41 protein-coding genes (1 of these 41 running past the window's edge) are annotated in these 57,671 nt (G+C 61.4%); 32 read left to right on the top strand and 9 right to left on the bottom strand.

The features are described 5' to 3' along the window. The 6 genes from ABHU32_RS03420 to ABHU32_RS03395 all read left to right on the top strand — a co-directional run. Positions 1–678: the end of an NAD(P)-binding protein gene (locus ABHU32_RS03420; RefSeq protein WP_346978961.1), read on the top strand. Its footprint begins 1,155 nt before the window's first position; only the last 678 of its 1,833 coding nucleotides appear in the window; its start codon lies off the left edge, out of view; its stop codon occupies positions 676–678. Continuing rightward, a complete protein-coding gene (locus ABHU32_RS03415) occupies positions 672–2,483 on the top strand; it encodes a [FeFe] hydrogenase, group A (protein WP_346978959.1) in 1,812 nt (603 codons plus the stop codon). Before ABHU32_RS03420 ends, ABHU32_RS03415 begins: the two co-directional genes overlap by 7 nt. A 2-nt stretch (positions 2,484–2,485) precedes the next feature. After that, positions 2,486–3,541, top strand: a complete 1,056-nt coding sequence (locus tag ABHU32_RS03410) for an ABC transporter substrate-binding protein (RefSeq protein WP_346978957.1) — start codon at positions 2,486–2,488, stop codon at positions 3,539–3,541. Between the two features lie 36 nt (positions 3,542–3,577). Then, the gene (locus ABHU32_RS03405) at positions 3,578–4,924 is read left to right on the top strand and encodes an ATP-binding cassette domain-containing protein (RefSeq protein ID WP_346978955.1); all 1,347 of its coding nucleotides are present in this window, start codon (positions 3,578–3,580) and stop codon (positions 4,922–4,924) included. A 215-nt stretch (positions 4,925–5,139) separates the two neighbouring features. After that, complete coding sequence (locus ABHU32_RS03400; protein ID WP_022093947.1) at positions 5,140–5,361, top strand: type II toxin-antitoxin system RelB/DinJ family antitoxin; 222 nt, start codon at positions 5,140–5,142, stop codon at positions 5,359–5,361. Positions 5,362–5,384: 23 nt separating this feature from the next. Then, positions 5,385–6,305: a CPBP family intramembrane glutamic endopeptidase gene (locus tag ABHU32_RS03395; RefSeq protein WP_346978953.1), complete on the top strand. Its 921-nt coding sequence runs from the start codon at positions 5,385–5,387 to the stop codon at positions 6,303–6,305. Between the two features lie 2 nt (positions 6,306–6,307). Here the strand turns inward: ABHU32_RS03395 and ABHU32_RS10070 are convergent, their stop codons facing one another. Both ABHU32_RS10070 and ABHU32_RS03390 read right to left on the bottom strand, forming a co-directional pair. Further along, positions 6,308–6,517 (bottom strand): helix-turn-helix domain-containing protein, encoded by a 210-nt coding sequence (locus tag ABHU32_RS10070; RefSeq protein WP_430393426.1) that lies wholly within the window; start codon positions 6,515–6,517, stop codon positions 6,308–6,310. Beyond that, positions 6,514–7,299 carry an AraC family ligand binding domain-containing protein gene (locus tag ABHU32_RS03390; RefSeq protein ID WP_346978951.1) on the bottom strand — a complete coding sequence of 262 codons (786 nt, stop codon included), beginning with the start codon at positions 7,297–7,299 and terminating at the stop codon, positions 6,514–6,516. Before ABHU32_RS03390 ends, ABHU32_RS10070 begins: the two co-directional genes overlap by 4 nt. Before the next feature lie 153 nt (positions 7,300–7,452). Here ABHU32_RS03390 and ABHU32_RS03385 point away from each other — a divergent pair, with 153 nt between their 5' ends. Both ABHU32_RS03385 and ABHU32_RS03380 read left to right on the top strand, forming a co-directional pair. Further along, on the top strand, positions 7,453–8,931 hold the full coding sequence (locus ABHU32_RS03385; protein WP_346978949.1) for a family 1 glycosylhydrolase: 1,479 nt from the start codon (positions 7,453–7,455) through the stop codon (positions 8,929–8,931). 11 nt (positions 8,932–8,942) lie between these two features. Then, positions 8,943–10,313: a PTS transporter subunit EIIC gene (locus ABHU32_RS03380; RefSeq protein ID WP_238022412.1), complete on the top strand. Its 1,371-nt coding sequence runs from the start codon at positions 8,943–8,945 to the stop codon at positions 10,311–10,313. 126 nt (positions 10,314–10,439) lie between these two features. On the opposite strand, the gene ABHU32_RS03375 is transcribed toward ABHU32_RS03380, so the two are convergent. Then, on the bottom strand, positions 10,440–12,587 hold the full coding sequence (locus ABHU32_RS03375) for a YgiQ family radical SAM protein (RefSeq protein ID WP_346978947.1): 2,148 nt from the start codon (positions 12,585–12,587) through the stop codon (positions 10,440–10,442). Positions 12,588–12,840: 253 nt separating this feature from the next. On the opposite strand from ABHU32_RS03375, the gene ABHU32_RS03370 reads away from it, so the two are divergent. The 3 genes from ABHU32_RS03370 to ABHU32_RS03360 all read left to right on the top strand — a co-directional run bounded on the left by ABHU32_RS03370 (position 12,841) and on the right by ABHU32_RS03360 (position 16,536). Then, positions 12,841–13,557, top strand: a complete 717-nt coding sequence (locus tag ABHU32_RS03370; RefSeq protein WP_346978945.1) for a YoaK family protein — start codon at positions 12,841–12,843, stop codon at positions 13,555–13,557. 165 nt (positions 13,558–13,722) lie between these two features. After that, entirely contained in the window at positions 13,723–14,889 is a 1,167-nt protein-coding gene (gene fucO, locus ABHU32_RS03365) for a lactaldehyde reductase (protein ID WP_346978944.1), read from the top strand. A gap of 603 nt (positions 14,890–15,492) precedes the next feature. Further along, entirely contained in the window at positions 15,493–16,536 is a 1,044-nt protein-coding gene (locus ABHU32_RS03360; RefSeq protein ID WP_152068310.1) for a M42 family metallopeptidase, read from the top strand. A gap of 136 nt (positions 16,537–16,672) precedes the next feature. On the opposite strand, the gene mnmA is transcribed toward ABHU32_RS03360, so the two are convergent. Together mnmA and cysK are read right to left on the bottom strand one after the other, a co-directional pair. Beyond that, positions 16,673–17,773 (bottom strand): tRNA 2-thiouridine(34) synthase MnmA, encoded by a 1,101-nt coding sequence (gene mnmA, locus ABHU32_RS03355; RefSeq protein WP_346978943.1) that lies wholly within the window; start codon positions 17,771–17,773, stop codon positions 16,673–16,675. 183 nt (positions 17,774–17,956) lie between these two features. Beyond that, positions 17,957–18,895 (bottom strand): cysteine synthase A, encoded by a 939-nt coding sequence (gene cysK / locus ABHU32_RS03350; protein ID WP_346978941.1) that lies wholly within the window; start codon positions 18,893–18,895, stop codon positions 17,957–17,959. A gap of 253 nt (positions 18,896–19,148) precedes the next feature. On the opposite strand from cysK, the gene ABHU32_RS03345 reads away from it, so the two are divergent. Beyond that, the gene (locus tag ABHU32_RS03345; RefSeq protein WP_346978940.1) at positions 19,149–19,577 is read left to right on the top strand and encodes an RrF2 family transcriptional regulator; all 429 of its coding nucleotides are present in this window, start codon (positions 19,149–19,151) and stop codon (positions 19,575–19,577) included. Positions 19,578–19,717: 140 nt separating this feature from the next. Here the strand turns inward: ABHU32_RS03345 and ABHU32_RS03340 are convergent, their stop codons facing one another. Next, positions 19,718–20,083 carry a phage holin family protein gene (locus ABHU32_RS03340; protein ID WP_342996892.1) on the bottom strand — a complete coding sequence of 122 codons (366 nt, stop codon included), beginning with the start codon at positions 20,081–20,083 and terminating at the stop codon, positions 19,718–19,720. A gap of 325 nt (positions 20,084–20,408) precedes the next feature. Here ABHU32_RS03340 and ABHU32_RS03335 point away from each other — a divergent pair, with 325 nt between their 5' ends. From ABHU32_RS03335 to ABHU32_RS03280, 12 genes are all read left to right on the top strand, one after another. Next, positions 20,409–20,708, top strand: coding sequence for a YerC/YecD family TrpR-related protein (locus ABHU32_RS03335; RefSeq protein ID WP_006235366.1), 300 nt, complete (start codon positions 20,409–20,411; stop codon positions 20,706–20,708). Positions 20,709–20,928: 220 nt separating this feature from the next. Next, positions 20,929–24,027: a PD-(D/E)XK nuclease family protein gene (locus ABHU32_RS03330; protein ID WP_346978939.1), complete on the top strand. Its 3,099-nt coding sequence runs from the start codon at positions 20,929–20,931 to the stop codon at positions 24,025–24,027. Between the two features lie 3 nt (positions 24,028–24,030). Beyond that, positions 24,031–27,663 (top strand): UvrD-helicase domain-containing protein, encoded by a 3,633-nt coding sequence (locus ABHU32_RS03325; RefSeq protein WP_346978937.1) that lies wholly within the window; start codon positions 24,031–24,033, stop codon positions 27,661–27,663. 177 nt (positions 27,664–27,840) lie between these two features. Next, positions 27,841–31,644, top strand: coding sequence for a DNA polymerase III subunit alpha (gene dnaE / locus ABHU32_RS03320; RefSeq protein WP_346978936.1), 3,804 nt, complete (start codon positions 27,841–27,843; stop codon positions 31,642–31,644). Positions 31,645–31,804: 160 nt separating this feature from the next. Further along, entirely contained in the window at positions 31,805–35,269 is a 3,465-nt protein-coding gene (locus ABHU32_RS03315) for a DEAD/DEAH box helicase (RefSeq protein ID WP_346978935.1), read from the top strand. A 165-nt stretch (positions 35,270–35,434) separates the two neighbouring features. Then, positions 35,435–35,797, top strand: a complete 363-nt coding sequence (locus ABHU32_RS03310) for a desulfoferrodoxin family protein (protein ID WP_055285739.1) — start codon at positions 35,435–35,437, stop codon at positions 35,795–35,797. Between the two features lie 117 nt (positions 35,798–35,914). Continuing rightward, entirely contained in the window at positions 35,915–37,900 is a 1,986-nt protein-coding gene (locus ABHU32_RS03305; protein ID WP_346978934.1) for an NAD(+) synthetase, read from the top strand. Between the two features lie 137 nt (positions 37,901–38,037). Next, complete coding sequence (gene ruvC, locus ABHU32_RS03300) at positions 38,038–38,559, top strand: crossover junction endodeoxyribonuclease RuvC (protein ID WP_022095142.1); 522 nt, start codon at positions 38,038–38,040, stop codon at positions 38,557–38,559. Next, positions 38,559–39,179: a Holliday junction branch migration protein RuvA gene (gene ruvA / locus ABHU32_RS03295; RefSeq protein WP_055285743.1), complete on the top strand. Its 621-nt coding sequence runs from the start codon at positions 38,559–38,561 to the stop codon at positions 39,177–39,179. Before ruvC ends, ruvA begins: the two co-directional genes overlap by 1 nt. Continuing rightward, complete coding sequence (gene ruvB / locus ABHU32_RS03290) at positions 39,179–40,246, top strand: Holliday junction branch migration DNA helicase RuvB (RefSeq protein ID WP_195569033.1); 1,068 nt, start codon at positions 39,179–39,181, stop codon at positions 40,244–40,246. The genes ruvA and ruvB overlap by 1 nt, the downstream gene beginning before the upstream one ends. Positions 40,247–40,390: 144 nt before the next feature. Then, a complete protein-coding gene (locus tag ABHU32_RS03285) occupies positions 40,391–42,058 on the top strand; it encodes a formate--tetrahydrofolate ligase (RefSeq protein WP_346978933.1) in 1,668 nt (555 codons plus the stop codon). A 179-nt stretch (positions 42,059–42,237) separates the two neighbouring features. Next, on the top strand, positions 42,238–43,227 hold the full coding sequence (locus tag ABHU32_RS03280) for a hypothetical protein (protein ID WP_346978931.1): 990 nt from the start codon (positions 42,238–42,240) through the stop codon (positions 43,225–43,227). A 12-nt stretch (positions 43,228–43,239) separates the two neighbouring features. Here ABHU32_RS03280 and ABHU32_RS03275 read toward each other — a convergent pair whose 3' ends face one another. Beyond that, the gene (locus tag ABHU32_RS03275; protein WP_346978930.1) at positions 43,240–44,421 is read right to left on the bottom strand and encodes a cation diffusion facilitator family transporter; all 1,182 of its coding nucleotides are present in this window, start codon (positions 44,419–44,421) and stop codon (positions 43,240–43,242) included. Positions 44,422–44,639: 218 nt separating this feature from the next. Between ABHU32_RS03275 and ABHU32_RS03270 the strand changes: the two genes are divergently transcribed. Next, complete coding sequence (locus ABHU32_RS03270; protein ID WP_346978929.1) at positions 44,640–45,977, top strand: TFIIB-type zinc ribbon-containing protein; 1,338 nt, start codon at positions 44,640–44,642, stop codon at positions 45,975–45,977. Positions 45,978–46,206: 229 nt separating this feature from the next. Beyond that, positions 46,207–46,476, top strand: a complete 270-nt coding sequence (locus ABHU32_RS03265; protein WP_346978928.1) for a hypothetical protein — start codon at positions 46,207–46,209, stop codon at positions 46,474–46,476. Positions 46,477–46,570: 94 nt separating this feature from the next. On the opposite strand, the gene ABHU32_RS03260 is transcribed toward ABHU32_RS03265, so the two are convergent. Further along, positions 46,571–49,054 carry a phosphatidylinositol-specific phospholipase C gene (locus tag ABHU32_RS03260; RefSeq protein WP_346978927.1) on the bottom strand — a complete coding sequence of 828 codons (2,484 nt, stop codon included), beginning with the start codon at positions 49,052–49,054 and terminating at the stop codon, positions 46,571–46,573. A 305-nt stretch (positions 49,055–49,359) separates the two neighbouring features. Next, positions 49,360–49,953, bottom strand: a complete 594-nt coding sequence (locus tag ABHU32_RS03255; protein WP_346978925.1) for a hypothetical protein — start codon at positions 49,951–49,953, stop codon at positions 49,360–49,362. A gap of 460 nt (positions 49,954–50,413) precedes the next feature. Between ABHU32_RS03255 and ABHU32_RS03250 the strand changes: the two genes are divergently transcribed. The 6 genes from ABHU32_RS03250 to ABHU32_RS03225 form a co-directional block, all read left to right on the top strand. Then, the gene (locus ABHU32_RS03250) at positions 50,414–51,046 is read left to right on the top strand and encodes a cyclodeaminase/cyclohydrolase family protein (RefSeq protein ID WP_346978923.1); all 633 of its coding nucleotides are present in this window, start codon (positions 50,414–50,416) and stop codon (positions 51,044–51,046) included. A gap of 2 nt (positions 51,047–51,048) precedes the next feature. Next, complete coding sequence (locus ABHU32_RS03245) at positions 51,049–51,903, top strand: bifunctional 5,10-methylenetetrahydrofolate dehydrogenase/5,10-methenyltetrahydrofolate cyclohydrolase (RefSeq protein WP_346978921.1); 855 nt, start codon at positions 51,049–51,051, stop codon at positions 51,901–51,903. Between the two features lie 354 nt (positions 51,904–52,257). Next, a complete protein-coding gene (locus ABHU32_RS03240; RefSeq protein ID WP_346978920.1) occupies positions 52,258–53,781 on the top strand; it encodes a C69 family dipeptidase in 1,524 nt (507 codons plus the stop codon). A 99-nt stretch (positions 53,782–53,880) separates the two neighbouring features. After that, positions 53,881–54,297: a hypothetical protein gene (locus tag ABHU32_RS03235; protein ID WP_346978918.1), complete on the top strand. Its 417-nt coding sequence runs from the start codon at positions 53,881–53,883 to the stop codon at positions 54,295–54,297. A gap of 8 nt (positions 54,298–54,305) precedes the next feature. After that, entirely contained in the window at positions 54,306–56,069 is a 1,764-nt protein-coding gene (locus ABHU32_RS03230; RefSeq protein ID WP_346978916.1) for an ABC1 kinase family protein, read from the top strand. 431 nt (positions 56,070–56,500) lie between these two features. Beyond that, positions 56,501–57,671, top strand: a 1,171-nt coding sequence (locus tag ABHU32_RS03225) for a DUF4430 domain-containing protein (RefSeq protein ID WP_346978914.1), incomplete at its 3' end; no start/stop codon positions are given.

The raw sequence follows: 57,671 nt of genomic DNA, 5'->3' as shown, positions 1-57,671 counted from the left end.
TACCGCCGTCGCATCTGCGACATGACGGCCCAGGATGCCGAGATCGCCGGCGCCCAGGCCGAGGGCTGCGAGGTTCTTGAGCTCACCGCACCGCTCGCTATTGAGACGGGCGAAGATGGTCGCGTGAGTGGTCTGCGCGTGCAGCCGCAGATTATCGGCGAGCCCCGTCGTGGGCGCCCGGCCCCGCGTGCCGCCGCGACGCCCGAGCGCGTCATTCCCTGCGAGCGCGTGTTTGTTGCCATTGGTCAGGACATCGATTCCAAGCCGTTTGAGGAGATGGGCATCGCCTGCAAGTGGGGCTGCGTCGTCACCGATTCGGACGGCGCCGTGCCTAACTTCGACGGCCTCTTTAGCGGCGGTGACTGCCAGACCGGTCCCGCCACCGTCATCCGGGCCATCAACGCCGGCCGCGTTGCTTCGGCAAATATCGACCGCTACCTGGGCTTTGACCACAAGATCAAGCTCGACGTTGAGCTGCCGACCGTGCAGTTTAAGGGCAAGCACGAGTGCGGCCGCTGCGAGCTGGGCGAGCGCGAGGCCGGCGAGCGCATCCACGATTGGAATCTGGTCGAGCAGGGCCTTACCGAGGAGGAGGCACGCCAGGAGGCAAGCCGCTGCCTGCGTTGCGACCACTTTGGCTTTGGCGCGTTCCGCGGAGGGAGGAACCTGGAATGGTAGAGCTCAACAAAACCACTGTCGGCGACAACAGCGAAAACGGAGCGCACAACATGGTCAGGCTCATTATCGATAACTGTGAAGTCGTGGTGCCCGAGCACACCACGATCCTGGATGCGGCCAAGTCCGCCGGCATTCAGATTCCCACCCTGTGCTACCTGCGCGATCTAAACGAGATCGGCGGCTGCCGCGTGTGCGTGGTCGAAGTCGAGGGCTGCGACCAGCTGGTTGCCGCCTGCAACAACTACGTGCTCGACGGCATGGTGGTCCACACCAACAGCCCCAAGGCCCGCGAGGCGCGTCGCACCAACGTGCAGCTGCTGCTGTCCCAGCACGACTCGCGCTGTACGAGCTGCGTGCGCAGTGGTAACTGCAACCTGCAGACCATCGCCAACGACCTGGGCATCTTCTATCTGCCGTACGAGCAGCACCTGGCGCGCGAGGGCTGGGACTTCGATTTTCCCATCATCCGCGATAACGACAAGTGCATTAAATGCATGCGCTGCATCAAGGTGTGCGAGAGTGTGCAGGGCTTAGGGATTTGGGACCTGACCAACCGCGCCACGCACACCGCCGTGGGTACCCGCGGGCGTGCGCCGATCGGCAAGACCGATTGCGTCGCGTGCGGTCAGTGCATCACGCATTGCCCGACGGGCGCCCTGCGCGAGCGCGACGATACCGAGACCGTGTTCGACGCCATCGCCGATCCCGACAAGATCGTGCTGGTGCAGATTGCGCCGGCCGTGCGCAGCGCCTGGGGCGAGGAGCTCGGCATATCTCGCGAGGAGGCTACCGTTGAGCGCCTGGCCTGCGCACTGCGCCGCGTTGGCTTTGAGTACGTGTTTGACACCGACTTTTCGGCCGACCTCACCATTATGGAGGAGGGCTCCGAGCTGCTCGAGCGCCTGGGTGCCGCCGCCAAGGGCGAGGGCGACAGCCGCGGCTGGCCCATGTTCACGAGCTGCTGCCCGGGCTGGGTGCGCTTTGTGAAGGCGCGCTATCCGGAGTTTATCGACAGTCTGTCCACGTCCAAGTCGCCGCAGCAGATGTTCGGCACTATTGCCAAGACCTACTACGCCAAGGTGTTGGGCGTGGAGCCCGAGCGCCTGTTCGTGGTGTCCGTTATGCCGTGCACGGCCAAGAAGGCCGAGTGCGCGCTGCCGAGCATGGTGGGCGAGGGTGGCGCGCCCGATGTGGACGTTGCGCTGACGGTGCGCGAGATGGTGCGCATGATTCGCGCGAGCCACGTGAGCGTGGACACGCTGGTCGTGGAGCCGCTCGACACGCCGCTGGGCTTTGGCACGGGCGCGGGCGTGATCTTTGGTGCCACGGGCGGCGTGATGGAGGCCGCCGTGCGCTCGGCCTATTACCTGGTGACGGGCAAGAACCCCGATGCGGATTTCTTTACCGGCGTGCGCGGCCTGGATGGCTGGAAGGAAGCTGTCGCCGATATCGATGGCACCAAGGTGCGCGTCGCCGTGGCGCACGGGCTGGGCAACGCCGCCCGCCTGCTCGACGCGATTCGCGACGGCCGCGTGAGCTATGACTTCGTTGAGGTTATGGCATGCCCGGGCGGCTGCGTCGGTGGCGGCGGTCAGCCCATCCACGACGGCTGCGAGCTGGCGGCCGAGCGCGGCCAGGTGCTGTGGGGCCTGGATGCGAAGGCGGACATTCGCTTCTCGCACGAGAATCCCGATGTCCAGGCGTGCTACAGCGAGTTTTTGGGCGCACCGCTCTCGCCGCTGGCCGAGGAGCTGCTGCATACCGATCATCACGCCTGGTCGATGCCCAACGAGGGGACGTGCTAGCGATGCGCGCGTTTGATGCTGAGATGACGCGCCGAGGATTTGCCTCGGCGCTTGCCGCAGGCGCGTTGTCGCTCGCACTGGCTGGCTGTGGCGGCGGAGCTGCGGGGGCGGGGTCCGCCGCGGGCTCGGCTGCCACGGACGGCGCCGGTGCTGTCGCAGAGCCGGTCGAGGTGCACGTCGCCTCGCTCAAGGGGCCGACCTCGATTGGCCTGGTGCAGTTTATGGACCAGGCTGCCGATGGCGAGACGGACAATGAGTTCGACTTTGCGATCAACACTGCCGCCGACGAGATTGTGCCCAAGGTCATTCAGGGCGATATCGATATCGCCCTGGTGCCCGCCAACGTGGCGAGCGTGCTCTACAACAAGACCGAGGGTGCGGTGCAGGTCATCGATATCAACACGCTGGGCGTGCTGAACGTTGTGACGGGCGACGCGAGTGTGGCCTCGTTTGGCGATCTGGCGGGCCATACTGTCTATATGACGGGCAAGGGCACCACGCCGGAGTACGTCATGAACTACTTGCTGGAGCGCGCGGGCCTGACCGGCCAGGTGACGCTTGAGTTTAAGAGCGAGCCCACCGAGGTGCTGTCGGCGTTGCTTGTCGACCCGTCCGCCGTGGGCGTGCTGCCGGAGCCGTTCAAGACCGCTGCCATCGCCAAGAGCGAAGGCAAGCTGTCGGCGCCGGTGAGCCTGACCGATGTGTGGGATGAGCTAGCGGGTGACACGGGTTCGCGCCTGCTGACGGGCGTGACCGTGGTGCGCCGTGCCTTTGCCGAGGAGCATCCCGAGGCCGTGGCGGAATTCTTGCGCTGCCATGAGGCGAGCGTGAAGGCTGTCAATGCGGCGCCGGCAGATTGGGCACAGGCCGTGGTCGATGCGGGTATCGTCGATAACGCCGCGATTGCTGAAAAGGCGATTCCCGGGTGCATGCTCGTGTGCCAGACGGGGAAGGATATGAAGGCGGCGCTCGGTGGGTACCTGCAGGTGCTGGCCGATGCGGACGCGAGCGCCGTGGGCGGCAAGCTCCCGGCTGATGATTTCTATTACATGGAGTAGCCCGTGCGTGCGTTTGCTCGACAAATGACAGAGCGTATGAAGGCGGTGACGGCAGCAGGTGCCGTTGCCGCCTTTTGGCTTGCCGTGTGGGTCTTTGCAGCAGCACTGGTGGCGCAGCCGTTGATTTTGCCGGGGCCAGGCACTGTTGCGATGGCGTTGCTGCGGCTAGTATGCGATGCCGGTACGTGGGCGATTCTGGTGGACTCAGGCGCGCGAATCTTGGGTGGGCTGGCGCTTGCCGCGGCGTGCGGCGGCGTGATGGCGGGAGCCTCGGTGCGGTCGCCGACGTTTGCCCGCTTGGTGGCGCCGGCGCTTTCGTTTGTTAAGGCGACGCCGGTTGCCTGCGTGGTGGTCCTGCTGCTCATTTGGTTGGGGTCGGCGCGTGTGAGCGTCGCGGCGGTCTTTTTGATGGCACTGCCGGGCGTGTATTTTTCGCTGGTCGAGGGCTTGGCGCAAGTGGATAAGCCGCTGGAGCAGATGTTTCGTCTGCATGGCGTGCGGGGTTGGCGTCTGTTTTGTGCCCACACCTGGCGCGAAGTCCTGCCGTTTGTGCTTTCGTGCGCCCGCGCTGTGATCGGCATGAGCTGGAAGGCCGGCGTGGCGGCGGAGCTCATCGGCATGGCGACGGGCACCGTGGGCGAACGCATCTATCAGGCGAAGCTTTTGATCGAGACGGCGGACCTGCTGGCGTGGACCGTGCTGGTTGTTATGGCTTCGTGGGCATGCGAGCGCGTGCTGGTGTGGTTGCTGCGGGCTTCGGGGCCCGTGGCGTGGCGTACTGCCGTGCGGGCGCATGGGCGCGGTGGCCGCGGGCGTGCGTGCGGCTCTGCTGGCGGCGGGGCTGCTGCGGAGCTTGCGCTCGCCGTGGGCGACCGGGCGCCCTGGTCGCCGGCGCTCGACGGACTGGTGCTTCATGTGCCCGCCGGTGGACGCACCTGTGTGATGGGCGCTTCGGGCGTGGGCAAGTCGACGTTGCTTGCGCTGGTGGCGGGGGAGTGCGCACCGTGCTCCATGGTGTTTCAGGACGTGCGCCTGGTCGAGGACGCCTCTGCTTTGGATAACGTGCTGGTGTGCGCCGATGCACGCGTGAATGCCTCGAGTGCCGCTGCCTTGTTGCGCCTGCTGGTACCGGGGATCGATGTGCATGCCCGCGTGGCCGAGCTCTCGGGCGGGCAGCGCCGTCGCGTCGAGATTGCCCGAGCCCTGCTGTGTCCGGGCGGCGCAGTGATTCTGGACGAGCCCTTTACCGGTCTAGACATCGCTGCGCGCGACGCATGCACCGAGGTCGTGCTCGACTTGCTCGACGGTCGTATGCTGTTGCTTGCCACGCACGATTCCGCTGACGCTCGGGCCCTCAATATCTCGGACATCATCACGCTCTAAAGACTTACTCAGCAACAAATTGATCCGTTTTTTCTCCGTCCCCATGGGGTCGGGTATGGTATTCTATCTGCGGGGTAATACTTAGGAATACCAAGTAATACCAGCGCCGTAGAACAAACTCCAGATGCGGGCCAATCGGGTTGCCTTCACAGCCCGTCGCCCAGCCGCGTGGCCCGCATCCATCCGCACCACCGTCGTTTCAAAAAGGAAGCGCCATGGCAGAACACATGACCCCGGTTGTCGCGAAGGTCTTGCCCGAGGAAAAGGCGGCCTTCGCGGCGGCAACCCAGCTCGTGGGCACTACGCCGTCCAACGCCATCCGCATGTTTATCGCCGCCTTCAATCGCTGCGGCACCTTCCCGTTCGACATCTCGCCGAGCGGGGCTTTTGGTAAAGAGTGTCCCCAACAGCTAGTCGTTGAAGAACGTCCCCAATGACTAGTCGTCGGGAGGAGGTTGGCATGCTCAATGCGATGATTTGGGCGCTTGCCTGTTTTGGCGTCGTCGCTGCCGATATTGCCCTGAGCGTCGTTTTGTTTTCCGCCCTTGGTGTCGCGTCGGTGTTCATGGGCTTTTCGATTGACGACCTCGATATTCAATTGCTTCAGGCTGCCGCGCAGATGGCGTCGTTTTTGATGGCACTGCTGTGGTGGCGTTATCTGTGGCCGCGCTCGTTTATGGCGCGCTGGCAGGGCGAGCGCCCGCTTGGCGGGGGAGCAGGCAAAGCATGGAGGCGCATCGCCTGCGTTATCGTGATCGGCCTTGCCCAGCAGGTGGTCGTTGGCTACGTGACCGACGCTGTGCTGTCGCTGTTGCCCGAGGCGGCGGCCGATTACAGCGAACTTGTCGAGGAGACGGGCATGGGCGAAACGAGCTATCTGGCCGTCCTGACCACGGTGATCGGCGCTCCGTTTTGCGAGGAGCTGCTGGTGCGCGGTATCATTTTTGAGTTTTCGCTCCGAGCATTTAACCCGCAGTGCCGTCCGCTCTGGAAGCGCCGGCGTCGTGCGAGCGCGCAGGGCGGCGCCATGGTGCCCTGGGCGGCCCCAAGCACGTGGGGTATCGCAGCGGCGATTGTACTGCAGGCGGCAATCTTCGGTTTTATGCACATGAATTGGGTACAGGGTTGCTACGCGGGTGCCGCCGGCCTCATCTTCGGTTGGGTGCTCGTGACGACCGGAAAGCTCCGCTACACGATCCTACTGCACTTTGCCTTTAATGCCGGGTCGTATCTCATGACGTTGCTGTGGTTTGTGAACACGCCGCTCGACGTGGCAGTCACGGTTGCCATCGTCGGCTTTGTGCTGGTAGAGGCGATGCGCTCGCTGCTCCGGTCGTGCATTCCTGCGCCACGCGAAGCTGATCGGCCTGATTATCAATGACTTTAACTAGACCGATGCGCCCTGAATACACCTGGCGTTTCGCCGAATGCTTCTTTGAATTTTGAGTAAAAGAATGACATGTTGGAGATGCCGACTTTTCGGGCTACATACTGCACGCTGCGCTCGGTGTTGTTGAGAAGATATGCCGCCTCTGTGAGCTGCTGGTTGAGCTTGATTTGCGAAAACGTTTTGCCGGTTTTTTGCTTGATCAAGCTGCTGAGATAGCTGGTGCATAACCCGTATCGCTCGCAATGCTTTCGAGCGTGCAGTCGCCGTAGCTTCGCTCAATATGATTCAGAATCGACACGATGCGCTCGTCCGACATGATTGCCTGGTTATCAGTTGCAGAGCGTCGGTACAGTCCTCGAATGAGAACAAGGAATAGGCTGACGGCGAGGTGCCTCATGAGTTCATTAGAGTAGGCATCTTTAAAGTGATATTCGATAAAGAGCATCTCGATGAGGCGTCGCGCATGTCGGGCGTATTCCTCTGGGAGAATGAGATATTTGCGGGCCTCACGGTTTTTGGACACAAAATCAAATAGGAGATTCGTTAATGGTGACGCGCCGGGTAGCTGGCTCAGGAACAACGAATCGAACATTTCTTTTTTGAAGACGATTGAAATGACGATATCGTGCTCGCCCTTAACGTACGGAACGCTTCTGACTACGCCAGTGTTGCAAATGAGCACGTCACCCTTTTTAAGGAGTAGTCGCCGTCCGTTGACGATAAACGTGCAGACGCCGTCGTACACGTAGTTGAGCTCCATATCCCGATTGATATGAGGAGGAATGTCGGTAAAGCGCGACTCCTTGATAAGGCCCACGGGGTTTTCGTCGAGAGTTTCTTTCCAATCAAACAGATAGACTTCTTCGCCGTTAATGGTTGTGGTTTCCACCCTGTTATATCGCGGGCTGAGCTCTCCCGGATGCGTGCGATGCCACTCTTCGGTCTCGGTATGCGTATAGAGCAGCTGTTTGAGATTCGAATCCATGGGGTGCTCCAGGGGTGAACGGTAGAATCGATGCCTTAAACGGTATTATATCTAAAAAAATGTTATAAACCCAAGCTTTCTATGCGATATCTTATGCATCTTGTTCTTCCTAGTATTGGGTTATCCGCTGGAGCATCCGATCAAGGAGGGCAAATGAGTAAGTTAAAACATGGGTTTGACTCCGACTTTTTATGGGGCGGAGCCATATCGTGCTCGCAGGCCGATGGCGCTTGGAATGAGGGCGGAAAGGGAAAGTCGACGCAGGATTGTCGATGGCTGGATGGTACCTGGACTCATGACCAGATTGAGGACAAGCATCAAAACAACCCCTTCTGCCATGACGAACTAATGAACGCTCTCGCAGATGATGGTGTTGAGTTCTACCCGTTTAGGCGTGGCAACGACTTCTATCATCACTATCGTGAGGACATCGCGCTTTTTGCGGAGATGGGTCTCAAGCTGTTCCGCACCTCTATTTGCTGGAGCCGAATCTATCCTAACGGAGATGACCTTGAGCCTAACCGCGAAGGCATCGAGTGGTATCGAAGCATGCTGGGTGAGTGCAAAAAGCACGGCATTAAGACCTTCGTCACCATGCTCCACTATGACATCCCGGTAAATCTTGTCACCACATATGGGGGATGGAAGAATCGCAAGACGATTGATTTCTTCGCCCGCTATGTCGAGACAATCGTTACGGAATTGGGCGATCTGGTCGATTTCTGGCTGCCTTTTAACGAGTTCAATGCAGCGCGTTTTTCGCCTTGGGACGGGGGCTGTCTGGTCAAAGACGAAGAGGGGGAGAACTTCGATCGAGCCATCTTCCAGTGCCTGCACCACGAGTTCGTTGCCAATGCGCGTGCCGTCGAGATTGTCCATCGTCTTTCACCCGATACTCCCGTTGGCGGCATGATCGCTCGATTCTGTACGTATCCCGCCACCTGCCGTCCCGAAGATAACATGCAGGCTATTCACGACGACCAGTATTCCAACTGGTTCTATACGGATGTGATGGCTCGTGGAAAATATCCCGCTTATATGAATCGCTATTTCGACGCGTGCGATATCGAGATTCAAATGGAACCGGGCGATGAAGAGCTCATCGCTCGCAACACGGTCGACTTCCTGGCCTTCTCGTACTACTTTTCCCAGGTATCCACCTGCGATCAGGGATGGGAGAAGACTGCGGGTAATCTGGTCATGGCAAACAAGAACCCTTATCTCGAGACGAGTGAGTGGGGTTGGCAGCTCGATCCCATTGGTCTGAGGGTTACCCTTAACCAGATGTATGACCGCTATGGGCTGCCCCTGTATATCGCCGAGAACGGCCTCGGTACATCTGATGTAGTCGAGGAGGATGGCAGCATCCACGACGAGTATCGAATCGATTATTTGCGCCAGCACATAAAGTGCCTTAAGGAAGCAGTGATCGATGGCGTTGACGTGCGCGGATACATGATCTGGGGATTCATTGACCTTGTTGCCTGCGGTCCTCTTACGATGGACAAGCGCTACGGGCTTATCTATGTCGATCTGGATAATTGCGGCAACGGCACTGCGGAGCGCTCGCGTAAAGACTCTTTCTATTGGTATCAGAAATGTATCGCCACTAATGGCGAGGATCTTGGGTAGGAGTGATTGTCGTGGCAGACAAGAAGGAACTGGCCGCTCGTGTCCTCGAGCTCGTGGGCGGCGCCGATAACGTTGTTATGGCAACGCACTGCATTACAAGGCTCAGATTCAACCTGAAGGACGATAGCAAGGCAGACCTTGAGGCCCTTAAGACGCTTGACGGCGCCTTGGGCGCGCAGGTTAAAGACGGACAGTGGCAAGTTATCATCGGCGCCAGCGTGGGGTCGGTATATGACGAATTGGAGCCCATGCTAGGTGACAGGATGGGTGGCGAGGTCTCCGCCGACGCCGAGCAGCCTGAGCTCCAAAAAGGTTCGGCTCGCGTATTCGATATCATCACCGGCATCTTCTCCGCTATCATTCCCGCGCTGGTGGCGGGAGGTATCGTAAAGGGCATCCTGGCTGCTATCGCGGCTTTTGGAATCGACACGGGTGCCGGCGACTTTGCGATATTCAATATGATTTCGGATATCCCGTTCTACTTCTTGCCGTTTTTGCTGGCAATGTCTACAGCTGATAAGTTCCGAGTCAACCGTTCGCTTGCGCTTTGTGTTGCCGGATCGCTGATGTACCCGACCATTGTCAACGCTGTCGGTACGGGCGAGACGCCTCTTGCGCTGTTCGGTTTTACGGTGCCGATTTTTAGCTACGCCGATTCCGTGTTCCCGGTCATCTTTGGCGTCATTGGCTTGTCCTTTGTATATCGCGCAATCGACAAGGTCGTGCCGGATCTTTTTAAGCTCGTTGTCGTCCCGGCACTCTCCCTTGCTATCGTGATTCCGGTCAACCTGTTTGTGCTCGCTCCGATTGGTGCCTGGTGCGGTCTTGGTCTCGCCAACGGTATCGTTTGGCTATTCTCGACGTTGGGCCCTGTTGCCGGTTTTCTGCTGGGCTTCTTTATGCCGCTTATTGTGCTCTTCGGCATGCATCAGTCAACGAGCCCTATCCAGATTTCCAATATCGCAACGCTTGGGTATGACTATCTGCTCCCGATCTCTTTCTGCCATAACCTCGCCGAAAGCGGTGCGTCTTTTGGTGCGGCCCTGCGCATGACCGACGAAAAGCTCAAGTCCGCTGCAATGACGTGCGCCTTCTCAGCATTTATGGGAATTTCCGAGCCCGCCTTGTTTACCGTTCAGGTTCCTAACAGGACTCCGCTTATCGCTGCGATGATCGCGGATGGCATTGGCGGTGCGCTTACCGTTGTTCTCGGCGCAAAGTGCTTCGGCTTTGTTATGCCCGGCATTACCTCGTTGCCCGTTTATGCCGATCCAAGCGGCAATCCCATGAACCTGATCATGATTGTCGTCTGCATCGCTTTGACTTGGGTTATCTCTGCGGCGCTCTCGTTTGCGCTCTATGGTCGTTTTGACAAAAAGTAACGACGTTTTGAGATAGACAATATTAATCGGCCGCTCGCCGGGGAATCGTTCTGCGACGCCCCGGCGAGCGGCATTTTATTGGTGGGGCGTGTCGTGTCGCCAACGGCGGCATGCCGCCTCGCCGCGCTAGTTGCGGCGACCGCCTCCGTTGGCGCCCTGACGCCCCTGTGCCGCGCGATTGCGACCGGCAGTGTTCTGCGCGCGGGACATACCGCCGTATCCTTTGCTGCCCTTAGACCCCTTGCCGGCACCGGCGGCGCCACCGTGGGCCTTGCCGCCCTTCTTGCCAGTGCCGTGTCCGCCGCCGGCAGACGTCTCGCCCGGGCGTGGCGGCACGGGGCGAATCAGGCAATGCTTGGTGTAGCCGATCAGGTCGCGACGCCCGGCCTTCTCCAGCGCCTCGCGCACGAGCTTGTAGTTCTCGGGTTTGCGATACTGAATCAGCGCGCGCTGCATGGCCTTTTCGTGCGGGTCGCGCGCCACATAGATCGGCTCCATGGTGCGCGGGTCCACGCCGGTGTAGTACATGCACGTCGACATGGTGGACGGTGTGGGGTAGAAGTCCTGCACCTGCTCGGGCATGTAGCCCATGTCGCGCACGGCTTCGGCAAGGTCCACGGCTTCCTTCATGGTCGAGCCGGGGTGGCTCGAGATCAGATACGGCACCACGTACTGCTTGAGTCCGTATTCGCGATTCAAGCGTTCAAATTTACGGCAGAATGCGTCGTAGACAGCTCGGCTCGGCTTGCCCATCACGGACAGTACCGCGTCGCTCACGTGCTCGGGCGCTACGCGCAGCTGGCCCGAGACATGGTGTTCCAGCAGCTCGCGTAAAAACTCGTCCGAGGCATCGGCCATGGTGTAGTCAAAACGGATGCCGCTGCGCACGAAGACCTTCTTGACGCCCGGCAGCTGGCGCAGGTCGCGCAGCAGCTGCGTGTAGCCGGTCTCGTCGACCACCATGTTCTTGCACACGCTCGGCCACAGGCAGCGCTTGTTCTTGCACACGCCGTGCTTGAGCTGCTTGTCGCAGGCGGGGCGGCTAAAGTTGGCCGTCGGTCCGCCCACGTCGTTGATATAGCCCTTAAACTCGGGATCGCGCGTGAGCAGCTCGGCCTCGCGCATGATCGAGTCGTGGCTGCGCATCTGCAACACGCGGCCCTGGTGGAAGGTGAGGGCGCAAAACGAGCACTCACCAAAACAGCCGCGGTTGGAGCTTATGGAAAACTTGATCTCAGCAAAGGCCGGCACGCCGCCCGCCGCGTCGTAGTCGGGATGCCAATCGCGTGCGTAGGGGAGCTCGGCCACCTCGTCCATCTCGTCGGTGGTGAGCGTCGCCGACGGCGGGTTCTGCACCACGTACACGCTGTTGGGATATGGCTCTACCAGGCGATGCCCGGTGATGGGGTCCATATTCTGCTGCTGCACGTTAAAGCTGCGTGCGTAGTTGAGCTTGTCAGCGGCAAGGTCGTCCCAGCTGGGCAGCAGGTCGTAGTCGTAGACCTCATCGAGCGAGCTGGTGCGGTAGACGGTGCCATTGATATAGGTGATCTGGTCCACGGGCAGTCCCGCGTCGAGCGCGTCGGCGATCTCGACGATCGCGTGCTCGCCCATGCCGTAGATGAGGATGTCGGCGCCCGAGTCGAGCAGTACCGAGCGCTTGAGCTTGTCCTGCCAGTAGTCGTAGTGGGCCAGGCGGCGCAGGCTCGCCTCGATGCCGCCGATGATGATGGGGGCGTCCTTGAACGTCTGACGGATGAGATTGCCGTAGACCGTGACAGCTCGGTTGGGACGGCGCCCCTCCTCGCCGCCGGGGGTATAGGCGTCGGTGTGGCGGCGGTGCTTGGTCACCGAATAGTGGTTGACCATGGAGTCCATGTTGCCGGCACTGACCAAAAAGCCCAGGCGCGGCTCACCGAGCACGCTGATGCTGGCGGGATCGGTCCAGTCGGGCTGGCAGATGATGCCCACTTTGTAGCCGTGCGCGTCGAGTACACGGCTGATGATAGCCATGCCAAAGCTCGGATGGTCCACGTAGGCATCGCCGCAGATGTAGACAAAGTCGCACTGGTCCCAGCCGCGCGCATCCATATCGGCGCGGCTGACGGGGAGGAACTTATCGCGGCCCGGGCGCCAGGGGCGGGCAGGCGTCGCTTGGGAATGCTTGGCGCGGGCGACCGTGGCCTGCGCCTTGCCGCCGCGCTTTTGCTGCTGGCCCTGTTTGCCCTGCTGTTCGCGTTGGCTGTTCTGAGCGTGCTGAGGCTTTTTTGCCACGATCCCTCCCGGTGTCTGTATGCTGCACGTAATTGTAACCAGTCTTTTTGGGACGGCGCTAAAAAGACTGGTGGAGTACATGAGCTGGCGGATCGGCGCGTCGATGCGGGTGTCGTTTGTTTCCAGACTGTGTATCTGCGCGTTGGAGAACCCGTCTCGCGCGCACGCCATGTTGTCAATGGGTTACAGTATGAACGGCGGCTATGTTTCCGCCAACGCACGAGAGAGTCGTCAACAAGGAGGATGCACGACGATGCAGCGTGCCAAACAGATATCGGAGTCTATTGAGCTGGGCATTATCTTGGCGCTCGCCGGTGGCTTTATGGACGTGTATTCGTACATTGGGCGCGACCATGTTTTCGCCAACGCGCAGACAGGCAACATCCTGCTCGTGGGCGTGAGCATCTCGGAGGGCAACTGGGCACTTGCGGGGCGCTACTTCTTCCCCGTGGTGTCGTTTGCCGTGGGTATTATGCTTGCCGATCTGGTACACGAACGGTTTGGCAGCGTGATTCACTGGCGCCAAGTGACGGTGTTCTTTGAAGCCGTTATCTTGCTGGGCGTGAGCTTTATCCCCGGTGGCGGTTACAACTTGCTCGCCAACTGCCTCACCTCGTTTGCCTGCGGCATGCAGGTCGAGAGCTTCCGCAAGATACATGGTCACGGCATCGCCACGACCATGTGCATCGGTAACCTGCGCAATGCGCTGCAAAACGTGGACGACTACATCATCACCCACAAACGCGGCTTTTTGGAAAACGGCGTGCTGTACTTTGGTGTGATCTTTACCTTTGTGTTTGGCGCCGTGCTGGGCAACTGGTGTATTGAGCGCATAGGCCTGCACGCCATCGTCGTGGCGAGCTTGCTGCTGTTTGTCGCGTTTGCCATCATGTTCATCGACCGCGAGCGCGACTTGCGCTTACGCTGGAAGGTTGCGGCCGAGGCTTGGAAAGAGGGCTGCCGAAAGTAACCGAATGCGGCAAAGGGGCTGTCCCTTTGCCGCAATATTTTTCATCATCTGTTGAAACGCTTTAACACTTTTGACGTTCTCACGCGTTTTTTGTTTCAAAAGCGTTAGGATGGGACTTATAGCGCGGGGCGTAATGGGTGCCTCGCACACGATGGGAGGCTATCAATGGCTAATCGTTTCGTTCTCAATACCATTTCTTATCATGGTTCCGGCGCCATCAAGGAGATTCCCGGCGAGCTCCAGCGTCGCGGCTACAAGAAGATCTTCGTCTGCTCCGACCCCGATCTGGTCAAGTTTGGCGTTACCGCTAAGGTGACCGACGAGCTCGACGCCGCCGGCATCGCTTGGAGCCTCTACTCCGAGATCAAGCCCAACCCCACCATCCAGAACGTCAAGGACGGCGTCGAGGCCTTTAAGGCCGCCGAGGCTGACGCTATCGTGACCATCGGTGGCGGCTCCTCCATGGACACCGCCAAGGCTATCGGCATCATCATCAACAACCCCGAGTTCGTCGATGTCCGCAGCCTCGAGGGCGTTGCTCCCACTAAGAACCACGCCGTGTTCACCATCGCTGTGCCGACGACCGCCGGTACCGCCGCCGAGGTGACCATCAACTACGTCATCACCGACCCCGAGAAGGTCCGCAAGTTCGTGTGCGTCGACACCAACGACGCCCCCGAGGTCGCCGTCGTCGACCCCGATATGATGGCTTCCATGCCCGCCGGCCTGACCGCCTCTACTGGCATGGACGCTCTGACCCACGCCATCGAGGGCTACACCACCAAGGGCGCTTGGGAGCTCTCCGACATGTTCCACTTTGAGGCTATTAAGCTGATCAGCGAGAACCTGCGCGACTCTGTCGCCGAGGCCAAGTCCGGTCAGCCCGGCTCCGGCCGCGAGGGTATGGCTCTTGGCCAGTATGTCGCTGGCATGGGCTTCTCCAATGTTGGCCTGGGCATCGACCACGCCATGGCTCACACCCTGTCCGCTCACTACGATACCCCGCACGGTGTCGCCTGCGCCATGCTGCTGCCGATCGCCATGGAGTTCAACAAGCCGGTTTGCACCGAGCGCCTGGCCAAGGTTGCCGTTGCCATGGGCGTTGACACCACGGGCATGAGCACCGACGAGGCCGCCGACGCCGCTATCGCCGCCGTCAAGCAGCTTTCCGCCGACGTGAACATCCCGCACGTCTGCGAGGCCATGAAGGCTGACGAGATCGAGGTCCTGGCCAAGGACGCCATGGCCGACGCCTGCTTCCCGGGTAACCCGCGCGAGGCGACGCTCGACGACGTCATCGAGCTCTTCAAGAAGATCTGCCCGGCTGCCTAACCCAGTTTGGTGGTCCTTCGCCCGTAGGTGTATGGTCTTTTGACGTGCCGCTGGCCCCGCCGTGCTACGCACGGCGGGGCTTTTTGTGCTGCGTCAATGTCCTGAGACGGGCAAAACCAAGGCGTACTGCCCGCTACGGATAGGTGGTGCACTTTCCAGCGTGCATTTTTGGGAGTATTCAGCAAGCTCTTAAAAATGCATAACGTTGTGAATGGGCCGAGTGGCCCGCAGGCGCCCATCGACAGCCATTGTGGGTGGGCTATCGATGAGTGGAGGGGGTTGTTACTGAGTTTCTGCTTTGCGACAACCTGCAACACTGTTGTAACCGCGTCATTTTGTCGTTCGTGATGGGGCCGTTGGGGCCCAAGGTGCTGAATACTCCGTTTTTTGCACGGTCCAAGGTGGGGCACCCTGAGACGAAGCAAAAAGATGTCTCATTTCTATGCAAATACCGATAGGATTTATGCAAGATTGGGATTGTAAACCGTGCACGTGCACAAAACCGGTGCGGGGACGTCTGGAGGCGGCTCGGCTCCTGGGGCATTGCACGTGCAGAACGGTTAAAATCGGGACTCGGTCTTAGTTTTACTTGGAAGGATGCATATGACTTCTAATATTGATGCTTCTCTAGGGGAGACGCTCTCCTATATCGCAGGACAGCTTAAGACGCTGACTTCTATTGCTTCGCCTACCGGCTATACCCGTGCGGCTACTGATTATCTGATGGAGACCCTGCGCGATATGGGCTTTGGCCCCGAGCGTTCCAATAAGGGCAACGTGCTCGTTGAGCTTGGTGGCGAGGGTGAGCCGCTCGTACTGGCGAGCCATGTCGATACCCTGGGCGCCATGGTGCGCTCCATTAAGGACAATGGCCGCCTGCGTCCCACGACGCTTGGTGGGCACCAGTGGTCTACGGCCGATGGCGAGAACTGCACCGTCTACACGCGTGACGGCAATGTGTACACGGGCGTGGTCCTCAATACCGAGCCTTCGGCGCACGTGGCCGATGAGCCGGTCAAGACCATCGAGAAGAACATGGAAATCCTGCTCGACGAGAACGTTGACAGCAAGGACGATGTGCTCGAGCTGGGTATTCAGACTGGCGACATCATCGCTATGGACCCGCGTACCACGGTGACGGAGAGCGGCTACATCAAGAGCCGCTTCCTGGATGACAAGCTGTCGGCGTCGATTCTGCTGGGTCTGGCCCGCGCTGTTGCTGACGGCGAGGTGTCGCTTTCGCGCAAGGTGTCGCTGCTCTTTACCGTGTACGAGGAGGTCGGCCACGGCGGTGCTTTCGTGCCGGCCGACACGCGCGAGATGATCAGCGTTGACATGGGCTGCGTGGGCGACGACCTGGGCTGCACCGAGCGCATGGTGTCGATTTGCGCCAAGGATTCGGGCGGTCCGTACAACTACGACCTGGTAACCACGCTGTCCAACATCGCGCGCGAGCTGGAGCTCGATTACGCCATCGATGTGTATCCGCACTACGGCTCGGACGTTGAGGCCACGCTCTCGGCCGGCTACGACATCCGTCACGGCCTGATCGGCCCCGGCGTGTACGCGAGCCACAACTACGAGCGCAGCCACATCGACGGCGTGCGCAACACTTACGAGCTGGTTCGCGCCTACGTTCAGCGCTAACGATGCAGCGGCCTCGGCTGATACGGCAGTACCGACCGAGGCCGTCCTCTCTAAGTTGCGGTGAAATAGGGACTGTTTGGCGGTTTTAAACGCTTAAACAGTCCCTATTTCACCGCAACTTATGAAGGGGATGGGGCTACTTGATGACTGCCGTAACGGTGCCGCCGCCGAGGACGATGTCGCCGCGGTAGACTACAACGGCCTGGCCGGGGGCGATGGCTCGCTGCGGCTCGTCAAAAGTCAGCAGCATTTGTCCGTCGGCGCCACGTGTAAGGGTCGCTGCCTGGTCCTTTTGACGGTAGCGGTACTTGGCGCCCACGCGAATGCCGCCGGCATCGAGCCCTGCCTCCATGCGGTCGGCGGGGGCGCTCCAGATCCAGTCGTTGGCCGTGAGCGCCGTGGCCGTCAGGTCCTCGGCCTCGCCCAGATGCACAATGTTGTTGGCGGCATCGACGCCCGTTACGTACACGGGATGCGCCATCGCGACGCCCAGGCCCTTGCGCTGGCCGATGGTATAGCGCAGCGCGCCGTTGTGGCGCCCGACCACGCTGCCGTCGCGCCACACGATGTCGCCCGGTGCAGCGGGATGTCCGCAGCGGCGCTCGATATAGCCCGCGTAGTCACCGTCTGGAATAAAGCAGATATCCTCGCTTTCGGCCTTTTTGGCGTTGATGAAGCCCTGCTCGGCGGCAATGCGGCGCACGTCGCGCTCCTTGTCCAGCCCGGCCAGCGGAAAGATCGTGCGTGCCAGACGCTCTTGCGTGAGCGAATACAAAAAGTAGCTCTGGTCCTTTTTGGGGTCCTCGCCGCGATGCAGCTGCCAGGTGCCGTCGGACGTCTGGCTCGTTTTGGCGTAGTGACCTGTGGCGATGTAGTCGCAGCCCATATCGAGCGCTGCATCGAGCAGCGCGCCAAACTTAATATGGCGGTTGCAGATGATACACGGGTTGGGCGTCAGCCCCTCCTGGTAGGCGGTCACGAAGCGCTCGATAACATTGCGGTCGAAGGTCTGCTGCAGATCGAGCACATGGTGGGGTATCCCCAGGCGCTCGGCGACAGCCTTTGCATCGGCGATGTCGCGGTCGACTTTGCTCATGCCTGTGACGGGATCGGGCGCGGGACAGGTGAGGCGCATGGTGGCACCGACACATTCGTAGCCCTGGCTTTTGAGTAGGTACGCGGTCACGCTGGAATCGACGCCGCCGCTCATGGCGACGAGCACGCGCTTGTTGTGCATGGGGAGGTTCTCCTTGGTGGCATATGGCCAAAAAAGAAAAGCGGCGCGGGAGGCTGGTTCCGCGCCACAGACATTGTAGCAAGTTCGGACGACTCGTGGGACACCCTGATGGGATGGGCTCAGACTGCCGGGAGAGAGAGGAGACCGGCTCGTCCCTGGGCTCAACCTATGGGCGACGGGCCCTTAGTCCTGGAAGAGCGCCGTGGACAGGTAGCGCTCGCCGGTGTCGGCAAGCAGGGCCACGATGGTCTTACCCTCGTTCTCGGGACGCTTGGCCAGTTGCAGTGCGGCCCACACGGCGGCACCGGACGAAATGCCCACGAGCACGCCCTCCTTGTGGCCCACGGCGCGGCCGGTGGCAAAGGCGTCGTCGTTCTCGACGGGGATGATTTCGTCGTAGACCTGGGTGTCGAGGACGTCGGGCACAAAGCCGGCACCGATGCCCTGGATCTTGTGCGGGCCGGCCTGGCCCTTGGAGAGCACCGGGGAGGTGGCGGGCTCGACGGCGACGACCTTAATCTCGGGGTTCTGCTCCTTGAGGAACTCGCCCACGCCGGTCACGGTACCACCGGTGCCAACGCCGGCGACGAAGATGTCGACCTTGCCGTCGGTGTCGTCCCAGATCTCGGGGCCGGTCGTTGCCTTGTGAATGGCGGGGTTGGCGGGGTTCACAAACTGGCCGGCGATGATGCTGTTGGGAGTCTCCTTCTGCAGCTCCTCGGCCTTGGCGATAGCGCCCTTCATGCCCTTGGAACCGTCGGTGAGTACGAGCTGTGCGCCATATGCCTGCATAAGCTTGCGGCGCTCGACGGACATGGTTTCGGGCATGGTGATGATCACCTTGTAGCCGCGGGCGGCCGCCACCGAGGCGATGCCGACGCCGGTGTTGCCGCTCGTGGGCTCGATGATGGTATAGTCGCCGCCGCGCACGAGCTTGCCTGCCTTCTCGGCCTCGTCAATCATGTTCTTGGCGACGCGGTCTTTAACGGATCCGGCTGGGTTGAAGTATTCCAGTTTGACGAGCACGCGGGCCTTGAGGTCCTCGTCGGCCTCAAAGTGGGTGAGCTCCAGAAGCGGGGTGTGGCCGATAAGCTGATCGATGGACGTGTAAACCTTGCTCATGGTGAACCTCCAAAGTGTTCAAGTTGCTGGTTGCCGTGTGGTTTTACGGCGTGTCTAGCAGCTAAACCCATAAACCTTATAGGTTGTTCGTTTAGCTGTTGGCAAGCATAGTAGACACTAAAGCCTAGTAATGCAATAGGAAATAGAAGATTATTACAAGCTGATTAACCATCTTGACCGGAACGGGTATTTCCAAAGCTAATTTTTCGGCTAGAATTTCAACGGACTAAAAGACCGAAAGGCAGCACTATATATGTTGGTTTCTACTAAGGGCAGGTACGCCCTGCGCGTTATGGTTGACCTGGCCGAGCACCAGGCGGCCGGTCGCATCCCGCTCAAAGAGATTGCGGCGCGACAGGGGATTTCCGAGAAATATCTCGAAAACATCTTGGCTACGCTCGTGCGCGCCAACATGCTCTCGGGCATGCGTGGCAAGGGCGGCGGCTACGTGCTCACGCGCCCGCCCGAGCAGTACACGGTGGGCGAGATCTTGCGCCTGACCGAGGGCAGCCTGGCGCCGGTCGCCTGCCTGGATGGCGACTGCAAGGGTTGCTCGCGCTCGGATGAGTGCCCCACGCTCGATGTGTGGAAGAACCTGGACAAGCTCATCAACGACTACCTCGACGGTGTGACGCTCGACCAGCTCGTCGCCCCCAGCGAAGGCTACGACTACGTCATCTAGCCCACCTGCCATTTGGGGACGGGGTGGAAATGGTAGATTTTCTTGCCCTCTGAGGATTGACAAATAAGAAGGCCGCCCATTTTTGCGATGGGCGGCCTTCGTTTTGGGCTGTTGAGACGGACACGGTCGGAATGGCCGTTTTAGTCCTCGGCAAGACTATCGAGGATGCTGCGCATGATGGACACTAGGATGCTGCCCATAAAGGCCGAGCCAAAGCCGGCGATGGAGATGCCGACGCCCAACAGGTTGACCGACAGGTAGCTGGCGAGCTCCAGCATAAAGCTGTTGAGCACGAGCTGGAAAATGCCGAGCGTAATGATCGTGAGCGGCAGCGAGATGACCGTGAGGAACGGCTTGACGAACGAATCGACGATGTTGAGGAACAGCCCCACAAAGGCAAAACAGACCCAGGCCTCGGCAAAGCCGAAGGGTTGGATACCGGGGACGAGGAACGTGGCGATCGCGATGGCGATCGAGGTGAAGAGCCAGTTAAGCATAAAGCGCATGGCGTGAATCCTTTCTTGCGCCGGGGTTGCTGGCGTCGCGTGAAGCGGCTTACGGCGGCGACTTGGATGGTTGCGCGGGCGCGCCGCGGTGTTTGGGCGCCCATTGTCTCAAATATTCGTGGAGCTTACGTGCGCATTCGGTTTCTAAACGGCGTTCGTCCTGAAAAACGTGCCGCTGACAGAGAGTCTTGTCACTTTAGTTTGGTGGTGTGCTACACTGCTACGGGCAAATGGCCCATGCATAGTTTTATTGCATATTTACGGGCGAACGATGCCCGATGTCAGTATCAACTTCGATGCCTTTTGGCGGGTTTGGCGGTGATCGATGAATATCGAGAACATGTTTGACAAGCCTGATGTCAAGCAGCTGGTCCACGCATTTAGTCTTTTGGACGACGAGAACGATATCCAGGCGTTTTTAACCGATATCTGCACGCCGCGCGAGATTTGCGATTTATCGCAACGCCTGCAGGTCGCGCGCTATCTGGATGAGGGCGAGCCCTATGTTGAGGTTCAGGCCCGCACCGGCGCTTCGTCCACCACGGTGAGCCGCGTGTCCAAGGCGCTTAATGGTGAGTACGGTGGCTATCGCAAGATCCTCATCAAACTGGAGGATGGCGAGTAGGCCAGCGGCAAAAACGAATTGCGCAGAACCGTCCCTTCGGGGGCGGTTTTTTGATTCCTTGGGGACGGAGGAAAACGGATCACCGGGTTAGACTAACCCCCTCTGTGATCCGTTTTCCTCCGTCCCCAAGGAATCAAATCTGTTGGCGTGGGGCAAATCTGTCCGCGTGGGCGGGTAGGATGGATGCATTGATTATTGCGAACGGTTTGAGTGGAGGACCATGCCTGTTCGAATCTATACCACCAATACCGGGACGGACTTGAGCGATGCTGAGGCGGCACTGCTCGCCGACCTGGTTGCCCGCCACGGGCGTGCCGTTTTGCTGGCGCCCTCGTTTGCCGAGCTCGACGTGTGCCGTCACGATGCTGCGGTTGCTGGCGCCTCGCTGGGCGTTGACTACAAAACCCCCGCGTCGTGGCTCCGCTCGCTGTGGGAGCTTATGGGCGATGGCCGCAGCTTCGTCGACAACATGCAGCGCCAGATGCTGTTCTCGGACATGATCGCCCGTCGCGACGATGCCGACCTGCAGCCGCTTTTGCGCAGTCAGGGCACGGTGCGCATGCTCGCGCGCATGGCCCGCGATGTGCTGCCGGGCGTAGCGGGAACGGGTGCCGGGCGCTGCTGCGGCGACGTTTGCCAGCCCAATCCCAAGAGCGACGCCGAGGCTCGCGTGTTCGAGCTGTTGAGTGCCTATGTGAGCGACTTGGACCGTCGAGACATGGTCGAGCCCTGCGAGGCGGCTGACCTTATGGCCGACGCTTTGGCCGACAGCCTACCGGCGTGCGCCCGCGCGGTATGTGTGCGCGGCGTCACGTCGTTTACGCACGGCCTGCTCGAGTTGCTGTCCGCCGTGGCAAACAACGGGGGAGAGGTCGTTGTGCTGCTTGCCCGCGAGCAGGCGGCAATGCGCGAGGAACTTGCTGCCGCCTTTGATGCCCGCGGTGTGCTGTTTGAGGCCGCGCCGCTGGGGGAGGGTGCCGCTGCGCCCCAGACTGCCTCCAAGTCCGCCGCTCAGCCCACCTTTGTAGAGGTTGCCGGCCCTCACGCCCGCGCCCACGCCTACGTGGATGCAATCGATGAGCTGGTAAAAACGTGTGAGGACGCCGCGGTCGACGGCGGTGTCGCGGCGTCCGCGGACCCCGTGCGCGTGCTCGTGGTGTCTGCCCGGGCACCCCAGCTGTTCGGTGAACTCGCTGCCCGTTTGGCGGCGCGTCATATTGCGGCCGAGACAACCGAGTTCACGGCGTTTTCCCAATCCATCGCGGGCAGGCAGTTCTCGGCGCTCGCCAATCTAATCGAGCGCATGAAGGCCGCTGACGAGGGCACCGCCTCCAAGACTGAGTGGTGGCCCGCGCCGGAGCTTACCGACTGGATTTACAGTCCGCTTTCGGGTGCCGATGCCGCCAGCGCGCGCACCTTCGACAAGAACATGCGCCTGTCGCGCGGCAAGACCACCACGGCCGTCAAAAGCCTGCTGCAGAGCGTGCAGGGCCAGGTCAGGGGCACGCGCAAGGCTGCCAGTGATGATAACTGGTTTAAGAACGTGCCGTGCGTGGTCTCGGACGTGTTCCAAGCGCTGTGGCGCGACAAACCCGTGACGGCGCTCAAGGCCATGCTCGCCGTCGCCGAGACGTTGCCCGATCGCGCCCTTGGAGGCCTTGACGGTCAGGCTCGTCGCCAGGCGGAGACCGCCCTGTTGCGACATGCCATCGACATCCTTATGAACGATGCTCGCGCGCTCGACGTGTCGCAGGCCGCGACTGTGCCGGTTCTTGACGGCGTTCGTACCAAGGTGGACACGCGCAGCACCGCATACGATTACGAGACCTACGAGGTCGACCGCGCGCCGCGCGCCCAGGTGCGCTTTGCGTCGCTTGCCGATGCGGCAGCCCTGCGCCCCGACAGCTACAATGCTGTGCTGTTTGCCGACGTCGACCTGGACAGTTATCCGCTTTCGCACGAAGAGGGACCGCTGGCTACGCTGACGGCAGAGTTAGATCGCAGCGGTGCGACGCTTGAGCCCGCGGCCCTGCTGCGCGTACGCTTTGGCCGCGCGATGCAGGCGGCGCACGGCCCCGTTGTGCTCGCCCGCGTGACGCACGATCGCCAGGCGCGCGAGTGCTACCCGGCAGCCGTTTGGACCGAGCTGCGAGCGCACGCCGAGGCCGCTGGCGCCGCCAAGGTTGCGTGCGTGGGCGAGGGCGGTATCGTCGCCGATTTTGATCCAGCGGCCGGCGAGGGCATCGAGTGCAAGCGTGTTGCGTGCGAGGCTCCTCAGCATTTGAGTGAGGCGGCTGTGCCGTACCTGGTCCTGCGTCGCCGCGATGGCGAGGGCGAGGACGCGCCGCTTGTGCCGCGCCTGACGTCCGCCTCGCAGATCGAGGCCTATTCCACCTGCCCGCTGTGCTGGTTTGTCTCGTATCGCGTCAAGCCCCAGTCTATCGACGCGGATTTTGGCAACATGGAGAAGGGCAACTTCGTCCACGACGTGCTGGAACACCTGCATGCCCGTCTGCCCCAAGAGGGCATGGAGCGCGTGACGCCCGAGAACTTGCCGCGCGCACAGGAGCTGCTGCGCGAGGTCTTTGCCGAGACCTTGGCCGAGCATGCGGGCAAGCGCGGTACCGAGGGCCCGCTGGTGCCGCTCTCCCCGGTGGAGGAGCGCCAGGTGGCCGAGATCTTGCCGCAGCTGGAGGGCGTGCTCGCCTACGAGTCCGAGGCGCTCGCGCCCTTCGCGCCGCGCTATCTGGAGTTTGCGTTCAACGAGCTCCAGGTCGAGTATGCCGGTTGGCCGCTTGGTGGGCGCATCGACCGCGTGGATGTGGATGCCGAGAATCGCGCCGTGGTGATTGACTACAAGCATCGTTCGGGTGTCGAGGAGTTTAAGCTCGCCGACCCTACGGTGCGTGACGAGGAATCGGGCGAGGCCCCCATCGACGATCCGCGCTGGCTGCCGCCGCATACCCAGACACTCATCTACGCGCAGGCCATGCGTCGGGCGCTGGGTCTAGATACCCGTGCGGCGCTCTATTTTTCGACCAAGGGCGGCAAACCGGCGCTGCGAGGCGCCGCGAGTGCCGAGTTGCTTGAGGAAGAGCGCGGCGACGGTCGCATCCCGGGCCTTAAGAAGGGCTTTCCCGGCGAGGACGGCAACATGGACTTCGATGCGCTGCTCGACCGCGTGGAGGCCGGCATCGCCGAGCGCTTGCGCGAACTCGGGGCGGGCAACGTCGCCGCTGTCGACCCGACGTCGGCGCAGGCCGCGCATGCGCGCTGCTCGTATAACCACGAAGGAACGTTTGTAAGGAGGGACGTGTAGACCATGGATCTTTCGACTTTGATGCCGCAACAGCTGCAAGTTGTCAAAACGCTCGACCGCCCGTTGTTTGTCTCGGCGGGTGCCGGCTCGGGCAAGACCTTTACCCTCACACGCCGCATCGTCTATGCGCTCTCGCCCGAATCCGGTCCGTTTGTCGAGCATCTGGACCAGGTGCTCGCCATTACCTTTACCAAAGACGCCGCGGCCGAGATTCGCGACCGTGTGCGCCGTGCGCTTATCGAAGAGGGCATGGACGAGGAAGCACTGACCGTCGACGACGCGTGGATCTCGACCATTCACGGCATGTGCTCGCGTATCCTGCGCGCGCACGCGCTGGAGCTGGGCATCGATCCCGAGTTCACGGTGCTCACCGATACCGACGAGCTTATGGATCAGGCTGTTGAGCATGTGCTGGGGCGCGCGACGGCGCCCGATGCCGCGCCCGAGCTCGCCGCTTCGCTTAAGGCCCTCTACGCTTGGTATCCCATGGCGGGCGAGGGCGGGCCGTTTGGCGCCGGTACCACCATCAAAGGCCTGGTGCGCGACCTGTTGGAGCTGTCGAGCCAGCTGCCGGGCGGTATGGACGATGTGCGCGTGGCGCGCGGCCAGGCCGACACCTCGGCGCTTGCCGATGCTTATCGTGCGGCGCTGGGCACAAGCAAGGCCACGACCGAGAAAGCGCAGGTGGCACTCGACGCCATCGACGCGTTTGACGCGAGCGGCAAAACCATGGAGGATGCGGCGCGACTCATGATGTCGTGCAGCATGCCTCGGGCGAGCAAGGCGTTTCCTAAGGAGCAGGTGGAGCTACTCAAGGCCGAGGCGGCCGATGCGTTTATCAATATCGTGCTTGCCTGCGGTGGCTCGGCGCTCGATGCACTGGTGGGGCTTGCCCGTGCCGTAGAGGCGGAGTACCGTGCGCTCAAGGCCGACCAGTCCGCGCTCGACAATAACGATCTGTTGCGCATGGCATACGAGGCGCTGCGCGATTACCCCGCCATCCGAGCCGCCTACGAGGGCCGCTTTAAGATGGTCATGATCGATGAGTTCCAGGATACCGATCAGATGCAGGTCGATTTGATTCGCTATCTGACGGGCGCGGGCGAGCGCGCGCTGTGCACCGTGGGCGATGCGCAGCAGTCGATCTACCGCTTCCGTGGCGCCGAGGTTGAGGTGTTTCGCCGCCAGGAGCGCAAGGTGGGCTCCTCTGCTGCTCCCGAGACGACTGTCGCATCCGATGTCCCCGCCGGCGAGCTCGTCAAGCTTGTCCGCAACTTCCGCAGCCACGACGAGGTGCTGCGCTACGTGGCACGCGTCTTTGATGGCGACACCGGTGGTTTGATGCAGGGGTTCTTGGATCTTGAACCGAGCGACAAACGCAAGGACAAGCTCAAGGCAAAGGCGTCGCGCCGCCAGGCGGTCTTCGTTGCCGGTGGCAGCACGCAGGAACGAACGCAGGCGAAAGCTCGTGCGATTGCGGAGCGGTTCCAAACGCTCGTCAAAGCGGGGCAGCCCCAGGGCGATATGGTGTTGCTGCTGGGTCGCATGACCAATGCCGACGTCTACGCGCAGGCCTTCCGCGACCAGGGGCTCGACTGCGTGATCGCGGGCGGCTCAGTCTTTGCCCAGGCAGCCGAGGTGCAGACGGTGCGTGCCCTGGTCTGCGCGCTCGCCAATCCGGCCGATACGGCACAGGGTCTTATGCCGTTGCTGGCCTCGCCGATGTTTGCACTCGGCGCCCAGGAGTTCCTGGCGCTGGCGACCAAACTCGACGAGCAGACGGGCGAGACGTCGCGTCGCAACATCGATGCGGGCATCATGAGCGATTCCGATGTGCCGGGCTTGCAGGGCTTGCCGCTCGTAACGCGCGCCCGCGAGGTGCTGCGCTATGCACTACGTCGCGTGGGGCGTGATTCGTTCGCCGCCGTCGCGCGCGACGTGGTCAATGCCTCCGGCTGGTTCGTGCGTCTGGCGCAGCGCGGCCCCGAGGGCAAGGCCATTGCCGCCAACGTGCTCAAGGCGCTCGACGCCGTGGCCGAGGCAGAGACCGAGCTCGGCAATTCTCCGCGCTCCATTGCGCTCGCCTTCGACCGCTTCTTGGCGGGCAAGGAGGCCCCGGGCGCCCTCAACGAGGAAGGCGACGGTGCGGTACGCATCATGACGGTGCACGCCTCCAAGGGTCTGGAATATCCGGTCGTGGCGGTCGCCGAGTGCTTTGGCGTGCGTAAGTCCTCGGGTGCGGCACAGATGGGTCGCGTCGAGGGCGGAGCGCAGGTCGTGGCGCTGCCGGCACGCTTCGACGGCGTTAAGCTCGCCGACGGAACCTTTGTGAAGGGCGACGACGTTAAAAAGCAGTTTGAGCATGCGTTTAAGGGCAAGGGCACGTCGCTGTGGCTGCCGCCGGAGCTCATGGAGGACGTCTGCGCGACGGGTTCTCCCGCCGAGGCATTTGCTCGCCTGCGCAACGACGACCTGCAGCTTTCGCTCGAAGAGCGGGCTCGTTTGCTCTATGTCGCCATGACGCGTGCGCGCGAGCTGGTGATCTTGGCGATGGATGCCGGCGTGAGCCGTGGCAAGGTGACGGCGCCGACCTTCGACGTCGAGACCGATCTGACCTATGACGTGCTGCGCCGTATTTTGCCGACCGACGCTCTGGACATGCCGCAGCTCGATGCCGACCGCCTGGTGTTCGACAACTCCCAGCCGGGCGACTACGAGCTCATTTCGCTCGCGGACTTTACCTTTGGCGAGCAGGCGTTTGAGGCCAACGCTTCGCTGGATGCCGAGGGCAGGCTTGTCCGCGGCGATGCGGAGCCGGAGGGTGCCGGTGCAGATGCCCGTGCCGCCGTTCCTGGTCCTGCCGACCCCGAGCCCGATGCGTTTGAGCTCGTGTATCCCCAGGCGGTGGGCGTGCGCATGGGCACCTGCCCGTATCCGGCGCGCGATTCGTACAGCTACTCGTCAATCGCCGCGGCACTCCATGCCGAGACGGAAGACCGTGCCGCCGAGGCTCGTGTTCCCATGGACGAGGCCGGCGATGATGCGGAGTCGGATGGTTCCGAGATGACGGACGCAGACGTGGCCGCTGTCGAGCCCGCCGGCAATCCCATGGCGCTGGGCTCGGCCTTCCACGCCGCCTGCCAGTGGCTCATCGAGATGGGTGCCGATGCGCTGCCCGCTGAGCGTGCCGACGCCCTGGCTCGCCTGTGGCACCTGACGCCAGAACAGCGCGAGCGCTTCGATGTCGCTCTGGAGCGCTGGCTCAAGTCGTCGGTTCGTGCCGAGCTGTTCGCGTGGCCGTGCGTTCGCGCCGAGGTGCCGTTCTTCTCGCTGGGCTGCGAGGACGAGGACATCGCCCGCTACGGTGCATATGCCGAAGGCGCCATCGACGCTTTGGCGACCGACCCGGCCGATCCGTCACGCGCACTGGTCATCGATTACAAGACGGGTGGCACGCCGGATGAGACGCCGGACCAGCTGCTCGAGAAGCACGCCCTGCAGGCGCGCGTCTACGCCGACGTGTTGCACAAGGCGGGCTTTGAGACGGTGACGGTCAAGTTCGTTCGCGTGGAGCAGGCGAATCCAGCCATCTTCGTCGAACCCGCCGAGCCTCAGGTGGTCACCTACAACCTCTAGTCCTCAGATAACTTGCGGTGGAATAGTTCCTGTATTGCGGCCCAGGTGGCCCAAGCGGGAACTATTTCACCGCAACTGCAAGAGGAGCCGTGTGGGTTTGGCTAGGTTCGGGTGCCGTCCGTGCCGTGCGGTAGAATCGTAACCCTAAGATCACGAACCCGCATCGGAGCTCATTACATGGCATTCGTCCATCTGCACAATCACACTGTTTTCTCCATGCTCGACGGCGCAACCCGTATCCAGGATATGGTCAATCGTGCCGTAGAGCTGGGCATGCCCGCCGTCGCCATTACCGACCACGGCTACATGTATGGCGTGCCCGACCTGGCGCTGGCCTGCGACGCCGTCAACCACAACACGCCCGAGTACAAAACCTGGAGCCACGACAAGGCCTTCCTGGAAAAGGACCGCCGCGACGAGCTGGTGGAGCCCGATCCCGAGGAAAACCCGCGCGAGCATGCCCAGTATGTGAAGGACATGGCCATGTGGGACGAGAAGGGCAACATCGACGAGCTCAAGCCGCCCCTGGTCATCAAGCCCATCTTTGGCTGCGAGGTCTACTTTACGCCGGACGAGACCCTTGCTCGCGACCACAAGCCCGAGCTCTACCACATGATCCTTCTGGCCAAGGACCAGGAGGGCTACGTCAACCTGATGCAGACGGTTTCCGAGGCCGCCGTGCAGGGCTTTTACTACAAGCCGCGCGTGACGCTCGACAACCTGCGCCGCCACGCCAAGGGCATGATCTGCACGAGCGCCTGCATCGCGGGCATCATCCCCAAGTACATCGACCGCGGTGACATGGAGGGCGCCATCAAGTGGGCCGAGACCTTCCGTGACACCTTCGAGCCCGGCGACTTCTACATCGAGATCCAGGAACACGGCATCACCACCGACAACGGCCTGACCGACGAGCAGATGGACCGCACGCTCATCGACATCGCCAAGCAGGTGGGCGTCAAGGTCATCGCCACCAACGACTTCCACTACCTGCGTCGCGAGGACGCGCCCGTGCAGGACGTCATCATGTGCATCGGCATGAACGCCAAGGTCGACGACCCCAACCGCATGCGCATGACCGGCTCGGAGTTTTACATGAAGACCGAGGAGGAGATGCGGGCGATGTTCCCGTATTGCCCCGAGGCCTGCGACAACACGCTCGAGATCGCCGACAAGTGCTACGTTGAGCTGGACTGGGACTCCATCATCCTGCCGCGCTTCCCGTTGCTCGATCCCGGCGAGACGCACGAGAGCCAGTTCCGCCGCGAGTGCGAGAAAGGCCTGCGCCAGCACTATGGTGACGACTGGGCCACGCGCGAGATCGGCGGCGTCAACATCAAAGAGCGCTTTGAGTACGAATACAAAGTCATCTGCGACAAGGGATTTGCCGCCTACTTCTTGATCGTCGCCGAGTACGTGCAATGGGCCAAGGACAACGGCATCGGCGTCGGCCCCGGCCGTGGCTCGGCCGCCGGCGCTATCGTCGCCTACGCCATGAACATCACCGCGTTCGACCCGCTCGAGAACGGCCTGATGTTCGAGAGGTTCCTGTCCCCGCAGCGTACCGAGATGCCCGATATCGATATGGACTTCGACGATGAGCGGCGTCTCGAGGTCGTGGAGCACGTTCGCCAGCTCTATGGCCCCGAGAAGGTCACCCACGTCATCACCTACTCGACCATTAAGGCCAAGCAGGCCATCAACGACGCCGCGCGCGTCCTGGACTACCCGGTCTACATGGGCCAGCGCCTGTCCAAGATGGTCTCGAGCGACCCCAAGGTCAAGCTCAAGCAGGTGCTCGAAAAGCAACCCGGCAAAGAGGACCTGTTTAACCCCGATTTTGCCGAGGCCTATAAAAAGGACGACGACGCCCGCCGCATCATCGACACGGCGCTCTCGATCGAGGGTCTCACCCGTGGCGAGGGCGTGCACGCGTGTGCCGTTCTGATCTGCCGCGACCCCGTCAACGAGCACGTGCCCACTAAGCTCGACACCAAGGGCGGCGTCGAGATTACCCAGTACGAGGGCCATACCGTTGCCGACATGGGCCTGCTCAAGATGGACTTCCTGGGCCTGCGCACGCTGACGGTTATCTCCAAGGCCAAGGCCAACATCAAGAAGAACTTCGGCATCGACATCAAAGAGGAAGAGATTCCCTTTGACGACCCCGAGATCTTTAAGCTCATGGGTTCCGGCCACACCGCCGGCGTCTTCCAGGTCGAGTCCGCCGGCATGACGGCCACGATCAAGAACATGAAGCCCACCGAGTACAAACACGTCGTGGCATTGATCGCCCTGTACCGCCCGGGCCCGCTGGGCGCCGGCATGGTTTCGTCCTACATCAACCGTATGAACGGCAAGGAGCCGGCCGTCTCCTACGACGACCGCCTGGACGACATCCTGGGCGAAACCTACGGCACCATGGTCTACCAGGAGCAGGTTATGCTCATCTCCGTCGAGATGTGCGGCTTCTCCAAGGGCGAGTCGGATTCGCGTATCCGTAAGCCCGTGGCTAAGAAAAAGATCAAGCTGCTCACGTCGACGGTGCTGCACTGGGAGGATGGCTCGGACGAGACCACCTACGACCACTGGATGAACGGCGCTATCAAGAACAACTACACGCGCGAGGTCGCCCAGAAGATTTGGGACGATGTTCTCGAGTTCGCGTCCTACGCCTTCAACAAGTCGCACTCCGCCGGCTACGCCATCCTGGTTATGCAGACGGCGTGGCTCAAGGCGCACTATCCGCACGAGTACATGGCGGCCGTTCTGACGTCCTACACGGGCAAGACCGACAAGATCGTTCACTACGTCTCGGCGTGCCGTCACGACGGCATCCCCGTGCTATCGCCAGATGTCAACGAGTCCGGTACCGAGTTCACGGCTACCAAGGAGGGCGTGCGCTTTGGTCTGGCCGGCATCCGCGGCGTGGGTACCGGCGTGGCGCAGGCGATTATCGCCGAGCGCGAGGCGGGCGGCCCGTTTAAGACGCTGCACGACTTTGTCGAGCGCGTGGATTCGAGCCAGGCCAACCGCCGCGTGATCGAGTCGCTGATCAAGGCAGGCGCCTTCGACTCCACGGGCTATCCGCGCCGCCAGATGATGCACTTTGTGGACAAGAACAACCCCGAGAACATCATCGACGCCGCGATAAAGCGTCAGAAGGACCGCGCGAGCGGCCAGACCTCGTTCTTCGATATGTTTGGCGACGTTGAGGGCTCGGGCTTCGAGGTCAGCGTGCCCGATCCGGACGGCCAGGAATGGGACCGCCACCTTAAGCTGAGCCAGGAGAAGGAGGTCCTGGGCATCTATGTCTCGGACCACCCGCTGCGCCCGTTTGAGTATGCGCTCAGCAAAGCGCGCGACTTCTCGTTCTCGCAGATCGATACCGGCTACGAAGTGCAAAACCCCACGGGCGGCACCATCAACCAGGAGATTCCCGAGGGCAAGGCACTGTGGTGGGCCGGCATGGTCTCGAGCGTGTCCAAGCGCGTGACCAAAAACGGCGACCCCATGGGCATCGTTCAGCTCGAGGACATGGAAGGCGAGGCCACCGTCGTGGTGTTCCCCAAGACCTACAAGGAGGCCGAGGGGTACCTGTACGGCGAGGTCGATCCCGAGACCGGCGCACAGCTGTCCGACGCCTTTGTGCGCATCAAGGGCAAGCTCGAGCGCTCGGACCGCGGCGACCAAATCATCGCGCAGGAGATCGTGCCGCTGGAGCTCAACGAGGAGAACAACAAGCCCAAGGTGTTTGAGGTCATGGTGCCCAACAGCCGCTTTAGCCAGGGCAATATGGCGCGCCTGGCCACGGTGCTCACCACTAACCCGGGCGGCGACCGCGTGGAGATCTTTATCGAGCAGGTGGACGGGCGCGTGCTGCGCGCCGAGGTGCCCGCCAAGGTCAACGCGCGCTCGATTCCGCTGCTGGCCGAGGCCAAGGCCATCGTGGGTAACCAGGGCCGCGTGACGGTTATCTAAAATGATTTTGCCGGGGTAGCTAATTTGGGACGGGGCTATTTTAGCTACCCTTTGGCTGACGGCGAATGAGCCGGGGTCGGAATACATCTCAACCGACATATGGGGGTAGCTAAAATAGCCCCGTCCCAAATTAGCTACCCTGTGTGGATTGGAGGAAGTGATGGCACAGGGGACGTTTGTGCAGGCGCTCCGGAAAGAGGCGGCGCTGAGCGGCACCTTTATGAAGGGGCGTTCGCTCATGCTCAACGGCGCCGTGCTGTCGATCGAGGACAGCGGCTCGCGCTTCTCCAAAAACGTGACGGTTGAGGGTGCAGTGCGCGGCTCGCGCGGCGACCTGTACAAGACGCACGTGGCGCTCGACATGGACGAGCACGAGGTGATCGACTACGACTGCGATTGCCCCGCTGCCTATCGCTACCCCGGCATGTGCAAGCACGCCATCGCCACGGCGCTTGCGTATCTGGACGCAAGCGGCATTGAGCCCGTCGAGGGCCTGCGCACGCCGGTCCGCACGTTTACGGCGGCGCCCAAGCAAGCCACGCGTCCCGCGTCCGCCGCACCGGCGGTCAACCCTAACTTTCCCTTTCCGGCGCCCGTCCCCACGAGTCCCAGCCTCATGGCGGCGCTCTCCGATCTTTCGGACGCACGCATGGATGAGCTGGCGAGCATGCGCCGCAAGCTCGCTGGCAGTGTGGATCCCGATGCCCACAAGGCGGTGTTGGAGCCCTCGTTGGTGCCGTACTACAATCCACTGTTTGCCGACCGCTTTAGCTGGGCGCTCGAGCTTCGCATTCGTTGTGGATCGGTCTCCTACGTGGTCAAGGATATCGACGGCATGGCCGACGCCTATGTCCGAGGCGGCACCTTCTCGTACGGCAAGAAGCTCACGTTTGTCCATACGCCCGAAGCCTTCGAGGACGTGTCGACAAAGCTGCTCAACCTTGTTGTGACGACAGTTGCCTATCTCGATGACATCACAAGCTCGCGTTCGGCGTCGTACGACTTTGCCCGCAGCGGTTTTGTCGCCGAGCGTCAGTTGCCGCTGTCCGAGCATAGCATCGTATATGTGCTGGACCTGCTGCGTGGCCAGACCATCTCCTTTGAGCCCGCCTGGTCGCGGGGGACGACGACGCATCGCACCTATGACGTGGCGGTTGAGATGCCTCCGGAAGGGGAGGACGAGGCTCTGTCTAAGCGCCCACCGCTCCTTGCCGCCAAAATCGCGCCGGCGGCTGGCGGCAGCTACGATCTACGCCTGCCGGCCGATGCATACTGCTTTGCTTCGGGCGACGTTGCCTATCTGGTCGACACCCGCCGTGCGCGCCGCGCCGATGTAGCGTTTGCCCAGCATGCGGCGCCGTTCCTATCGCGCTTACTGCCCTGTCGCACGCCGATCCATATCGCTGTCGACCAGGTGGGGGAGTTCTGTCGTATGGCGCTGCCCATTTTGCGCGACTACACCGACCTTACCGCGCCCGCCGTGCTCGACACCGTGGCGCCCGAGCCGAGCTTTGCCATGGCAATCGGTGTCGACGACGGGCTCGTGACCTGCAAGATTACGGTTTCCTACGGCGACTGGTCGGCAGATCTCTTTAGCCTGGGTGCTCCGGGAAGCCCCTTCGAAGAACAGCGCCCGGGCGTGCCGCCGCGCGACGAGATAGCAGAGTTTCGCGTTATGGACACGGCGGCCCTGTATTTCGACTTTTACGAGGGCGGCCTGGCGTTTGAGGAGCGCGACGACGAGAGCCTGTTCTGCTTGCTGACCGAGGGCCTGTCTGCCCTGTCCGAGCTGGGCGAGGTCATGCTCAGCGACCGCCTACGCCAGATCTCGGTGCGCCCTGCGCCCAAACTTTCGGTGCGTGCCACCGTCAAGAGCAACCTGCTCGATGTTGAACTGGGCGCGAGCGGTCTTTCGGCGGCAGATCTTGCCATCTACCTCGACTCCTACAAGCGCCATCAAACGTTTGCGCGCCTTACGTCCGGCGACATCATTCGCCTGGACGAGGGCGCTCGAGCCGCGTTTGGCCTCGCCGAGGACCTGGGCGTCGATGCCGTCGACCTGCTCGACGGCGTGTCGCTTTCCGCATCGAGCACCCTGTTCGTCGATAGCATGCTCGCGCGCACGCCCGCGCTCGAGGCCGATCGTGACGCCGCGTTCCGCCGTACCGTCGAGCGTCTGGACACGCTCGGCAAGATGGACTTTACGGTGCCGGCATCGCTCAAGGCAACGATGCGCGGCTACCAGGTCGACGGCTACCAGTGGCTTGGCTCGCTCGAACACCTGGGCCTTGGCGGCATCTTGGCCGACGATATGGGCCTGGGCAAAACGCTCCAGATGATCGCGCATATCCTGGCGCGCGTGGAGGCGGGGGACACTAAACCCACGCTTGTGGTGTGTCCCGCGTCGCTTGTGTACAACTGGACCGCCGAGCTGGAGCGCTTCGCCCCGTCGCTCGATGTGTGCGCCATTGTGGGCGCCAAGGCGCAGCGCCGCGTGCAGATCGCCGGCGTGGCCGAGCATAACGTGGTCGTGACGTCGTATGACCTTATGCGGCGCGATATCGACGAGTACGTCGAGCAGGACTTTGCCCGCGTGGTGCTCGATGAGGCCCAGTACATTAAAAACCCGCTCACCCAGGTGGCGCGCGCCGCAAAGCGCCTGCCTGCCGGCGTGCGCTTTGCCCTGACGGGCACGCCCATCGAAAACCGCCTATCCGAGCTCTGGAGCATCTTCGACTTTTTGATGCCGGGCTTACTTGGCACGCGCGAGTCGTTTGCCAAGCGCTTCGAAAGCCCAGTCGAGCACGCCGAGGGCGACAGCGCCGCCCGCCTGCAGGCGCTCGTGTCGCCGTTTGTGCTGCGCCGCGTCAAGGAAGACGTGGTGGCAGACCTGCCCGAGAAGATCGAGGACACTGTCATGGCGCAGCTTGCCGGCGAGCAGCGCAAGCTTTACCTGGCAAACCAGGACCGCATCGCCCAGCAGGTGCAGCACCGCGAGGCATCCGAGTTTAAGAAAGACAAGCTCAAGGTGCTTGCCGAGCTCACCAAGTTGCGCCAGATCTGCTGCGACCCGCGTCTGCACTACGAGGATTACAAGGCGGGGAGCGCCAAACTCGATACGTGCATGGAGCTCGTGCACGGCGCACTCGACGGCGGACATCGCATCCTGTTGTTCAGCCAGTTTACGGGTATGCTCGATATTATCGGTAAGCGCCTGGCCAAGGAGGACATCGCCTTCCTTAAGCTCACGGGCGCTTCGTCTAAGGAGAGCCGCGCCAAGATGGTCGCGCAGTTCCAAGCGGGCGAGGTTCCGGTCTTTTTGATTTCGCTCAAGGCGGGCGGCGTGGGCCTTAACCTGACGGCTGCCGACGTGGTCATCCACTACGACCCGTGGTGGAACGTGGCGGCGCAGGACCAAGCAACTGATCGTGCACACCGTATTGGTCAGCAACATACCGTGACCGTGTACAAGCTCATCGCCAAGGACACGATCGAGGAACGCATTATGCAGATGCAGGAGTCCAAACGCGACCTGGTCAACAGCGTGCTCGGCGGCGACGGCATCTCGTCGGCGCTGTTTACCCGCGAAGATGTTCTGGCGCTGCTGGGCGGCGACGGTCGCTAGCCGCGCGCGGGGTGGGACTGCTGGAGTGGGCAGGACGGTCGACGCATTTTGGCCCGACCGCTTGCCTGATCCGTTATGTGTTCATTTGCAATGCCGTGGATGGTTTGTCTGCCTTTGGGCATAAGAACCATCAAGAACATTGGCACATCAGCAAAGGAGAACATCATGGCGAAATTCTTTAAGGACCCCGACGGTAAGCTCATTGCCGCCCTTGGCGACGACGTTGCGACCCCTGCCGGTTGCACGGAACTGACCGCAAACACTGAGGACGCGGCGCACGAGAAGCACGTGCCTGTTGTCGAGACCGAGCGTGACGGTCACGTGATTCGCGCCCGCGTTGGTTCGGTCGAGCACCCCAGCCTGCCCGAGCACTACATTGAGTGGATCGCCCTTGAGGCCGAGGGCCGCTTAGAGGTTCATTACCTTGAGCCCGGCATGAAACCCGCGACGTTTTTCGCGGGCGGCTCCAAGACCGGTACCGTTTATGCCTACTGCAACCTGCACGGGCTGTGGTCCGCGACATTCTAGGAGCGCGCCCCCGCTCGGGGTATCATAGCTAGCATATGCACATGCAAGCGCCGGCTGCATTATGCGGCCGGCGCTTTTACTACGATTTCGATGGTTTACGACGGAAAGGGCTGGGCCATGAAGCTCGCGCTTGCACAGATCGATATGCGCCTGGGTGATATTGAGGGCATTTGCGGCCGCATCGAGGACCAGGCTCGTCTGGCCCACGAGCGCGGGGCGCGCGTGCTGTGCGTTCCGGCTCCGCTCTTTATGGGCGCCCTGCCCGGTGGCCTGGTGGGCGCTGCCGACTTTGAGCACGACGTGCTTGCCGGTTTGACTGGTGTCGCCGAGCGTATCCAGGAGCTTGACATGATCTGCATCGTGCCCGCGGCGGTTTCGTTTGAGGGTCAGCCGCTGCTCGACTACATGATGCTCAAGGACGGTCATGTGGTGCCGGCGCGTTCGAGCATTGCCCTGCAGCGTGGCGAGAACAACGACACACGTTGGGCGCCGCCGGTGTTCGACGTGGACGGCGTGCGCATCGCCGTGATTTTTGACTTGGACCGCGAACTCGAGATGCTTCCGACCGGTGTTGACCTCATTGCGTATTTCCAATTCAACGCGTTTGACATGACCGACCGCGAGACTGCCGCCATTGCTGCCGTTCGCAGCGGCGCCTACCGCAAGATCGCATCCAAGCGCAGCGTGTGGTTTGCCTGCATGGCGCCGGTCGGTGCCTATGACGAGTCGGTGTATACCGGCGGTTCGTTTGTGCTCGACGACTGCGGTCGCGTGGTGGCCCAGGCGCCGTGCTTTGAGGAGAGCCTGCTGGTTCAGGAGATTCAGCGCGGCGTGATGCTCGATGCCCTGGAGGATCACGAACTGCCCGAGTTCCGTTCCGAGGAGTGGCTGTGGCAGGCGCTGGTGCTCGCCGTGCGCGACAACGCCCGAGCCCACGGTGCGTCGCGTGCTGTGGTGGCACTCGAGGGTGACTTGCCGTCGTCTTTGCTGGCGGCGCTGGCCGTCGACGCTCTGGGCCCGCGCAATGTGATTGGCCTGGTGCTGGGGCGCAACCGTATCTTTACGCCGGCGCAGGAAGAAGCCGAGGCTGCCCGCTGTGCCGCCGTCCGCGCCATCGCCGAGCGTCTGCACATTCGCACCGTCGAGCGCGATGCACCGGATGCGGCGCGCGTGCTCGATCGCGACGTGTCGGCGGGCGATGCCGAGCGCCTGCGCTCGCGCACGCTGGGCCTGATGCTGGAGGATACGGCGCTCGAGCTGGGTGCGATGGCGCTGAGCCCGCTGTCCAAAACCGAGTACGCGCTGGCGGCGCCGGCGCTTTGCGGCGGCTACCAGGGCGACTTTGCGCCCTTTGGCGATGTGTACCTGTCGACGCTTGAGTTTGTGGCGCGTGTGCGCAACCGCACGTCTGCCGTGGTGCCCCAAGAGCTCGTGACGCTCAACGCAGTGGAAGATTGTATGGAGCGCGTGCTGGCGCAGGCGCTCTCGACGCTCGACGGCCCGGTTGATATGCTCGACCGCGCGGCACAGCTGCTCGGCGGGCTTGAGCCGGGTGAGGTCGATGGCGCGCTCGAGGCGCACGTGGACCGCAATCGATCTTTCGACGACATCCCAATGGCCGCCGGCAAGCCCGAGGCTTGCTCGCTGCTGCTGATGCTCGTTCGACAGGGTGAGGCTTCCCGTCGCATGCTGCCGACGACGCCGATCGTCTCGGCCCGTTCGTTTGCCGAGCGTGCCTGGCCGTATATGCTCGCGTGGTCCGACCTGGGGCTTAACGGCAAGGAGCGTATGACGGTCGATTCGCTGGCGTGCGCCGAGGTGCGCCGTTTTGCTGACGAGGATACGAGCGAGCGCGTGCGAAACGAGATGATGGGCGTGCTGGGCGAGCTACTGGGTATTTCGCCCGAGCAAATGGAGGAGCTGCGCTCTGAGGACGGTCAGCGTCGTTTGCACGAGGGAATGAAAAAGTTCGAGGGCGAGGTTCAGGACGCCATCGATAAGATGATGGACGGTCAGGGCGGCTCGCAGGGTGGGCCCCAGAGCGGACCGATGTCGCACCCGCCGGTGGATCCGAGGCAGTTCCCCTTTTTCTCGCAGAACTAACTATGGGATAGGATTCGCTCCCAGTCCCGATACTTCAACTAAGCATCTCGGCCCCGTTGTGTTATTCTAGAACAGACGTTCGTGAATGATGCGCGGGGCCTTGCCTTGCGCTGTGCTTGTGGCGAGGGGAGGTCGGCTTGGTTATCTTGGGCATTGACCCCGGTTTGGCTCATACGGGTTGGGGGATTATCGAGGAGCGGCGTGGCGAGGTTCGTTGCCGTGCCTATGGCTGCATCGAGACCAGTGCCGGAAGTCCGCTCGCGGTGCGCCTGTCGCATATCGCCCATGACCTTAAGGATGTCGTCGAGCGTTATCGACCCGACACGGCTGCTGTCGAGAGCATCTACTTTGGCGCCAACGTTCGCTCGGCCATCCCCACGGCGCATGCCCGCGGTGCTGCACTCGTCGCGCTTTCGGAATGCGCGCTCGAGATTGGCGAGTACACGCCCATGCAGATCAAACAGGCTGTGGTGGGCACCGGCGCCGCGGACAAGCGGCAGGTCGCCTACATGGTACGCACGCTCACACAGCTCGACCACGACCCGCATCCCGACCATGCCGCCGATGCCCTGGCCTGCGCCATCTGCCACGTAAACCTCAGCCGCACCCGCGCCCTCACCGGTGGCGAGTTCTATCAACAGAGAGGAACCGGATACTGATGATTTCCCAGCTCCACGGAACGCTTGTCGAGGCCACGATGAGCTCTGCTGTCGTCGATGTGTCGGGCGTTGGCTTTGAGCTCGGCATTTCGGGCAGCACTGCGGCCACGTTGCCGACGCCCGGTGGCGAGGTCTGCCTCTACACGCGTATGCAGGTGCGCGAGGACGCCATGACACTTTTCGGTTTTTCCTCAAAGGATGAGCGCATGATGTTCGACCGGCTCGTGTCCGTTTCGGGCGTTGGCCCGCGCCTGGCGCTTGCCGTGCTTTCCACCTATACCGTGGGGCAGCTGTATTCGCTGGTGATGGCCGAGGACGACAAGGGCATGGCCAAGGTACCCGGTGTGGGCAAAAAGACAGCTCAGCGCCTGATCCTGGAACTCAAGAGCACCTTTGCCAAGGATAAGGGCTTTGTGCCGGTCGACGTGATTCCCGGCCAGGTTGCGATGCCGGTTCCCGCCGCCGCTCCTTCGGCGATCGATGATGCCCGTGCGGCGCTCCTTTCCATGGGCTTTAGCCCGCAGGAGACCGATGTTGCCCTGAGCGGGTATGATGGGCAGAATATGCGTGTCGAGGATCTGCTCGGCGCGGCGCTTAAGCGACTCGGAATGGATGCGTGATGTGGGAAGCCGATGACTCTCAGGACCTGTGGGCGACGCCCGGCAACTCGCCGGCGGCATCCATGGCGCACGGCGAGCGCATGGTGGGCTCGGAGCTGACGGCCGAGGATCTCGATGTCGACCGCACTTTGCGCCCCCAGCGCCTGGACGATTACTGTGGCCAGGAGCACATCAAGCAGAGCCTACGCGTGTTGATCGAAGCGGCGCAGAGCCGTGGCGAGACGCTCGACCACGTGATTTTCTCGGGTCCTCCGGGCCTGGGCAAGACCACGCTGGCCACCGTTATCGCCAACGAGCTGGGCGCTCAGATCAAGACGACGAGTGGCCCTGCCATCGCGCGCACCGGCGACCTGGCGGCTATCCTTACCAACCTGCAGCCGGGTGACGTGCTGTTTATCGACGAGATCCACCGTCTTAACCGTTCGGTCGAGGAAGTCCTGTATCCCGCGATGGAGGACTTTGCGCTCGATATTGTGATCGGTAAAGGCCCGGCCGCACGTTCTATTCGCTTGGATATCCCCAAGTTTACGCTGGTGGCGGCCACGACCCGTTCGGGCATGCTCACGGGCCCGCTGCGCGATCGCTTTGGTATCTCGTATCGCTTGGACTACTACACGGTCGAGGAGCTCGCCCAGATTGTGACGCGCTCGGCGACTATCCTGGGCGTGACGATTGATCATCCCAGTGCGCTCGAGATCGGCTCGCGTTCGCGCGGCACGCCACGTCTTGCCAACCGCCTTCTCAAGCGCGTGCGCGATTACGCACAGGTGTGCGGCAACGGCCCTATCGAGCTCGATATCTGCCGCCAGGCGCTCGAGTTTTTCGAGATCGACGAGCTCGGTCTGGACTGGATGGATATTCGTATCTTGGAGACGCTTGCCAAGACGTTCTCCGGCCGTGCTGTAGGCCTGACGACCCTTGCCAGTGCGGTGGGCGAGGACCCGGGCACGCTCGAGGATGTCTATGAGCCCTATTTGCTGCAGTGCGGGTTGATGATTCGTACGCCGCAGGGCCGTCAGGCAACCCTTCGCACCTTTGAGCACCTGGGGATTGAACCTACCGTTTAGGGCGCTTTGTTTTGGCGGGCTGTTGGACTATCGCTGGGCATCGGGTAAACATATCGCCGTTCATCGGTTATGGGCGTTTTACTATTGCGCGCCCGTGCTATGCTGAATTGGTCTTTTTCTCATTCGGTAACGAAAGGACCGCCCATGCCTACTGACATCGAAATCGCACGTTCTGTCACGCCACTGCCTATTACCGAGGTGGCCAAGAACGCCGGCGTCGACGTTAAGCACCTTATTCCGTACGGCTTCGACAAGGCTAAGGTCGACTATTCACTGCTCAACGAGCCGACTGATCACCAGGCCAAGCTCGTCCTCGTGACCGCTATCAACCCAACGCCTGCGGGCGAGGGCAAGACCACCACGACCATCGGTCTGGCCGACGGCCTGCGTCGTCGCGGCGTCAAGAGTGCCGTGGCCCTGCGCGAACCTTCGCTCGGCCCCGTCTTTGGCGTGAAGGGCGGTGCTGCCGGCGGCGGTTGGGCTCAGGTCATCCCCATGGAGGATATCAACCTGCACTTTACCGGCGACTTCCACGCTATCGGTGCTGCCAACAACCTGCTGGCCGCCATGCTTGATAACCACATCCAGCAGGGCAATCAGCTCGGTATTGACGTTAAGCGCATCACTTGGAAGCGCGTTGTCGATATGAACGACCGTCAGCTGCGCCACGTTATCGACGGCATTGGCGGCAAGGCCCAGGGCGTGCCGCGCGAGGACGGCTTCGATATCACCGTCGCCTCCGAGGTCATGGCAATCCTGTGCCTGTCTACGAGCATCAGCGACCTCAAGGAACGCTTGGGTGAGATCGTCGTCGGCTACAGCTTTGCCGGCGAGCCCGTCCGTGCCCGCGACCTTAAGGCCCAGGGTGCCATGGCCGCGTTGCTTAAGGACGCGCTCAAGCCCAACCTGGTGCAAACGCTCGAGGGCACGCCCGCGTTTGTCCACGGCGGTCCCTTCGCCAACATTGCCCACGGCTGCAACTCTATCATGGCCACGCGTATGGCGATGCGCTTTGGCGATGTTGCCATTACCGAGGCCGGCTTCGGTGCCGATCTGGGTGCCGAGAAGTTCCTCGACATCAAGTGCCGCATGACGGGCGTTCGTCCCAGCGCCGTCGTGATCGTCGCGACCGCTCGTGCGTTGAAGTACAACGGTGGCGTCGCCAAGGCCGATCTCAACGAGGAGAACCTCGAGGCACTCAAGGCTGGCATGCCCAACCTGCTGCGTCACGTCGACAACATCCAGAACGTATATGGTCTGCCCTGCGTGGTCGCCATCAACCGCTTCCCGACGGACACCGAGGCCGAGCTTGCGCTCATCGAGTCCGAGTGCCAGAAGCTCGGCGTCAACGTTAAGCTGTCCGAGGTCTGGGCCAAGGGCGGCGAGGGCGCGCTCGAGCTTGCCGATGAGGTCATGCGTCTGATTGAGCAGCCGAGCGAGCTCAAGTTTGCCTATGAGGACGGCGCTGATGTCGCTGATGCCCTCGAGGCCGTTGCCACCAAGGTCTACCGCGCCGACGGCGTTGACTTTACGCCGGCCGCCAAGCGCCAGCTCGCCGAGCTGCGCGAGAATGGTTTTGGCAACCTGCCGGTTTGCGTCGCTAAGACGCAGTACAGCTTTAGCGACAACGCCAAGGCCCTGGGCGCTCCCGAGAACTTCCGCATCACCGTGCGTGAGCTCAAGGTTTCTGCCGGCGCCCACTTTGTGGTCGCGCTGACCGGCAGTGTTCTGACCATGCCGGGTCTGCCCAAGGTGCCCGCGGCCGAAAACATCGACGTCGACAACGACGGCAACATCACCGGCCTGTTCTAAGTCTGCTGTCCATAGCTGCTTGTCCGCCCCGCCGTGCCCACAAGGCCCGGCGGGGCTTTTTGATCCTTAGACCCGCGCATGTCTTGTAGATACCGACGGACTCTGCCCATCATAGGCTTTTGCGCGGGTAGAATGCATGGATAACTTGAGGCTCACGCGCGACGGAAAGGAATCGTTGCATGGATCAGGACAAGACAACCGTGATGGGCGGCTACGGTTCCGCGCAGGCTGGCGATAGCGTCGATGCGACCCGCGTTGTTCCCAACCCCGGTTATACCGACCCCGCCGCGACGCAGCCTTCTGCCGAGCCCACCCGGGTTATGGGCTATGGCGACACGGCGCAGGATTCTTACGCTGCATCTTCGCAAGGCCCCTATGGCAACGCAGCTCCGGATCCGTTTGATTACGCGCCGCAGGATTCTTATGCTGCCTCGACGCCGAATTCCTATGACAACCTGCCGCAGAATCCCATTCCGCAGCCTCAGCAGACGACGTATTTGCCTCGCACGGCGCAGCCTCGCTACGAGTCGCGCCAGCCGTATCGCGAGTATCCCAAATCGATTCCGCAGTATGGTGAGGACGAGGAGAAGGCACCGTCGCGTCCGTCGAGCGTGATCAAGAAGATCCTCATCGTGCTGGCGATTTTCTTCGCGCTGTCGGTTGCGTTTGCCATCGTGTCGGGCATGCTCAACAAGCGTGGGAGTTCAACGGCCGATACCACTGCCGAGCAAACCGAGTTCGCCTCGTCTAGCACCGTCGATCTGAGCGATATCCCGGGACAGTACTGGTCCAACGCCAAGAAGCTCCTCAAGTCGCGCGGAGCCGACCTTTCGAACGCCGTGATCCTGACCGACGATGGCTCAACGCCCGTCATCGATTCCAACTGGGTTGTTACGAATGCCTACTATAACGACAACGGCAACCTGGAGATTCAGCTCGCGCACAAGAACAGCTATGGCAACTCGTCCGGCGGCCAAAGCGGTACCGACAGCTCGAGCTCCAATACGCTGGAGGACTTGAGCAACAAGGCGCAGGAGTTGGGAGATAAGGCGCAAGAGCTGGGCGATACGGCACAAAACCTGGGCGATACCGCGCAGAACTTGGGCGGCTTGGCGACGGATGCCTGGAACGCCCTGCAAAACGGCATCTCGGGCGCGCAGGGAAACTAGCTGTTAAGCGGGCTACAGCTGCTCTGCCGGACGGTCGGGCGAGCTAAAGCCCGAGTCAAACGTAACGACGCATGATGCATCGGGCCGGCGCTCGTGCACGATGCGCGTGACGAGCTCCAGTAGCTCCTCGTCGGATATGTCAAAGCCGTCGGGACGCACCAGGTCAAACGAAACGAACCCGTCGTGCTCGTGCAGGTCGTGGATGGAGAGCGCGGGATCGATCTGCATGACGCCGCGCTTGACCCAGCCGCGCAGGTCGTCGCCGGTGGTGGCGATGGGGTCGCAGTGCAGCGTGATGCCGATGCCCATCTGGCGTTTGATATCATGCTCGATGGTGTCCAGGATCTCGTGGTGCTCAAAGGCATCGCCCTCGCCGGGCATTTCGACGTGTGCGCTGGCAAACTGACGGCCGGGGCCGTAGTCGTGCACCATGAGGTCGTGTGTGCCCAAGACCTGCGGATAGGACATGATCTTGTCGCGGATTGCCTGGACGAGCTTGGGGTCGGGCGCTTGCCCCAGCAACGGGCTGATGGCGTCGCGCACCAGGCCCAGACCGCTGATGCAGATGAAGATGCCCACACCCAGGCCTGCCCAGCCATCGAGATCAAAGCCGGTCGTCTGCGAAATAAGCGCCGCCACCAAGACCGAGCCCGAGGTGATGACGTCGTTTTTGGAGTCCTGCGCCGTGGCGATGAGCGTTTCGGAGTCGATGTGATCGCCCAGCGTGCGGTTGAACGCTGCCATCCAGAATTTGACGAGCATGGACAGAACAAGGGCAGCCGTGGAGAGCGCCGAATACACGGTGGGCGAGGGCTTGATGATCTTGGTGACCGACTCGAGGATTAGGTTGATGCCGACGGCACAAACCAGGACGGCGACAAACAGACCAGCCAGGTACTCGTAGCGGCCGTGGCCGTAAGGGTGGCCCTCGTCTGCCGGGCGGCTGGCAAGGCGGAACCCGAGCAGGCTCACGATGTTGCTCGAGGCATCGGAGAGGTTGTTGAAAGCGTCGGCGATGAGGGAGACGGAACCGGCGAGCAGGCCCGCGATGCCCTTGGCCAGGCACAGGGTGATGTTGAGGCCAATGCAGATGAGGCTTGCGGCAAAACCCGCGTTGGTGCGGCAAGATGCATCGACCGGCTCGTCCTCGCTGCCGGGAACAAGCGTATGTACCAGCCGATTTACAAATAGCATAGCGGTCGTCCTCACAATCATGTTTAAGGGGATAGTGTAGCTCGCGCGGGGGCGCCGTGCACCGATGCTCAGAAAATGCAGCAATAGTCTGCCGGTGCTAACGAGCGAGCCTTCTCGTCTGCCCGGGCGGTCCATTTTGGGCCACATGGGTATGGGCATGTGCCTGTTTGCTCGACATACTTAATGTCGACAGCCCCTGTGCAAAGGAGGACGTTTCCATGGACGAGATGTTTGCCATTAAATGTCAAAACTGCGGCGGTCCTATGTACTCGCACCAGGCTAAGCGCAGTTTTGAGTGCGCCTATTGCGGTGCGATCATTCCGTGGCAGGCGGACGCCGGAGAGCCCAAGAGCGCTTTGGGCATTCGCCATACGCCGTTGACGGTGGTGGATGGACTGCTCAAGCTCACGCATGTGTCGCAACTCGAGCGCCCGGAGGACCCGGACTGGTATTTCTTCAATTCGCACTGGCGCAATCAGTCGGTCCTGGAACATCTGCTGTGGGAGGATCGCGGCACGGCGCAAGAGTTCCAAGAGGCCACGCATGTGAGCATTCCTTGCCCCTTCTGCGGAGCGTCCTTTGAGGGCGAGTCAACGCAGCGCGTGTTTGAGTGCCCGTCCTGCGGCAACAAGATCGGCGTTGCCGACCTGCTCAAGCCCGGTACCTTCAGCAAGCGCCTGACCATGGGCGTTGGTGCGGAGTATGTGCCCGAGCAGGGCATTCCCTGCGAAATCTCGCCGCAGCAGGCACGTGCCAACGCACTGCAGCTGGTGCGCCAGTACCCCGACGCCTTTGCCGGGCACGATGTGGAAGACGCGATTCAAAACGACATGATGCTCTTCTATTTCCCCATGGCGCTTGCCGATCTGCGCATGATGGCGAGCTTCCCGGGCAAGGGCCTGAGCAAGGAAACCCTGGTGTACTACGAGGTGCTCGACTGGGCATACCCGCGGGCAAACTATCTGGATGTTCGCCTTATGGGCATTTTGGAGCCGTGGGACTTTGCCAAGGTTGGGCCGTTTGACCCGGCCATGCAGGAAGGCAACTTCCGCGTCGTCTCCGTCGATGCGTCTACCAAGGACCAGGTGGTCATTGATAAGTTGGCGCTCGACGTTGCGGGCAACGACGCCGAGGCTGTACTGGGGCTCAATAAAAAGAGCATCCGAACCTGGGCGCGCAAGGCCCGCAAGCATAAGGATGGCCTGGTGATGGTGCCGGTCTACTTTGTCGATCGTCCGGCGACAGACGGCCGCGATGGTGAGCAGGTGCGCATTGCCGTAAACGGCCAGACGGGTCGTGCAGCCGCGGTGGTGTTTAGCGACAAGCGCGAAACGCATATCGTGGCACCGCTCAATCCCAACGTGATGCTGTCGAGCGAAAGCACCGTGCACGCCACGCCCATCGAGGTCAAATACGTTAAATCGCCCTTCCTATACCAGATTGTGCGCCGTGGAGGCGGCGAGCAGCCGCGACAGGTGGCGGCCGCAGCCGAGGGTTCCTACCGAGAGGAGAAGCCCAAACGCCGCGGTCTGCTGGGTGCGCTATTTGGGAAGTAGGGAAGCGCAGCCGGTTGGTGCTGCGATGCGATAGTTAGAGGAACGGGGCAGTCCGCAGAAGTGCGGACTGCCCCGTTTTTGTGTTGCGGGGAAGTACTGGGCACTTCATTAAAGGTCTTCGCACGGACTCGAATTTCAATGTCGCCTAGCGCCTTCGTGCAGGATTCCCGAAGTGACTAAAATGTGACCATAGAGGCAGTTTTAACTCTAACCATGGGGAGCGATGTGTATGGACAACAACACTTTGCTATTCCAGGGTAAGGGTTCGGGCAGGTTTAAAGACGTCAAGATCTACCCTAACCGCATTGAGGTACTCAAGAAGGGCACTTTCGGCGGCAAGCACACCGAGATTGTCTACCTTAAGGACATCACGGGGGTCAGCAGGATCAAGGGCCGCGACGTTTTTCTGCGCAACAGGCTGTTGACTGCCTGTGTCTTTAGCCTGAGCAGCCGCTCCCAGGCTCAGGAATTCGTCAACGTGCTGAACATAGTGATGTAGCCTATGGCGGCGTTCGGGCCAAGGTAAAAATCGGGGGCACAGAACGGTGTCCTACGCTCCCGATTGAGTCGATGTGTTTAAAAGGCCGGCTTGCCTATTCGCTAGCGCCTTCGCTGTCTTCGCGGTCACTGGCAAGCTTTGCCGCGCCAGCGACCGTTGTCGCCACGGCGGCAGCGGCGAGCCCGGCGGCGATACCAGAGCCGTCGCCCGTGTCGGCGAGTTTTCCGCCCGAGCCCTTGCTCTTGTTGCCGCCGCCGTTCTTGTCGGCGCCGTCTGCGTTGGAACCCGTGCCGCTGCCGGTGCCGCCTGCACTGCCCGAGGCCGCTACGGTAAAGCTTACGGCTCCATCGCTGGCGAGCATGTAGTTCTGTGCCGCGTCGCCCAAAAGGTCTTTCGCGCGCACCCAGTACGTCCCTGCGGCAAATGTTTCGCCCTCGGCCATTGCCGTGCCCGGAGCGCCGTTCGCGTCGCGCACAAACTCGAGCTGGGCCGTGCAGGCATCGGTTTCGAGCTTGCCCTCGAGTGATGCCGCAATCTTGGCGCGCACGTCTTCGCCGGCCTTAAGGCCTTCGAGTCCCTCAAAATGGGGCGTCAGCGCGCGTCGATCGATATCGATGGGCACAGAGCCCTGCAGCCCCGTAACGGTCTCGTTGCCCAGGGCGTCGACATCCACGTATTCGATGGCAAACGCGCTGCCAGAAGCGGCCACGTTGAGTACGTTGCTGCTGTCGACAAGGCGGAAATGGCCCTCGCCAACGGTCTTGCCATCTTGGAGCGAGGCATCGCTCAGCGAGTCTCCATACGTCATGTGCATGCGGTCCGGGAGGCAGCATGAAACTGTTGGCTTGTGCTTCGCGTCGTAATTGCGTTGGTAGATGCTCCGGGCCAGTGCCGAATCGACAAAGTCGGACGCGATAATGCCAACGTGCTTGAGGCAATCTGACTTTGTTTTATCGCTGCCGCTGGGATTGATGTACTGGCTCTTGTACAGATGCTCGTTGACCACTCGCGCCGCGGTAAAAGGATTGCTTCCTTGTTTGTAATTCGTGCAACTGGTGTAGTTGATAGACCAGCAGCGTTCCAGGACTTGCACCTTGGCGCCATCATTGTCCTCGACGTCCACCTTGTTGCGCGTGAGATTGGTCGTCTCTCGCAGCGCCATATCGACCCAGCTAATCTTGTCGGTTCCGGTGCATTCAAAATGGTCCTGGGCGTATACCTTGGTGCAATAGGGCTCTTTGTCGCCCGCATTGCCCGTAGTCTCAAAGCCTCGCGCGTCTTGGACGAGGCACATCGACTGCCCGGAATGCGCCTTGATTTTGTCGTCCCATTGGGTGAGATCGAGGCCCCACGTGTGGCTGCTTACGCTGTTGCCGGCGAGTACAAATCGACGCAGCAGGACGATCTTTCCGCGCACCTCGTTCAGTGTGGGGATTCGGCTCGACGTGTAGAACAGATCGGGATTATCGTGCATAACCTTGGCGAAAGCCGTCGTAACGCTTTCGTCGGTAGCCTCGTCGTTGCCTCGTGACGCAAGCATGATGAGCGCTTCTGACGGGTTTTCGTTCAAAAATGTTTTGAAGTAACCGATGACATCGGAGAGATGCATAAAGCCCCCGTCTTTTTTGAGCAGGTAGCATCTTCCATGGTCGATACCGGGGTCGCCGTTCTCGTCGTTCCTTCCGAGTCGGATATCAAAATAGCGAATGCCTTCGAGCAACTGCGTCGGGATGTAATCCTGCTGGCACTTTGCTTGTGAGGATTGGGGCTCGGTGTCGTTGTCCACGCTGCAGGTGCCCGAATCATGCGTGCCCGGGATACTCAGCTCGTCGAGGTACTTGTTGTCGTCGACGTATTTCATCCAGCATGGTCCGTCGACGTAGCTGCTATCCGTGGTCCAGTCGATACTTCTAACTGTGGTATTGATCTTGCCCATGTCGTAACCGACAAGTTCTAGCTCCCACGGAATGCTCTTACTCTTATGGCAGATCTTATTGTTGTCCTGGTCTTTGCCGTCCGATTCTATTGCCAGGTACTTAATGTCTTTTTTCTCGGTTTCTTTCTCGACCGTGCGGTCTCGAATGATATAGGTTCCGTTTGATTGACGTTCGAACGCAAAAGCGCGGCTGGGCTTGTTGTCATACTCGCCGCCCCATACGTGGATGACCTTTCCATCTTTGTCCGAGTCGTCGTCGACCGACCAAATGCTGTAGCCCGTCTTTTTATGCTCTTCGAAATTGAGCAAGGTGCGGATAGCATACCAGTTTGTATCGTCATTCTTGGTCGTTACGTTCTCAAGGATGAGCTTGCTGGACGTGCCGTCGTTAAACAGGTGGCAGACGTTGCCGCGAACGTTGCCGTCTTGGTTGACGCTCGCGGTGCGAAAATAGCCCGCGGGGCGAAGGCGAATGACGAAATTGTCGAGGCTGTCCGACGGTGCGGGTGTGTTGTCTGCAAATGCCGTTCGCAGGGGAATGCCCGGCGCTGCGGTTTCAGGCAGGCTTGCAAGTGGTGACAACGCCGCAAGCCCTAGGCCCAGCGTAAACGCTCGGCGGCTGATGGCATGGTGTTCGGTCATATCTCCTCCGTTCGCAGGGTGCGGTTATGCACTTGTTTTGGTCACTATACTGCCCAGATGTTTAAAGACGCCGGTTTAAATTGCCTGCGCGGCGCTATAAATCGGCGGGCGGACGTGTTGGGGCACTTGTCTATTTGTGCTGTTATCACGTCTGGGATGGTTTTGGAGCCCGGCATCCTGCGTTCGTCGGCTACCGGCATAAGAATGGGGAGGGTCGGCTTACCGGCCCTCCCTGGGTACGAAGCGCTGGGATACCGTCGCTTGTTTGCACTGCGTCCGTGTTTCCCGTTGTGCTCGCCAGTCGCTTAGCGCTTGATCTCGATATCCTCGAGCTTGACGTCCATGGCCTCGGTCTTGGCCTTGGCGATGTCGTCGGCAAACTCCAGAGACTTCATCATGGTCTCGACGGCGTCCTTGTGCTCCTCGACATTGTCGATACGTACGTACACACTGCCGCCGTCAACGTCAGTGAAGTACTCGGTCGTCACGCCGCCCGAGTGCGTAAAGTAGGCGCTGCGCCAGGTCTTGCCGTTGTACTTAACGGGATCGCTCTCGGTCCATCCGGAGTTGGCCTTCCACTTTGCCTCGTAGTCAAACAGTTCATCGGCGTTCTTGTCAGGATCGAAGACGGGGATGAAGCGGTCGCTGGCATGCTCGCTCTCGGTGAACTTAAACTGGGCCCTGTCGGCGGTATCGCCTGCGACGTCCGTGATTTCGACGCCCTCGGGGACTTCGACCTTAAACCAAATGAAGTCGGTCCTCATATCCACGGCTGGCTTTTCCGCGCCGCCGTCACCGCCACTGCCGGTAGCGTCGCCGTTTCCGCCACAACCCACCAGGGCAACCGCGGCAAAGAGACTGATGCAGAGGGTGAGAATCGCAAAGGCCTTCTTTTTCATGGTCGTGTCCTCCTCGATCTGTAACCGCCCATGGATTACCTGCCTTTACTGTACGCGCGGACGGCTCGCTAGGGTGGGCCATGTGTCCCATTCTGGGGGCTGGAATTGCGCCGACAAGTGGCAATATGTGCGGTCGCAAAAGAGGGGAGGGCCGATGCTGTCGGCCCTCCCCGGGGTGAGGTGCCCGTTGATTTAATGGGGCGCGCGTGCGTGGGCGTTGCCCCAACAGGTTCCTTGTTTATAGATATGCCTCAGTTTTTGACGTCCGGAAGTCTCGAAAGGTGGGCCATGTGTCCCATGTTTGCGGTGCCGAGGCCTATCGTTCGTCATAGAAATCCGCGATGGCCAGGTGCGCTGACGCTCATGTACTTATGGGCTAGACTTAGCACCATTATGTGATTGATGCGGTCGGTCGGCGGTTGCCACCCGACCGATGTATATGACTTGAAGGTGCGTGCGTATGAGCCAAGAGATGATGGATAAAACATGTCGAGAGTTTGCCGAGGCGCTTGCCGCACGCGAGCCGGTTCCCGGCGGCGGTAGCGCGAGCGCCTTTGTAGGTGCACTGGGCGCCTCGCTTTGCGGGATGGTTGCTCGCTATGGGGCGACAAACCCTGCGCTTGCCGATCGCGCAGACGATCTGACGCGCGCGTTTGCCCAGGCGGATGAGTTGGCGCAGGAACTTGTGGGTCTGGTCGCCGAGGACGTTCGTGCGTACGGCCAGGTGTCCGCGGCGTACGGTATTCCGCGTGACGATCCGACTCGAGCGACCGCGATTCAGGATGCGCTGCATGTGGCCGCTCTGCCGCCGTATCGCATTATGGATGCCTGCGGGCGTGCGCTGGCGCTGCTCGAGGACATGGCCGACAAGGGTTCGCGTCAACTGCTGTCCGATGTGGCGTGCGGCGCCGTGTTCTGCCGTGCCGCTATGCAGGGCGCGAGCTTGACGCTCTTTGCGAACACCACGTCTATGAAGGATCGCGCTCGTGCTAAGGAGCTCGAGACGGCGTGTGATGAGTTGCTCGACACATGGTTGCCGCGCGCCGATGCGCTGGCGCGCCGCGCCTCCGACGCTGCAAGGAAGAGAGGATAGCCATGGCTGAACTGCTGAAGGGTGCTCCCGTTGCTCGCGCTTTGACTGAGGAACTTGCTGCTCGCTGCGCAGCCCTGCGCGAGCGGGGCGTTGTTCCGACGTTGGCTATCGTGCGTGTAGGTGAACGCGAGGACGACCTATCCTACGAGCGCGGTGCGCTCAAGCGCTGCGAAAAAGTGGGGATTGAGGCTCGTCGCGTTTTGCTTTCTGCCGATGTTTCGCAGGACGAGCTGTTGACGGCCATCGAGGACATCAATACCGATTCGGCTGTTCATGGCTGTTTGATGTTCCGCCCGCTGCCCGCCGGCCTTGACGAGAACGCCGTCGCCGCAGCGCTCGATCCCGCCAAGGACGTTGACTCCATGACGCCGGCTTCGCTGCTCACCACGCTTTCGGGGCGCGGCGAGGGTTTTGCCCCCTGCACAGCCGAAGCCGTGCTTGCTTTGCTGGATCATTACGGCGTTGAGCTGGATGGAGCTAAGGTTGCTGTGGTCGGGCGCTCGCTGGTGATCGGGCGTCCCGTTGCCGCCGCACTTACGGCTCGCAATGCCACGGTGACGACGTGCCATACGCATACACGCGATCTTGCTGCCGAGTGCCGTTCTGCCGATATCGTTGTTGCGGCCGTTGGACGCGCGAGCACGATTGGCGCGGATGCCGTTCGCGAGGGCCAGACGATCATTGATGTTGGCATTAACTGGGACGAGGCCGCTGGCAAGCTGGTCGGGGACGTTGATTTTGATGCTGCAGAGCCGGTTGTTGACACCATCACGCCCGTGCCGGGCGGCGTGGGAGCTGTGACGACGGCGATCCTCGCCAAACACGTGATCGAAGCGGCCGAGCGCGCATTGAAATAGGCGTTTTGGGCTGTTTGAGGGGTTAGTTCTATACCCCGTGGACAAAAAATGCCAAATATGAGTACTGTTGCCAAGATAGTCACATATATTTTAGGTTAATTTGGCTCTCTAACGATATTTATTATCGATAGAGAGCCTATTTTATTGGGCCTATGGGGAAGTACATCATCTAATTTTTGAACAAATGTAGACTTTCGACACCCATGCGTAGCAAAATTGCTGTTACTAAATTAGTGACAGTACTCATATTTGGCATTTTTTGACCACGGGGGTTGCCGAGGCCGTGGTTTCGCCCTTTCTGCGCCGAAGCGATACACTGTTGCCGTTTGATTTCTTCGCTCAAGGAGGATGCGCATGCCGTGCACAACGATTCTGGTCGGTAAAAACGCAAGCTACGACGGGTCGACCCTGGTCGCGCGTAACGAGGACTCGTCCAACGGGGTGTTTGAGCCCAAACGTATGCGCGTGGTGCATCCCGACGAGCGGCCGCGCGTCTACACAAGCGTCCTGAGCCACCTGACTGTTGAGCTGCCCGACAACCCCATGCGCTACACGAGCGTCCCCGATGTTGTCCCGGGCCACGGCATCTGGGCCGAGGCCGGTTTCAACGAGCTCAATGTGGGCATGTCCGCAACCGAGACGCTCACCACCAACGAGCGCGTCCGCGGTGCCGACCCGCTCGTCGACTACGTACCCGCCAAGGGCAACGAGGGTGAGGACGGCTATGTGCCGGCGCAACCTGGTGGCCTGGGCGAGGAGGACATGGTGACCCTGGTCCTGCCGTATGCCAAGTCCGCCCGCGACGGCGTCCGTATCCTGGGCGACCTGCTCGAGCGCTACGGCACCTACGAGAACAACGGCATCGCCTTTAGCGACGTGGGCGAGATCTGGTGGCTCGAGACCATCGGCGGCCATCACTGGATCGCCAAGCGCGTGCCCGACGACGCCTATGTGACCATGCCTAACCAGCTGGGTATCGACAGCTTTGACCTGGACGACGCCGAGGGCGACCAGGCCGACCACATGTGCTCCGCCGACCTGCGCGCCTGGATGGCCGAGTGGCATCTGGACTTGACGCTGGGCGTCGAGGGCGACGGCCCGGCGACGGTCTTTAACCCGCGCGAGGCCTTTGGCTCGCACAGCGACAGCGACCACGTCTACAACACGCCGCGCGCCTGGTACATGCAGCGCTGCCTCAACCCCAGCGACGTGTGGGATGGTCCCGAGGCCGACTACACGCCCGAGAGCGACGACATTCCCTGGAGCCGCGTGCCCGAGCGCAAGGTGACCATCGAGGACATCAAGTACGTGCTCTCCAGCCACTACCAGGGCACGGAGTACGACTGCTACGACAGCAAGGGCACGCCCGCTACGCGTGGCGCATATCGTCCCATCGGCATCAACCGCAACAGCCAGCTCGCCGTGTTGCAGCTGCGCCCCTATGCGCAGCCAGCCTATCGCGCCGTGCAGTGGATGGCGTTTGGCTCCAACTCGTTTAACGCGCTGGTTCCGCTGTACGCCAACGTCGAGACCATGCCCGAGTACTATGCCGACACGCAGGCTCGCGTGACGTCCGAAAACTTCTACTGGGCCAACCGCCTGATCGGCGCGCTGGCTGACGTCCGTTTCCATGAGTGCGGCCGCGCTGTGGAGGACTATCAGGAGAAGGTCGGTAGCATGGGCCACAAGCAGATCCATGACGTCGATGCTGCCGTAGCTGCTCTGCCCGAGGCCGAGGTGCCTGCCGAGCTTGCACGCGCCAATGAGGCCTTTGCCGAGCGTGTTCGCGTAGAGACCGATGCTCTACTGGGCAAGGTGCTCTACACCACGAGCTGCGCCATGAAGAACTCTTTCGCGATGAACGACAACGTGAGGTAGGGATTTCCCGTCGATCGAATAGCGCTAAAACGCTTTGTCGCTTTCACTCAATCTTGGGTACAAGAACGCCAATGCAGTTGTTTGTGATTGGAGACAACCATGGTTATGAAACTCGATCAGCTTGTTAACGGCGCCATCAACGTCGGCTTTGGCGCTGCCGCCGTTGCTGTCGAAGGCGGCAAGAAGGTCCTCGACGACCTTAACACCAAAGGCGAGCAGGTCCGCAAGGACACCGCCACCCCCAATATCGCCCGCAGTGTGTCCGATATGTTCGAGCAGGCCGGCGGTACCATCTCCGATCTGACCGAGCGCTTGGGTACGCAGGGCGAGACCGCGGCCCAGCGCGTGCTCGACGAGCTTATCCTTGCCCGTGTCCGCGTCATGACCGCCCCCGAGCGCACGGCCTTCTTGGCCCATGTGCGCGACATCGTCGATTCGGTCGAGGACAACGTGACCTCGGTGCCCGTTGAGTCCGTTGAGCCCGACGATGCGAAGGATACCGAAGAGGCCGAGTAGCAGCGCAGATGGCAGATTCCACCACCGATTACAACAATCTAGATCCTCTGGGTGACGAGGCGGCGGTTGTCGATGAGGTCGACGCCGCCGTCTCGGGCGCTCGCAAGAAGCCGCGCGCTGTCGATATGGTGCCCGAGGAGCCCGACGCGATGGCGCCGGACGAGGAATACCAGCTCACGCCGGCGGGTCGTCGCGAACGCATCGGGCAGATTGTTCGCCTGGTCAAAAAGTACCGCGTGTGGGATAACCTCACGCCGGTTCGTTTGCGCCGCCTGCTCGAGGAACTCGGCCCCATGTTCGTCAAGATGGGGCAGATTCTGGCCAACCGGTCCGAGATTCTGCCGCAACGCTTTTGCGACGAGCTGCGTCGTCTGCGCTCCGACGTGGAGCCTGTGCCGTACGAGGTCGTACTCAGTTGTCTGGAAGAAGAATACGGCCTGCGCCTGGGGGAGATGTTCGATGCGATCGACCCCAACCCGCTTGGTAGCGCATCGCTCGCGCAGGTGCACCGCGCTCGTCTGGTGACGGGCGAGGACGTGGCCGTCAAGGTGCAGCGCCCCGGTGCGCAGCAGGTTATGGCACAGGACATCGATATCATCCGCTCGGTGGTGCGTATCGTTTCCAAGTTCGTCAACACCGATCAATTCGTTGACCTGCACGGCGTGGTCGAGGAGCTGTGGACCTCGTTTCGCGAGGAGACCAACTTTTTGGCCGAGGCCAAAAACCTCAACGATTTCTATGAGTTCCATAAGAGCGTCCATGGCGTGTCGTGTCCCAAATCCTACCTGGACCTTTGCACCGAGCATGTTGTGGTCATGGACTACATTGACGGCATCTCGATTGCCGATCCCAAACGACTGGCAGCCGAGGGTTATGACTTGGAAAAGATTGGCGCCGCGATCGTCGAGGACTATTCGACGCAGGTGCTCGACGACGGCTTTTTCCATGCCGACCCGCATGCGGGAAATATCATCCTCAAGGACGGCATCGTTTACTTTATCGACTTGGGCATGGTCGGACGCATGTCGAGCCACGACCGCGGTATCGTCAAGGATATGATCTTTGCCGTGGCCGAGGGCGATGTGCCAAAGCTCAAGGATTCGCTCATGCGCTTCGCCGTGACGCGTGGCGACTCGGCTGAGCTCGATCATTCGGCCTTTTTGTCCGATTTGGACTTTATCGTGGCTGACTTTGCGGGCCTTGACCTTAAGGACCTGGATATCGGTGAGTTTTTGACCTCGCTGTTAAACCTCGCGCGCAAAAATGACGTTGAGCTGCCGAGCGTGGTGACAATGTTCGCCCGCGGCATGGTGACGCTTGAGGGCCTGTTGACCGAGTACATGCCTAACGTCAACATGATCCAGATCATCCAGACGCACATCAAAAACGAGAAGAGCACCTACGCCCGCATGCGCGAGATGAGCCGCGACTTTGCAGCGAGCAGTTATCGCGCGGCGAAGGGCTCGCTCGAGGCGGCCGAGTATCTGGGCTTGGCTTCGCGCATGCTCACACGCGGCCAGCTTAAGGTGAACACGCAGATCATGAGCAGCGATAAGGCGCTGCGACAGCTAGGTGGGATTATCGACCGCATGTCGATGGCAATTGTGATCGCCGGTCTGTTTATCGGTTCGTCGGTGGTGTACTACGCGCGCATCGAGCCGGTTGTGTTTGGTATCCCGGTCATTGGCTTTATGGGCTACGTGAGCGCGCTGGTGCTGGCGCTTATGCTGGGCCGCAATATCTGGCTCAACAGTCACGGCGGCAAGCACTAGAGGCTGCGGCCGTCACCGCATTTTCCTATCGCAAACAATAGCTTTTACCTTGGGCTTCGCCTGCGTGCGAGGCCCTTTTGCGTGATACCATTTTGACGGTAATAATCGATGGCCTAGATGGTGGTGCGGAGACGCACGAATGCGCGGTTATCCTGCGCATTTGGGAGAATCGGGGTGCAAGTCCCCGGCTGTACCAGTAACCGTAATTCCTCTTGGCTCGGGATGCTCGCGTCGCAGATCGGACGACGTGCCCGAGCCGTTAAGGTTAAGTCGGATCGCCTCCCGTCTTGCATGCGGCTGCGGCTTTTGCCGCCGGTGTGCATAGGGCTCTGGAGGGAAGGGGGACCCCGATGGGGGAGCTCGAGCGCAACATGCGCGATGACGTGGGGCAGTCTCAAGGCAACGCTCCAAGTACAGACAGTAGGAGACAAATGGATATGTTTGAGGACGAGCGTGAGCGCGCCTCGTTGCATCGTTGTGGCGCGATTGCACGCGGTGTAGCCAAGCGCGGCCTGGTGGCATTCCTGGCCTTCGCGATGGCCTTTGGCACCACACCGGCTCAGCTGTGGGCCGAGGGCGCCGAGGGCATTGCCGAGGCTGTGGCTCAGGCGGCACCGCCTGCCGAGAATGGCTCTGGTGAGTCCACGACAAGCCCTGCTGCTGACCTCAATGCGAGCGGCGTGGTGGCGAATGGGGGCACTGCCGAGCAAGATGCCGCCGCGACAGCTTCGGGCCCTACCGACAAGACTGAGGACGATAGCGCTGCCGGCAATGAGGCGTCGGCTGCATCGACGTCCGATGCCTCGAAGCAGGACGCCGCCGTTGTCTCTGCCGCTGGAGAGGCCAAGGCTCAGCCTGCCAAGGCCGCAAGCCAAGAGGTCACGGCCACGTGCTCCGTCGTCGGCACCGACGCCGAGGGCGCCCAGCAGACCTGGGCCGCCGCCCAGCAGATCACGCTGAAGGAGGGCTCGACCGCGGCCGACCTCTCCGAGCAGCTCTTCAAGCAGGCCGGCCTCAAGGCCGACTACGACCCCAACGGCTCCTGGGGCTGGGCGCTCAACACGATCACGTCGCCCTTCGATAAGGACCGCAAGCTCGGCTACGACCCGGCGACCGGCGCGTACTGGCAGCTGTTCGTCAACGGCAAGGCCTCCGACGCCGGCGCGGGCGGCTACACGCTCAAGGACGGCGACTCCGTCGTCTGGTGCTACTCGAAGTACGGCGACCCCGCGCCCGTCGCCAAGGTCACGGCCACGTGCTCCGTCGTCGGCACCGACGCCGAGGGCGCCCAGCAGACCTGGGCCGCCGCCCAGCAGATCACGCTGAAGGAGGGCTCGACCGCGGCCGACCTCTCCGAGCAGCTCTTCAAGCAGGCCGGCCTCAAGGCCGACTACGACCCCAACGGCTCCTGGGGCTGGGCGCTCAACACGATCACGTCGCCCTTCGATAAGGACCGCAAGCTCGGCTACGACCCGGCGACCGGCGCGTACTGGCAGCTGTTCGTCAACGGCAAGGCCTCCGACGCCGGCGCGGGCGGCTACACGCTCAAGGACGGCGACTCCGTCGTCTGGTGCTACTCGAAGTACGGCGACCCCGCGCCCG

It is taken from the genome of Collinsella aerofaciens, from assembly GCF_039758965.1.
GTDB lineage: Bacteria > Actinomycetota > Coriobacteriia > Coriobacteriales > Coriobacteriaceae > Collinsella > Collinsella aerofaciens_BR.
Note: the sequence above shows the minus strand (reverse complement) of the source record. Positions and strands in the feature narration are given on the sequence as shown.

Excerpts from the sequence above, each read along its gene's own strand:
- ABHU32_RS03415 (WP_346978959.1), top strand. The coding sequence starts at position 672 with ATGGTAGAGCTCAACAAAACCACTGTCGGCGACAACAGCGAAAACGGA.
- ABHU32_RS03275 (WP_346978930.1), bottom strand. The coding sequence starts at position 44,421 with ATGCTATTTGTAAATCGGCTGGTACATACGCTTGTTCCCGGCAGCGAG.
- ABHU32_RS03395 (WP_346978953.1), top strand. The coding sequence starts at position 5,385 with ATGCTCAATGCGATGATTTGGGCGCTTGCCTGTTTTGGCGTCGTCGCT.
- ABHU32_RS03335 (WP_006235366.1), top strand. The coding sequence starts at position 20,409 with ATGAATATCGAGAACATGTTTGACAAGCCTGATGTCAAGCAGCTGGTC.
- ABHU32_RS03270 (WP_346978929.1), top strand. The coding sequence starts at position 44,640 with ATGGACGAGATGTTTGCCATTAAATGTCAAAACTGCGGCGGTCCTATG.
- ABHU32_RS03400 (WP_022093947.1), top strand. The coding sequence starts at position 5,140 with ATGGCAGAACACATGACCCCGGTTGTCGCGAAGGTCTTGCCCGAGGAA.
- ABHU32_RS03330 (WP_346978939.1), top strand. The coding sequence starts at position 20,929 with ATGCCTGTTCGAATCTATACCACCAATACCGGGACGGACTTGAGCGAT.
- ABHU32_RS03260 (WP_346978927.1), bottom strand. The coding sequence starts at position 49,054 with ATGACCGAACACCATGCCATCAGCCGCCGAGCGTTTACGCTGGGCCTA.
- ABHU32_RS03245 (WP_346978921.1), top strand. The coding sequence starts at position 51,049 with ATGGCTGAACTGCTGAAGGGTGCTCCCGTTGCTCGCGCTTTGACTGAG.
- ABHU32_RS03325 (WP_346978937.1), top strand. The coding sequence starts at position 24,031 with ATGGATCTTTCGACTTTGATGCCGCAACAGCTGCAAGTTGTCAAAACG.
- ABHU32_RS03405 (WP_346978955.1), top strand. The coding sequence starts at position 3,578 with ATGAAGGCGGTGACGGCAGCAGGTGCCGTTGCCGCCTTTTGGCTTGCC.
- ruvA (WP_055285743.1), top strand. The coding sequence starts at position 38,559 with ATGATTTCCCAGCTCCACGGAACGCTTGTCGAGGCCACGATGAGCTCT.
- ABHU32_RS03410 (WP_346978957.1), top strand. The coding sequence starts at position 2,486 with ATGCGCGCGTTTGATGCTGAGATGACGCGCCGAGGATTTGCCTCGGCG.
- mnmA (WP_346978943.1), bottom strand. The coding sequence starts at position 17,773 with ATGCACAACAAGCGCGTGCTCGTCGCCATGAGCGGCGGCGTCGATTCC.
- ABHU32_RS03255 (WP_346978925.1), bottom strand. The coding sequence starts at position 49,953 with ATGAAAAAGAAGGCCTTTGCGATTCTCACCCTCTGCATCAGTCTCTTT.
- fucO (WP_346978944.1), top strand. The coding sequence starts at position 13,723 with ATGGCTAATCGTTTCGTTCTCAATACCATTTCTTATCATGGTTCCGGC.
- ABHU32_RS03240 (WP_346978920.1), top strand. The coding sequence starts at position 52,258 with ATGCCGTGCACAACGATTCTGGTCGGTAAAAACGCAAGCTACGACGGG.
- ABHU32_RS03310 (WP_055285739.1), top strand. The coding sequence starts at position 35,435 with ATGGCGAAATTCTTTAAGGACCCCGACGGTAAGCTCATTGCCGCCCTT.
- ABHU32_RS03305 (WP_346978934.1), top strand. The coding sequence starts at position 35,915 with ATGAAGCTCGCGCTTGCACAGATCGATATGCGCCTGGGTGATATTGAG.
- ABHU32_RS03360 (WP_152068310.1), top strand. The coding sequence starts at position 15,493 with ATGACTTCTAATATTGATGCTTCTCTAGGGGAGACGCTCTCCTATATC.
- ABHU32_RS03250 (WP_346978923.1), top strand. The coding sequence starts at position 50,414 with ATGAGCCAAGAGATGATGGATAAAACATGTCGAGAGTTTGCCGAGGCG.
- dnaE (WP_346978936.1), top strand. The coding sequence starts at position 27,841 with ATGGCATTCGTCCATCTGCACAATCACACTGTTTTCTCCATGCTCGAC.
- cysK (WP_346978941.1), bottom strand. The coding sequence starts at position 18,895 with ATGAGCAAGGTTTACACGTCCATCGATCAGCTTATCGGCCACACCCCG.
- ABHU32_RS03280 (WP_346978931.1), top strand. The coding sequence starts at position 42,238 with ATGGATCAGGACAAGACAACCGTGATGGGCGGCTACGGTTCCGCGCAG.
- ruvB (WP_195569033.1), top strand. The coding sequence starts at position 39,179 with ATGTGGGAAGCCGATGACTCTCAGGACCTGTGGGCGACGCCCGGCAAC.
- ABHU32_RS03230 (WP_346978916.1), top strand. The coding sequence starts at position 54,306 with ATGGCAGATTCCACCACCGATTACAACAATCTAGATCCTCTGGGTGAC.
- ABHU32_RS03265 (WP_346978928.1), top strand. The coding sequence starts at position 46,207 with ATGGACAACAACACTTTGCTATTCCAGGGTAAGGGTTCGGGCAGGTTT.
- ABHU32_RS03340 (WP_342996892.1), bottom strand. The coding sequence starts at position 20,083 with ATGCGCTTTATGCTTAACTGGCTCTTCACCTCGATCGCCATCGCGATC.
- ABHU32_RS03390 (WP_346978951.1), bottom strand. The coding sequence starts at position 7,299 with ATGGATTCGAATCTCAAACAGCTGCTCTATACGCATACCGAGACCGAA.
- ABHU32_RS03285 (WP_346978933.1), top strand. The coding sequence starts at position 40,391 with ATGCCTACTGACATCGAAATCGCACGTTCTGTCACGCCACTGCCTATT.
- ABHU32_RS03370 (WP_346978945.1), top strand. The coding sequence starts at position 12,841 with ATGCAGCGTGCCAAACAGATATCGGAGTCTATTGAGCTGGGCATTATC.
- ABHU32_RS03315 (WP_346978935.1), top strand. The coding sequence starts at position 31,805 with ATGGCACAGGGGACGTTTGTGCAGGCGCTCCGGAAAGAGGCGGCGCTG.
- ABHU32_RS03345 (WP_346978940.1), top strand. The coding sequence starts at position 19,149 with ATGTTGGTTTCTACTAAGGGCAGGTACGCCCTGCGCGTTATGGTTGAC.
- ABHU32_RS03235 (WP_346978918.1), top strand. The coding sequence starts at position 53,881 with ATGGTTATGAAACTCGATCAGCTTGTTAACGGCGCCATCAACGTCGGC.
- ABHU32_RS03385 (WP_346978949.1), top strand. The coding sequence starts at position 7,453 with ATGAGTAAGTTAAAACATGGGTTTGACTCCGACTTTTTATGGGGCGGA.